53 protein-coding genes, 2 tRNA genes and 2 pseudogenes are annotated in these 53,718 nt (G+C 67.0%); 30 read left to right on the forward strand and 27 right to left on the reverse strand.

Going from position 1 to position 53,718, the window contains the following annotated elements; translation table 11 throughout:
- Window positions 1-186 (forward strand): annotated as a pseudogene (locus J0J10_RS24090) (hypothetical protein); the annotation flags it as partial.
- Between the two features lie 127 nt (window positions 187-313).
- Here the strand turns inward: J0J10_RS24090 and J0J10_RS27055 are convergent.
- The 3 genes and pseudogenes from J0J10_RS27055 to glpK all read right to left on the reverse strand — a co-directional run.
- Window positions 314-490: pseudogene (locus tag J0J10_RS27055) on the reverse strand (DUF6538 domain-containing protein); the annotation flags it as partial.
- 152 nt (window positions 491-642) lie between these two features.
- Window positions 643-716, reverse strand: a tRNA-Gln gene (locus J0J10_RS24095).
- Between the two features lie 483 nt (window positions 717-1,199).
- Window positions 1,200-2,702, reverse strand: a complete 1,503-nt coding sequence (gene glpK / locus J0J10_RS24100) for a glycerol kinase GlpK (RefSeq protein WP_291649842.1) — start codon at window positions 2,700-2,702, stop codon at window positions 1,200-1,202.
- A 237-nt stretch (window positions 2,703-2,939) separates the two neighbouring features.
- Between glpK and J0J10_RS24105 the strand changes: the two genes are divergently transcribed.
- Together J0J10_RS24105 and J0J10_RS24110 are read left to right on the forward strand one after the other, a co-directional pair.
- Window positions 2,940-4,037 (forward strand): Ppx/GppA phosphatase family protein, encoded by a 1,098-nt coding sequence (locus J0J10_RS24105; protein WP_465247251.1) that lies wholly within the window; start codon window positions 2,940-2,942, stop codon window positions 4,035-4,037.
- A gap of 14 nt (window positions 4,038-4,051) precedes the next feature.
- The gene (locus tag J0J10_RS24110) at window positions 4,052-4,762 is read left to right on the forward strand and encodes an RlmE family RNA methyltransferase (protein ID WP_291649844.1); all 711 of its coding nucleotides are present in this window, start codon (window positions 4,052-4,054) and stop codon (window positions 4,760-4,762) included.
- 12 nt (window positions 4,763-4,774) lie between these two features.
- Here J0J10_RS24110 and J0J10_RS24115 read toward each other — a convergent pair whose 3' ends face one another.
- From J0J10_RS24115 to J0J10_RS24125, 3 genes are read right to left on the reverse strand one after another with little or no spacing between them, the layout of a single operon-like run.
- Window positions 4,775-5,452, reverse strand: a complete 678-nt coding sequence (locus J0J10_RS24115; RefSeq protein ID WP_291636393.1) for an ABC transporter ATP-binding protein — start codon at window positions 5,450-5,452, stop codon at window positions 4,775-4,777.
- Entirely contained in the window at window positions 5,449-6,696 is a 1,248-nt protein-coding gene (locus tag J0J10_RS24120) for an ABC transporter permease (protein WP_291649846.1), read from the reverse strand. The genes J0J10_RS24115 and J0J10_RS24120 overlap by 4 nt, the downstream gene beginning before the upstream one ends.
- Window positions 6,697-6,699: 3 nt before the next feature.
- On the reverse strand, window positions 6,700-7,698 hold the full coding sequence (locus J0J10_RS24125) for an efflux RND transporter periplasmic adaptor subunit (RefSeq protein ID WP_291649848.1): 999 nt from the start codon (window positions 7,696-7,698) through the stop codon (window positions 6,700-6,702).
- A gap of 180 nt (window positions 7,699-7,878) precedes the next feature.
- Between J0J10_RS24125 and J0J10_RS24130 the strand changes: the two genes are divergently transcribed.
- Window positions 7,879-8,568, forward strand: a complete 690-nt coding sequence (locus J0J10_RS24130) for a TetR/AcrR family transcriptional regulator (protein ID WP_291649850.1) — start codon at window positions 7,879-7,881, stop codon at window positions 8,566-8,568.
- Between the two features lie 32 nt (window positions 8,569-8,600).
- On the opposite strand, the gene glpX is transcribed toward J0J10_RS24130, so the two are convergent.
- The 3 genes from glpX to J0J10_RS24145 all read right to left on the reverse strand — a co-directional run bounded on the left by glpX (window position 8,601) and on the right by J0J10_RS24145 (window position 11,945).
- The gene (glpX, locus tag J0J10_RS24135; RefSeq protein WP_291636401.1) at window positions 8,601-9,599 is read right to left on the reverse strand and encodes a class II fructose-bisphosphatase; all 999 of its coding nucleotides are present in this window, start codon (window positions 9,597-9,599) and stop codon (window positions 8,601-8,603) included.
- 77 nt (window positions 9,600-9,676) lie between these two features.
- Window positions 9,677-11,017 carry a homoserine dehydrogenase gene (locus J0J10_RS24140; RefSeq protein ID WP_291649922.1) on the reverse strand — a complete coding sequence of 447 codons (1,341 nt, stop codon included), beginning with the start codon at window positions 11,015-11,017 and terminating at the stop codon, window positions 9,677-9,679.
- A gap of 103 nt (window positions 11,018-11,120) precedes the next feature.
- Window positions 11,121-11,945, reverse strand: coding sequence for a helix-turn-helix transcriptional regulator (locus tag J0J10_RS24145; protein WP_291649852.1), 825 nt, complete (start codon window positions 11,943-11,945; stop codon window positions 11,121-11,123).
- Between the two features lie 71 nt (window positions 11,946-12,016).
- Between J0J10_RS24145 and J0J10_RS24150 the strand changes: the two genes are divergently transcribed.
- A complete protein-coding gene (locus J0J10_RS24150) occupies window positions 12,017-12,553 on the forward strand; it encodes a peroxiredoxin-like family protein (RefSeq protein WP_291649854.1) in 537 nt (178 codons plus the stop codon).
- Between the two features lie 6 nt (window positions 12,554-12,559).
- Here the strand turns inward: J0J10_RS24150 and J0J10_RS24155 are convergent, their stop codons facing one another.
- Window positions 12,560-12,991 (reverse strand): hypothetical protein, encoded by a 432-nt coding sequence (locus J0J10_RS24155; RefSeq protein WP_291636406.1) that lies wholly within the window; start codon window positions 12,989-12,991, stop codon window positions 12,560-12,562.
- A gap of 179 nt (window positions 12,992-13,170) precedes the next feature.
- Window positions 13,171-14,391: an LL-diaminopimelate aminotransferase gene (locus tag J0J10_RS24160; RefSeq protein ID WP_291636408.1), complete on the reverse strand. Its 1,221-nt coding sequence runs from the start codon at window positions 14,389-14,391 to the stop codon at window positions 13,171-13,173.
- A gap of 413 nt (window positions 14,392-14,804) precedes the next feature.
- On the opposite strand from J0J10_RS24160, the gene J0J10_RS24165 reads away from it, so the two are divergent.
- Entirely contained in the window at window positions 14,805-15,563 is a 759-nt protein-coding gene (locus J0J10_RS24165) for a C40 family peptidase (RefSeq protein ID WP_291649856.1), read from the forward strand.
- A 73-nt stretch (window positions 15,564-15,636) separates the two neighbouring features.
- Here the strand turns inward: J0J10_RS24165 and J0J10_RS24170 are convergent, their stop codons facing one another.
- Window positions 15,637-15,990, reverse strand: coding sequence for a hypothetical protein (locus J0J10_RS24170; RefSeq protein ID WP_291649858.1), 354 nt, complete (start codon window positions 15,988-15,990; stop codon window positions 15,637-15,639).
- A gap of 202 nt (window positions 15,991-16,192) precedes the next feature.
- Here J0J10_RS24170 and phaC point away from each other — a divergent pair, with 202 nt between their 5' ends.
- Window positions 16,193-17,941 carry a class I poly(R)-hydroxyalkanoic acid synthase gene (gene phaC, locus J0J10_RS24175; protein WP_291649924.1) on the forward strand — a complete coding sequence of 583 codons (1,749 nt, stop codon included), beginning with the start codon at window positions 16,193-16,195 and terminating at the stop codon, window positions 17,939-17,941.
- Between the two features lie 166 nt (window positions 17,942-18,107).
- Here the strand turns inward: phaC and J0J10_RS24180 are convergent, their stop codons facing one another.
- The gene (locus J0J10_RS24180) at window positions 18,108-19,475 is read right to left on the reverse strand and encodes an OmpP1/FadL family transporter (protein ID WP_291649860.1); all 1,368 of its coding nucleotides are present in this window, start codon (window positions 19,473-19,475) and stop codon (window positions 18,108-18,110) included.
- A gap of 469 nt (window positions 19,476-19,944) precedes the next feature.
- Between J0J10_RS24180 and J0J10_RS24185 the strand changes: the two genes are divergently transcribed.
- Window positions 19,945-20,793 (forward strand): fumarylacetoacetate hydrolase family protein, encoded by an 849-nt coding sequence (locus J0J10_RS24185; RefSeq protein WP_291649861.1) that lies wholly within the window; start codon window positions 19,945-19,947, stop codon window positions 20,791-20,793.
- A gap of 293 nt (window positions 20,794-21,086) precedes the next feature.
- Here the strand turns inward: J0J10_RS24185 and argC are convergent, their stop codons facing one another.
- The 7 genes from argC to J0J10_RS24220 form a co-directional block, all read right to left on the reverse strand.
- Window positions 21,087-22,019, reverse strand: coding sequence for an N-acetyl-gamma-glutamyl-phosphate reductase (gene argC / locus J0J10_RS24190; protein ID WP_291649864.1), 933 nt, complete (start codon window positions 22,017-22,019; stop codon window positions 21,087-21,089).
- Window positions 22,020-22,364: 345 nt separating this feature from the next.
- The gene (speB, locus tag J0J10_RS24195) at window positions 22,365-23,324 is read right to left on the reverse strand and encodes an agmatinase (RefSeq protein ID WP_291649866.1); all 960 of its coding nucleotides are present in this window, start codon (window positions 23,322-23,324) and stop codon (window positions 22,365-22,367) included.
- A 20-nt stretch (window positions 23,325-23,344) separates the two neighbouring features.
- Entirely contained in the window at window positions 23,345-23,623 is a 279-nt protein-coding gene (locus J0J10_RS24200; RefSeq protein WP_291636422.1) for a hypothetical protein, read from the reverse strand.
- A gap of 204 nt (window positions 23,624-23,827) precedes the next feature.
- Window positions 23,828-24,580, reverse strand: a complete 753-nt coding sequence (locus J0J10_RS24205; RefSeq protein WP_291649867.1) for an SDR family oxidoreductase — start codon at window positions 24,578-24,580, stop codon at window positions 23,828-23,830.
- A 136-nt stretch (window positions 24,581-24,716) separates the two neighbouring features.
- Window positions 24,717-25,196: a 30S ribosomal protein S9 gene (gene rpsI / locus J0J10_RS24210; protein WP_291636425.1), complete on the reverse strand. Its 480-nt coding sequence runs from the start codon at window positions 25,194-25,196 to the stop codon at window positions 24,717-24,719.
- A gap of 2 nt (window positions 25,197-25,198) precedes the next feature.
- Window positions 25,199-25,660 carry a 50S ribosomal protein L13 gene (gene rplM, locus J0J10_RS24215; protein ID WP_066474843.1) on the reverse strand — a complete coding sequence of 154 codons (462 nt, stop codon included), beginning with the start codon at window positions 25,658-25,660 and terminating at the stop codon, window positions 25,199-25,201.
- A 282-nt stretch (window positions 25,661-25,942) separates the two neighbouring features.
- Window positions 25,943-26,359, reverse strand: a complete 417-nt coding sequence (locus J0J10_RS24220) for a PaaI family thioesterase (RefSeq protein WP_291636431.1) — start codon at window positions 26,357-26,359, stop codon at window positions 25,943-25,945.
- Between the two features lie 105 nt (window positions 26,360-26,464).
- Between J0J10_RS24220 and J0J10_RS24225 the strand changes: the two genes are divergently transcribed.
- From J0J10_RS24225 to J0J10_RS24235, 3 genes are all read left to right on the forward strand, one after another.
- On the forward strand, window positions 26,465-27,277 hold the full coding sequence (locus tag J0J10_RS24225; RefSeq protein WP_291649869.1) for an enoyl-CoA hydratase: 813 nt from the start codon (window positions 26,465-26,467) through the stop codon (window positions 27,275-27,277).
- 111 nt (window positions 27,278-27,388) lie between these two features.
- On the forward strand, window positions 27,389-27,919 hold the full coding sequence (locus J0J10_RS24230) for a CoA-binding protein (protein WP_291649871.1): 531 nt from the start codon (window positions 27,389-27,391) through the stop codon (window positions 27,917-27,919).
- 205 nt (window positions 27,920-28,124) lie between these two features.
- On the forward strand, window positions 28,125-29,402 hold the full coding sequence (locus tag J0J10_RS24235) for an O-acetylhomoserine aminocarboxypropyltransferase (RefSeq protein WP_291636437.1): 1,278 nt from the start codon (window positions 28,125-28,127) through the stop codon (window positions 29,400-29,402).
- A gap of 118 nt (window positions 29,403-29,520) precedes the next feature.
- On the opposite strand, the gene J0J10_RS24240 is transcribed toward J0J10_RS24235, so the two are convergent.
- Window positions 29,521-30,594, reverse strand: coding sequence for a COX15/CtaA family protein (locus tag J0J10_RS24240; protein ID WP_291649873.1), 1,074 nt, complete (start codon window positions 30,592-30,594; stop codon window positions 29,521-29,523).
- Between the two features lie 127 nt (window positions 30,595-30,721).
- Here J0J10_RS24240 and J0J10_RS24245 point away from each other — a divergent pair, with 127 nt between their 5' ends.
- On the forward strand, window positions 30,722-30,928 hold the full coding sequence (locus J0J10_RS24245; RefSeq protein ID WP_291649874.1) for a DUF2842 domain-containing protein: 207 nt from the start codon (window positions 30,722-30,724) through the stop codon (window positions 30,926-30,928).
- A gap of 80 nt (window positions 30,929-31,008) precedes the next feature.
- On the opposite strand, the gene J0J10_RS24250 is transcribed toward J0J10_RS24245, so the two are convergent.
- Window positions 31,009-32,061 (reverse strand): polysaccharide deacetylase family protein, encoded by a 1,053-nt coding sequence (locus tag J0J10_RS24250; RefSeq protein WP_291649877.1) that lies wholly within the window; start codon window positions 32,059-32,061, stop codon window positions 31,009-31,011.
- Between the two features lie 159 nt (window positions 32,062-32,220).
- On the opposite strand from J0J10_RS24250, the gene J0J10_RS24255 reads away from it, so the two are divergent.
- Window positions 32,221-33,453 (forward strand): GNAT family N-acetyltransferase, encoded by a 1,233-nt coding sequence (locus J0J10_RS24255; protein WP_291649879.1) that lies wholly within the window; start codon window positions 32,221-32,223, stop codon window positions 33,451-33,453.
- 40 nt (window positions 33,454-33,493) lie between these two features.
- On the opposite strand, the gene J0J10_RS24260 is transcribed toward J0J10_RS24255, so the two are convergent.
- Window positions 33,494-35,671: a GumC family protein gene (locus tag J0J10_RS24260; protein ID WP_291649881.1), complete on the reverse strand. Its 2,178-nt coding sequence runs from the start codon at window positions 35,669-35,671 to the stop codon at window positions 33,494-33,496.
- A gap of 310 nt (window positions 35,672-35,981) precedes the next feature.
- Between J0J10_RS24260 and J0J10_RS24265 the strand changes: the two genes are divergently transcribed.
- The 6 genes from J0J10_RS24265 (at window position 35,982) to J0J10_RS24290 (ending at window position 40,965) form a co-directional block, all read left to right on the forward strand.
- Window positions 35,982-36,539 (forward strand): polysaccharide biosynthesis/export family protein, encoded by a 558-nt coding sequence (locus J0J10_RS24265; protein ID WP_291649882.1) that lies wholly within the window; start codon window positions 35,982-35,984, stop codon window positions 36,537-36,539.
- 22 nt (window positions 36,540-36,561) lie between these two features.
- Complete coding sequence (locus J0J10_RS24270) at window positions 36,562-37,725, forward strand: glycosyltransferase family 4 protein (RefSeq protein ID WP_291649885.1); 1,164 nt, start codon at window positions 36,562-36,564, stop codon at window positions 37,723-37,725.
- Window positions 37,726-37,868: 143 nt separating this feature from the next.
- Window positions 37,869-38,393, forward strand: coding sequence for an RNA polymerase sigma factor (locus J0J10_RS24275; RefSeq protein WP_291649887.1), 525 nt, complete (start codon window positions 37,869-37,871; stop codon window positions 38,391-38,393).
- Window positions 38,377-39,138 carry an anti-sigma factor gene (locus J0J10_RS24280; protein ID WP_291649889.1) on the forward strand — a complete coding sequence of 254 codons (762 nt, stop codon included), beginning with the start codon at window positions 38,377-38,379 and terminating at the stop codon, window positions 39,136-39,138. Before J0J10_RS24275 ends, J0J10_RS24280 begins: the two co-directional genes overlap by 17 nt.
- A 103-nt stretch (window positions 39,139-39,241) precedes the next feature.
- Window positions 39,242-40,600 (forward strand): sulfite oxidase, encoded by a 1,359-nt coding sequence (locus J0J10_RS24285; RefSeq protein WP_291649891.1) that lies wholly within the window; start codon window positions 39,242-39,244, stop codon window positions 40,598-40,600.
- A 5-nt stretch (window positions 40,601-40,605) separates the two neighbouring features.
- Entirely contained in the window at window positions 40,606-40,965 is a 360-nt protein-coding gene (locus tag J0J10_RS24290; RefSeq protein ID WP_291649892.1) for a hypothetical protein, read from the forward strand.
- Between the two features lie 9 nt (window positions 40,966-40,974).
- On the opposite strand, the gene J0J10_RS24295 is transcribed toward J0J10_RS24290, so the two are convergent.
- Window positions 40,975-41,313, reverse strand: coding sequence for an SMR family transporter (locus J0J10_RS24295; protein ID WP_291649895.1), 339 nt, complete (start codon window positions 41,311-41,313; stop codon window positions 40,975-40,977).
- Entirely contained in the window at window positions 41,310-41,675 is a 366-nt protein-coding gene (locus tag J0J10_RS24300; protein WP_291649897.1) for a DMT family transporter, read from the reverse strand. Before J0J10_RS24300 ends, J0J10_RS24295 begins: the two co-directional genes overlap by 4 nt.
- 519 nt (window positions 41,676-42,194) lie before the next feature.
- Here J0J10_RS24300 and J0J10_RS24305 point away from each other — a divergent pair.
- On the forward strand, window positions 42,195-43,739 hold the full coding sequence (locus tag J0J10_RS24305; RefSeq protein WP_291636466.1) for an undecaprenyl-phosphate glucose phosphotransferase: 1,545 nt from the start codon (window positions 42,195-42,197) through the stop codon (window positions 43,737-43,739).
- Window positions 43,736-44,974 (forward strand): O-antigen ligase family protein, encoded by a 1,239-nt coding sequence (locus J0J10_RS24310; RefSeq protein ID WP_291649899.1) that lies wholly within the window; start codon window positions 43,736-43,738, stop codon window positions 44,972-44,974. Before J0J10_RS24305 ends, J0J10_RS24310 begins: the two co-directional genes overlap by 4 nt.
- 104 nt (window positions 44,975-45,078) lie before the next feature.
- Here the strand turns inward: J0J10_RS24310 and J0J10_RS24315 are convergent, their stop codons facing one another.
- On the reverse strand, window positions 45,079-45,891 hold the full coding sequence (locus tag J0J10_RS24315; RefSeq protein ID WP_291649900.1) for a class I SAM-dependent methyltransferase: 813 nt from the start codon (window positions 45,889-45,891) through the stop codon (window positions 45,079-45,081).
- Window positions 45,892-46,043: 152 nt separating this feature from the next.
- The gene (locus J0J10_RS24320) at window positions 46,044-47,462 is read right to left on the reverse strand and encodes a GGDEF domain-containing protein (RefSeq protein WP_291649902.1); all 1,419 of its coding nucleotides are present in this window, start codon (window positions 47,460-47,462) and stop codon (window positions 46,044-46,046) included.
- Window positions 47,463-47,494: 32 nt separating this feature from the next.
- On the opposite strand from J0J10_RS24320, the gene J0J10_RS24325 reads away from it, so the two are divergent.
- The 9 genes from J0J10_RS24325 (at window position 47,495) to J0J10_RS24365 (ending at window position 53,594) form a co-directional block, all read left to right on the forward strand.
- Window positions 47,495-47,572, forward strand: a tRNA-Pro gene (locus tag J0J10_RS24325).
- Window positions 47,573-47,708: 136 nt separating this feature from the next.
- Complete coding sequence (locus J0J10_RS24330; protein WP_291649904.1) at window positions 47,709-48,938, forward strand: phage portal protein; 1,230 nt, start codon at window positions 47,709-47,711, stop codon at window positions 48,936-48,938.
- Window positions 48,935-49,438: an HK97 family phage prohead protease gene (locus tag J0J10_RS24335; protein WP_291649907.1), complete on the forward strand. Its 504-nt coding sequence runs from the start codon at window positions 48,935-48,937 to the stop codon at window positions 49,436-49,438. The genes J0J10_RS24330 and J0J10_RS24335 overlap by 4 nt, the downstream gene beginning before the upstream one ends.
- 14 nt (window positions 49,439-49,452) lie before the next feature.
- The gene (locus tag J0J10_RS24340) at window positions 49,453-50,664 is read left to right on the forward strand and encodes a phage major capsid protein (protein ID WP_291649909.1); all 1,212 of its coding nucleotides are present in this window, start codon (window positions 49,453-49,455) and stop codon (window positions 50,662-50,664) included.
- A gap of 13 nt (window positions 50,665-50,677) precedes the next feature.
- Complete coding sequence (locus J0J10_RS24345; RefSeq protein WP_291649911.1) at window positions 50,678-51,070, forward strand: hypothetical protein; 393 nt, start codon at window positions 50,678-50,680, stop codon at window positions 51,068-51,070.
- Between the two features lie 66 nt (window positions 51,071-51,136).
- Window positions 51,137-51,754: a phage head-tail connector protein gene (locus tag J0J10_RS24350; RefSeq protein WP_291649914.1), complete on the forward strand. Its 618-nt coding sequence runs from the start codon at window positions 51,137-51,139 to the stop codon at window positions 51,752-51,754.
- A 4-nt stretch (window positions 51,755-51,758) separates the two neighbouring features.
- Window positions 51,759-52,118 carry a hypothetical protein gene (locus tag J0J10_RS24355; RefSeq protein WP_291649916.1) on the forward strand — a complete coding sequence of 120 codons (360 nt, stop codon included), beginning with the start codon at window positions 51,759-51,761 and terminating at the stop codon, window positions 52,116-52,118.
- A gap of 6 nt (window positions 52,119-52,124) precedes the next feature.
- Window positions 52,125-52,652, forward strand: coding sequence for a hypothetical protein (locus J0J10_RS24360; protein WP_291649917.1), 528 nt, complete (start codon window positions 52,125-52,127; stop codon window positions 52,650-52,652).
- 741 nt (window positions 52,653-53,393) lie between these two features.
- A complete protein-coding gene (locus J0J10_RS24365; RefSeq protein ID WP_291649918.1) occupies window positions 53,394-53,594 on the forward strand; it encodes a hypothetical protein in 201 nt (66 codons plus the stop codon).
- The last annotated feature ends 124 nt before the right edge of the window (window positions 53,595-53,718 follow it).

A 53,718-nucleotide genomic window follows, 5' to 3' on the forward strand; every position in this document is an offset into this window, starting at 1 on the left:
AACCAGGCCCGCTACCACGAGAGCCTCGGCAATCTCACGCCCGCCGATGTCTACTTCGGCCGCGGGCCGGCCATCATCACCGAACGCGAAAGGATCAAGCGCCAGACCATCCAGAAAAGACGCTTGCAGCATCAGCTGAAGGCCGCATACCCTCAAGCCCAGATGAGCCAGAGCCTCCGTTCCTGAGACATCGAAACAGTCTCAAATCAGCTGACCACGGACAATGGCTCGTCCAGGTGCCGCTTGCGATGCTGGCCTCCGCGAGGGCGCGGACTGCCTCTCGCGTCATTGCCGGGTTCGCGCGGATCGTCATGAAGAGGGTCTCCGTCGCCTGCCACATGGCCGATGCCATCCGCCGGGCTTCTCCGGGGGTAGCCCGGCCCAGGGACCTGACGATCTCGGTGGCACCGATTCGCGCTTTCAAGTCCTGGGGGATTTTACGCCGAAACAGGGTAGTGGCCCCGCGACGTCGAGAACAAACAGTGATCATGGTAAAGACGACCCATCAGACGCAGCTTGAGTGCGGTGGACCTGTCTGGTGGACCCATGCGCCTTGAGGGCACCAAACAGGCGCGCAAAAAGCTCAAGGAAATCAGCGAATGTCTGAGAGTCTTATGCCATTTGTCTCGGGGAAAGAGACGATGGCTGGGGGACTAGGATTCGAACCTAGACAACCAGAGTCAGAGTCTGGGGTCCTACCGTTAGACGATCCCCCAACGGGCGCGCTGTGCGTCGCGTCGGATGGCGCGGGTCTAACGAACCTCGGCGATGGTTGCAAGCCTTGTGTGACAGATTTCGACAGACCGGCGTGAAAGATTGTCCAGGCCCAAGGCACTCGCCGCCCGAACGCCCGCCAACGGCGCCAGGAGCCAAGCAGATGCAGCCAGCCTCTCGGCACCTCGCCAGAAGCTGGCGGGCAAGCGGCGCGCGCAGCCACTGCGGCACAGCGGCGGCCCGCGCACCGGGCAAGAAGGCTGGGCAAGGAAGCTGGGAATGGTTCGTGAAAGGACGCAGGAAAGCGAGCCGGAGCCCGCCGGAGCTGGCTGGCAGCCACGGGTCCAAGCAACCGGAGCAGCTGCCCGAGGCCGTGAAGCGAGGCCATGAGCCAAGGCCCCTGCCGGTCGAGCAGACGCTCCCGTGCCGTCTTTCTCTCCGGCAGCGCCCGCGCGGAGCGACCGCTGCGTCGGTCCGCCTTAAGGCTATGCGCTGCTCAGCGTGCGGCGCACCGCATCGCGCCAGCCCGCGACCAGCGCCCGGCGCGGTTCTGCCGCCAAGGTCGGCGTGAAGCGACGCTCCAGCCGCCAGCGATCGCCGAACTGGGCCGGCTCGGGCAGCAGGCCTGCGTCGAGGCCGGCGAGATAGGCAGCTCCGAGAGCCGTGGTCTCGAGCACCTCCGGACGGTCCACGGGCGCGGAAAGGATGTCGGCGAGGCGCTGCATCGTCCAATCGGAGGCGACCATGCCTCCATCGACGCGCAGCACCGTCCCTGCCCCTTCGGCCTCCGGCCAGTCGGCGCGCATCGCCTCGAGCAGATCCAGCGTCTGGAAGCAGACCGCCTCCAGAGCCGCACGAGCGAATTCGCGCGGGCCGGTATTGCGGGTCAGGCCGAACATGGCGCCGCGGGCGTTGGCGTCCCAATGCGGGGCGCCGAGCCCGGTGAAGGCCGGCACGAGATAGACCTGCTGGCCGGGATCGGCATTGGCCGCCAGCGGCCCGCTCTGGGAGGCGCGCTCGATGATGCCGAGTCCGTCGCGCAGCCATTGCACCGCGGCGCCGGCGATGAAGATCGAGCCCTCGAGCGCATAGTGACGCTCGCCGCCGAACTGATAGGCGATGGTGGTCAAAAGCCGGCTTTGCGAAGCGACGGCCTTGGCGCCCGTGTTGAGCAGCGCGAAGCAGCCGGTGCCATAGGTCGATTTCAGCATGCCAGGCGAAAAGCAGGCCTGGCCGATGGTCGCCGCCTGCTGATCGCCGGCGATGCCGCGAATCGGGATGGCGCCGCCGAACAGCTCCGGTTCGGTCTCGCCGAACAGCGCGGCGCAATCGCGCACCTCCGGCAGCAGCGAAGCGGGGATGTCGAGAAGCGCGAGCAGCTCCGCGTCCCATTCGCCGCGATGGATGTCGAACAGCATGGTGCGCGAGGCGTTCGTCGCGTCGGTAGCATGGACGCGCCCACCGGTCAGGCGCCAGAGCAGAAAGGAATCGACCGTGCCGAAGGCGAGTTCGCCGCGCTCCGCCCGTTCGCGCGCGCCAGGCACATTGTCGAGAATCCAGGCGATCTTGCTGCCCGAGAAATAGGGATCGAGGCGTAGTCCGGTGCGGGCAGCGACCAGATCGCCATGGCCTCGCGCTTCAAGCGCAGCGCAGCGCTCGGCGGTGCGCCGATCCTGCCAGACGATGGCGCGATGGATCGCCGCGCCGGTACGCCGGTCCCAGATCAGCGTGGTTTCGCGCTGATTGGTGATGCCGATGGCGGCGACCTCGCCAGCCCCTGCCCGGGCCTGGGCGAGCGCCTCGCGACAAACCGCCAGCGTGCTCTCCCAGAGATCCTCCGGCTCGTGCTCGACCCAGCCGGAAGCCGGATAGTGCTGCACGAACTCCTGCTGGGCGCTGGTCACCGGCCGCAATTGCGCATCGAACAGGATGGCGCGCGAGGAAGTGGTGCCCTGGTCGATCGCCAGGATCAGGTGCCCCGCCGCCATGCCGTCTCTCCCCTCGCCTTCGCCGCCCGGGTCCGGTGCCCCGATGCAGCCGGAGCTTTGCCGCCAAGCCGCTGTTCAGGCAAGCGCCGTTGCCAACGGGCAATGCTTCGCCTTCGCAGGTTCTGCTTGGCAGGCGCGTCGCGCTGTTGTTACGCTGCCCGGGAATGGAAACGCTCCGGCTTCTGGCCGGGCTCCGGCGGGTCATCGCGATGGCCCCGGCCGGCAAAGGATTACAAGGTGACGGTCGAGGACCGCCAGGAATCGGACGGCCCCGCCGTGGCAGCCCGCGCTGCGACGGGGGATGGCGTCGTGGCCAGCGCCGGCGGCCGGGAGGCACCGAGCCATCCGCGCCGCCCGGCCGCGACCTATGCCGCGCTCGATCTCGGCACCAATAATTGCCGCCTGCTGATCGCGCGGCCCGCCCAGCATGGTTTTCGCGTCGTCGATGCCTTCTCGCGAATCGTGCGGCTCGGCGAAGGGCTTTCGGCGAGCGGGCGGCTCGGTGAAGGCGCGATGGAGCGCGCCGTCGAGGCGCTGAAGATCTGCAAGAGCAAGATGGACCATCGCGGCGTCACCCGCGCTCGGCTGGTCACCACCGAAGCCTGCCGGTCGGCGGCAAACGGCGTCGACTTCGTGCAGCGCGTCGGGCGCGAGGCCCAGCTCGAGCTCGAGATCGTCGACCAGCGCACCGAGGCCTCGCTCGCCGTCACCGGCTGCGCCGCGCTGGCGGCGCCCGGCGCCGATTCGGTCATCGTCTTCGACATTGGCGGCGGCTCGACCGAAATCGTCTGGCTCGGTGGCCGCGAATCCGGGCGCGATCCGGCCGCGCGAATCCGCGAATGGGCTTCGCTGCCGATCGGCGTGGTCTCGGTCGCCGAGCGCTATGGCGGCGTCGAAGTCGGGCGCGAGCTGTTCGAGCGGATGGTGACGGACTGCAGTGCCGCGCTGAAGCCGTTCGCAGACAAGGCCGCGACCGCGCGCCTGGCTGCAGGCTTCCACCTGCTCGGCACCTCCGGCACGGTTACCACCGTCGCGGGCATCCATCTGCGGCTGCCGCGCTATGATCGCCGTCAGGTCGACGGGCTCTGGATGCGCGAGGCCGATGTGCTGAGCGTGATCGACGAGCTCGTGGCGATGGATTATTCGCAGCGCCAGGCCAATGCCTGCATCGGCCGCGACCGGGCCGATCTCGTGCTGGCGGGCTGCGCCATTTTCGAGGCGATCCGGCGGGCCTTTCCGAGCCCGATGGTGCGGATCGCCGATCGCGGCCTGCGCGAGGGCATACTCCTGCGCATGATGCATGAAGACCGGGCTTGGTGGCGACGCCGCCAATGAGCTAAGTGCAGGGCATGAACCCGTCCAAACCGAGCGGCGGCGCCCGCGACCTGCGCGTCAAGGTCAAGAAGCCGGCCAAGCGCAGCCATTCCTCGCAGCTCTGGCTCGAGCGGCAGCTGAACGATCCCTATGTCAAGCGCGCCCGCGAAATGGGCTATCGCTCGCGGGCGGCCTTCAAGCTCGCCGAGATGGATGAGCGCCACAAATTTCTGAAACCCGGCCAGAAGCTGCTCGATCTCGGCTGCGCGCCGGGCGGCTGGTGCCAGGTCGCCGCGGCGAAGATCGGGCTCGAGAAGGGCAAGGGCCGGATCGTCGGCATCGACCTCCTGCCGGTCGACCCGATTCCGGGGGTCGAGCTGATCCAGCTCGATTTCATGGCCGATGAGGCCCCTGCCCTGCTGACCGAGAAACTGGGCGGCAAGGCCGATGGCGTGATGTCTGACATGGCGGCCAACACCACCGGCCACAAGAAGACCGATCACCTCAAGATCATCGGCCTGGCCGAGGCGGCGCTCGAATTCGCCAATGACGTGCTGGCGCCAGGCGGATTCTTCCTCGCCAAGCTGTTCCAGGGCGGCGACAGCGCCGAACTGCTCAGCCAGCTCAAGCGCGACTTCACCAGTGTGCGCAATCTCAAGCCGGCGGCGAGCCGCGCCGATTCCTCCGAGCTCTACGTGCTCGCGACGGGTTTCCGGCGCAAGAACGAGCCAGTCTCCGAAGACTGACGAGCGCCCGGCTCAGCTTGCAGCCAGCCTGCCATCGACGAGATGGATGCGCCGGCTCGCCCGCGCGGCCATGTCGGCGTCATGGGTCACGGCGATGACGGTCTTGCCGCGCTCGCGCACCAGCGCATCGAGGATCGCGAAAACCTGCTCCGAGTTCTTGCTGTCGAGGCTGCCTGTCGGCTCGTCGGCGAGCACGATCGGCGGATCGTTCGCCAGAGAACGGGCGACCGCGACCCGCTGGCGCTGGCCTCCGGAAAGCTGATCGGGCCGCTTGTCGAGATGGCCGGCAAGGCCGAGCGCTTCGAGCAGTTGCGTCGAGCGCGCCCGCATCGCGGCCTTGTCGAGGCGCCCGAGCCGCCGCATCGGAATCTCGACATTCTCGCGCACGGTGAATTCCGGCAGCAGGAAGTGGAACTGAAAGACGAAGCCGAGCGTCGCCAGCCTGATCTGCGCCCGCTCGCGCTCGCCGAGCGCCGCCGTGTCGCGACCGGAAATGCGCAGCACGCCGGCGCTTGGCCGGTCGAGCAGGCCGAGCAGATAAAGCAGCGACGACTTGCCGGAGCCGGACGGGCCGGTGATCGCGACGAATTCGCCCTCGCCGATCGAAAAAGTCACGTCCTGCACCAGCGTCACCGGCACGATTCCGGGCAGGATCCGGGTCAGCCCCGCGGTCTCGATCAGCGCGCTCATGTCGCCCCCCGGATGATGTCGACCGGGTTGAGCCGCGCCGCCTGCCGCGCCGGCAGATAGCCGGCGATGGCGGCCGAGGTCAGGGCGAAGCCCGCGGCGATCAGATAGTGCCAGATGCTCCAGGCCAGGGGCAGGCGCGTGATCTCCTGTGCCACGGCTGCGCCCGAGAGCTCGAAGCGGACGAGCGAGAGCGCGAAGCAGAGCCCGAAGCCGACCGCCCAGCCGATCAGCGAGCCGCAGGCGCCGAGCGCCAGCCCCTCCAGCAGGAAAAGCCGGCGCATATCGGCCTCGGTGAACCCCAGCGATTTGAGAATGGCGATGTCGCGCGCCTTCTCATGGGTGATCGTCGAGATGATGTTGAAGATGCCGAAGCCGGCGACGAGCAGGATGGCGCCGACCACCGTGTACATGATGACATTGCGGATCACCAAAGCCTCTAGCAGCGATTCGTTAGCCTCCTGCCAGGCCACCGCCTTGTAGCCGATCTGCGCCTCCGCCCGCCGCGCGACCTGCGGCGCGGCGTTGGGATCGTCGAGCTTGAGACGGATCTCGTTGATCGCGTTCGGCCGTTCGCTCAGGATCTGGGCGTTCTTGAGCAGGACATAGCCCTCGCCCTCGTCGCGGGCGGTGGTGCCGGTGTGGAACAGGCCGACGATCTTGAAGGCGCGGCTCTGGCCGGTCGCGGAGACGACCGTCACCGTCGTGCCCAGCTCGGCGCCGAGGCGCTGCGCCAGCCGGCTGCCGACCACGATGTTGTTGCCGCCGGCGATCAGCGCGGCGAAGCTGCCCTGGCGGAAATCCTTGGTCAGCGAGGATATCTGCATCTCGGCCAGTGGCTCGACGCCGATGATGCCGATGCCGACATCGCGCCCGGCATAGCGCACTACGCCCTGCGTCTTCAGGCTGAGCGCCATCTTGCCGGGCACCCAGGCGCGCAGCATCGCGGTCACTTCGGTCGGGTTCAGGATGCCGCGCCGGTCCTCCCGGGGGCGCAGTCCGGCGATGTGCAGCGCCGCGAACTCGTCCTGCGCCGGCTGGCGACGCGCGGCGCGGCGCTCATCGGTGACGTCGACATGCGGCATGGTGTCGACGAGCTTGGCGATGAAATCATCCTCGCCGCCCTGCATCAGCGAGGCCATGGCGATCGAGAAGCCGACGCCGAGCGCGACGCCGAGCACGGCGACCAGCGTCTGCCGGCCCCGCCCGATGATATGCGTCAGCGCGAGTGTCAGGATCAGCGGCATGGCTCACTCATCCCGCAGCCGGATACGGGTGCCCTCGCCCAGCTTGTCCGGATAGGGTGCGATGACGCGCGCCTCTTCAGGCAAGCCCGACAGCACCTCGACCTCGCCGGTGCCGCGAATGCCGATCGTGAGCTCGCGACGCCGCGCGCCCCCCCCCTCGGCGAGCACGACGGCATTGCCCTGGACCGCGTTGACCGGCAGCAATAGCGCGTTGCGCGCGACACGCACGATGATGTTGAGCTCCGCCGTCATGCCGATCAGCAGCGGCGTGTCGTCGGGCAAGGCAAGATAGACCCGGTAATTCTTGGCGACGGGATCGCCCTTGGGGGTGATGCTGTCGACCGTCGCCTCCAGCGTCCGTCCGGGAAAGGCGTCAGCCCGGATCAGGGCGCGCTGGCCCGGCTTGACCTGCGGGATGTCCTCCTCGTTCACCTCGGCGACGATGCGCAGCGGCTTCGCTTCGCCGATCCAGAACAGCACCGTTCCGGGCTCGGCGATCTCGCCGACCTCGCCATCGCGGCGCAGGACGGTGCCGCTCATCGGCGCCCGCAGGATGTAGTTCTCCAGCCGGGCGGTCTGCCCGGCGACCAGCGCCGCCGCCTGCCCGACCTCGCTGCGGACCCGGTCGAGCGCCTGCTGGCTCATGACGTTGCGCTCGACGAGGACGGCCTGGCGCTCGTGCTCGGCAGCGGCGAGTTTGTGGCGGGCCTTGAGCTCGGCGAGGGCGGTCTCAGCGAGGACGCTGTCGAGCCTGGCCAGGACTTCGCCCTTCTCGACCCGGCGGCCCTCGCAATCGCAACGCTCTACGATGCGCTCGCGCACGAGCGGCGTGACCTTGGCCCAGTTGCGCGGCTCGACGACGCCGGTGGCGTAGACGATATCGGCAGCATCGCCGCGCCTGGCGGTCACGGTCGCGACCGCCGCGGGCCGGCTATAGGACCAGAAGGCCGCGCCTGCCCCCGACAGCACGACGAGCACGATGAGGCTGCGAACGATCTTCACGGCATTCCCCTGCGCAGGCGTCGGCGGCGAGCTGACGAAATCGTGCTTCCAAGACAGGCCCGTCGACGCGTGATCGCCGTTGCATCGCCCGTTGCCATAGCCGTATCATACACCAGACCGACCGTCGGTCATTTTACCGACCGCAGGTCGGTCGTCAAGAAGACGCAAGATCGGAGCCGCATGCCGCGCATCGTCAAACACCCGGAGGATCGCAGGAGCGAGCTACTCGACTGCGCGCAGGCGCTGTTCTTCGAGCATGGCTACGAGGGCACGACGATCAGCGACGTCATCGCCAAGGCGGGCATTTCGAAGGGCGGCTTCTACCACCATTTCGCGTCGAAAGAGGCGCTGCTGGAAGCGCTCGCCGCCCGTTTGGCGCATGAGGCGGTCGCCAAGGTCCGCGATGTGCTCGACGACCCCAGCCTCGGCGCCCTCGCCCGCCTGAACAGCTTCCTCGCCCGCTCGCGCCAGACCAATCTGGAGGATGCGCCGAAGCTGCGGGCGGCCTTCGACGTGGTTTTCCGCCCGGAGAACATCGTGCTCTACCACCGGGTCAATGCCGCCTCGATCGCGGTGATGCTGCCGGTGCTCGCCGGCATCATCGCGGAAGGAGCGGCCGAGGGCGCGTTCGCGGTGTCCGATCCGGAGGATGCGGCCGAGACGATCCTGCATCTCGGCGCCAGCGCCCATGACGCCTGGGGACGAGCGATCGCGGTCTCTGGAACAGCGGAAGAAGAAGCGGCGATCGAAGCGCTCGAGCGGCGCTTCCAGTTTCTCGGCCTCGCGGTCAACCGGATTCTCGGCCTGCCGGACGGCAGCGTGATCTTCGTCGAGCCGGGCTTCATGCGGGCGGTGATGACGGCGCGCTGAAAGCACGCGCCGCCCTTCTCCGCCGCAGCGTCTCAGTCAAGGTTGAACTTCGCGAACTCGCGATGCTCGCCATAGATCCGGCGGACCGTGCCGGTGATCGAGCGGTAGACGATGGTCTCGGTCTCGATCACCTCGGGCCCGAAGCGCACGCCGGAGAGCATGCCGCCATCGGTGACGCCGGTGGCGCAGACGATGACGTCGCCCGAGGCCATCTCGGCCATGTCGTATTTCTTGTTCGGATCCTTGACGCCCATGGTCGCGGCGCGCTGGCGCTTCTCCTCGGTGTCGAGGATCAGGCGGCCCTGCATCTGGCCGCCGACGCAGCGCAGCGCCGCGGCGGCGAGAACGCCCTCGGGGGCGCCGCCAATGCCGAGATAAAGGTCGATACCGGTCTTCTCCGGCTCGGTGCAGAAGATCACGCCGGCGACGTCGCCATCGGTGATCAGGCGGATCGAGGCGCCGGTCTTGCGGACTTCGGCGATCAGCTTCTCATGGCGCGGGCGGTCCATGATCAGCGTGTTGATCTCATGCGGCTTGACGCCCTTGGCCCTGGCCAGCGCGTTGATATTGTCGGCGGCCGAGGCGTCGAGGTCGACGATGCCGGCCGGGTAGCCCGGGCCGATGGCGATCTTGTCCATGTAGACGTCGGGCGCGTAGAGCAGATGGCCGGCGCCGGCCATCGCCATCACGGCGATCGAGCCGGGCATGTCCTTGGCGCAGAGCGTCGTGCCTTCCAGCGGATCGACGGCGATGTGGACCTTCGGACCCTGCTTGTTGCCGACCTTCTCGCCGATGAAGAGCATCGGCGCCTCGTCGCGCTCGCCCTCGCCGATGACGATCTCGCCGTCGATCGGCAGGCGGTTGAGCTCGCGCCGCATCGCGTCGACGGCGGCCTGGTCGGCGGCCTTCTCGTCGCCATGGCCGCGCAGGCGGGCGGCGGCGACGGCGGCGCGCTCGGTGACGCGCACCAGTTCCATCGAGAGATAGCGCTCGATGATCTGGTCGGGCGAGATACGAAGATCGACGGACATGGTGTTTCCTCTATTTTCGGCGGTCGGCGGCGCGGTAACCGGCAGCGGAAGCGCTCCGCGACCGCCCGGCCGCCACCCTATTCGCGTTCGATGCGGATGACCTGCGGGGCTTCCGAAATATGGCCGTCGGCACCAACCTTCTCCAGCGCGCCGCGGATCGCGCGCTCGCTGGTGGCATAGGTGATCAGGACGACCGGAACCGGCGCACCGGAGCGCCCGCCGGGATCGCGCGCCGCAGCGGCCTCCGAACGGCGCTGGACGATGCTCTCGAGCGAGATGTTCGCCTCGGCCATGCGGGTCGCGATCGCGGCAGCCGCGCCCGGCCGGTCGGCGACCGCCAGACGGATGTAATACCCGCCCTCATGGCGCTGCATCTCGGCCCGAACCGGAGCCTCCAGCCGCGCAACCGGCAGGCCGAAGGGCAGGCCAGCGGTGCCGCGGGCGACATCGGCGATGTCGGCGATCACCGCCGAGGCGGTCGGGCCGCCGCCGGCACCCGGACCGACCAGCGTGATCTCGCGCACCGCATCGGCGTCGATGGTGACGGCGTTGGTGACCCCCATCACCTGCGCGATGGCAGACGACTTCGGCACCATGGTCGGGTGGACGCGCTGCTCGATGCCGGTCTTGGTGCGCTCGGCGACGCCGAGCAGCTTGATCCGGTAGCCGAGCTCCTCCGCCATTTTCAGATCGAGCGGCGTGATCGAGGAAATGCCTTCGACATGAATCGCTTCGGCGTCGATCTTCGTACCGAAGGCGAGGCTGGTCAGGATCGCGAGCTTGTGGGCGGTGTCGAAGCCCTCGACGTCGAAAGTCGGGTCGGCCTCGGCATAGCCGAGCCGCTGGGCGTCCTTCAGGCAGGCCTCGAAGGTCAACCCCTCCAGCTCCATGCGCGAGAGGATGTAATTGCAGGTGCCGTTGAGGATGCCGTAGAGCCGGGAGACATTGTTGCCGGCCAGCGCCTCGCGCAGCGTCTTCACCACCGGAATGCCGCCGGCAGAGGAAGCCTCGAAGGCGAGCGCCGCGCCCTTGCTTTCGGCGAGTTCGGCGAGCGCCACGCCATGGGCGGCGAGCAGCGCCTTGTTGGCGGTGACGACCGGCTTGCCGGCGGCGAGAGCCGCCTCGACCGCCTGCTTGGCAGGTCCGTCGGAGCCACCGATCAACTCGACCAGACAATCGATTTCCGGCGAAGTCGCCAGCGCCACCGGATCGTCGAACCAGCTCAGGCCGGCAAGATCGATGCCGCGGTCGCGATTGCGATCGCGTGCCGAAACCGCGGTGACGCGCACCGGCCGGCCGCAGCGTGCAGCGAGCGCATTCTCCTGCCGTTTCAGGATAGTGGCGACCGCCGCACCAACGGTGCCGAGGCCGGCGATGCCGACGCGAAGAGGCCGGAAGTCAGGTGGCGGAGCGTGCATGGTCATGTCGCGCGGGGTCGCATGAGGCGTGCGGGGAGTCAACGGCGAAGGGCGATGGAATCCGCCGCGATGCGTCGGATTACGCCGATGAGGGCAGGTATTGCTATCGGACCGGACCACGCTCCGCCTCAGCCGGACGCGACGAGGAGCCCTCCTCCGCTTGCCTTCCATGCCGTCTTGCGACCGGCGGCTCACCGAAAGCGCGCTGATAGGCCCGCGAGAAGGCAGCCGCGCTGCCATAGCCGATCCGCCGGGCGACCACCTTGACGAGCCCGCCGCGTTCGAGTTCGCGCCGGGCCAGCACCATCCGCCAGCCGGCGAGATAGGCCATCGGGGTCGCCCCCACCACGCGCGGAAACAGGGTCATGAAGCGGGTGCGCGACATGCCGGCGATCGTCGCGAGGTCGTCGACGTGCCAGTCGCGCGCCGGCGCATCCTGCATGGCGACGAGGGCCGGAAAGAGCTGGGGATGCGACAGCCCGGCCAGCAGGCCCGGCTGGGTTGTGCCGCGGTCGATCATGTGGCGCAGGAGCAGGAGCAGCAGCAACCTGCACAGATTGTCGAGCGCGACCTGCCGGCCGCAGCGCCGCGCCGAGGCCTCGATCGCCAGCAACTCGGCGATGGCCCGCAGCGTCGGAGCCGCCTCGAAAGCGAGCTCGACCCGGCTCGGCAACGCCGCGATCAGCGGATTTTCTCGGCCGCCGAAGTCGATCCTGACCGCGGCCAGCACCTCGCCCTCGCCGTCATGAGCCCCCGGCCCATGCGGCAGGAAAACCAGCGAGCGCAAGACCTGTCCCTGCCCGGTAACCTGCCCCTGCCCGGTCAGGATGAGATTGGCCGCGGCGGGCGCGACCTGCTGCGCGGCGACATCGAAGGCCGCGAAGAAGCTCGACAGGCGATCTCGCCCCAGATCGGAACTTTCGATCATGCCATTTGAATTTCCCATACCCGAGAATATGAACAAGGTCAGGCAGCTGCAACAGCAACCAGGAACAGCCCATGCTCATACCCCGCCAGCCCGCTCCCGCCCTTGCCGTCGACACGCTCGCTCATGGCCGCTTCGACCTGAGGACGGCCTCGCCCGAGCGGTTCACTCTGGTCTGCTTCTATCGGGGGCTGCACTGCCCGCTCTGCGCCACCTATCTGAAGGAACTCGAGCATCTGGTGCCGGATTTCGCCAGTCGCGGTGTGGAGGCGATCGCGATCAGCAGCGACGGCCAGAGCCGTGCCGCCGAAATGGCGGAGAAGATCGGCGCCGAAGCGCTCAGGATCGGCTACGGGCTCGCCCTGGAGACGGCGCGCGCCTGGGGGCTGTACATCTCGGCCTCTCGCGGCAAGACCTCGATCGGTATCGAAGAGCCGGCGCTGTTCTCGGAGCCCGGCGTGTTCCTCGTCCGATCGGACGGGACGATCTATTATCTGTCGGTCCAGTCGATGCCGTTCGTTCGGCCGAGCTTCGCCGAGATGGTCCCAGCGCTCGATTTCGTCATCAAGAGCCACTACCCGGCACGCGGCGAGTTCACCGGCGCGGCCTGAGCTCGCCTATTCGAAGCGGCAGATCACCTCTGCCGCGAGGCGCTTCAGCTTGCCCTCGCTGAAGCCGAGATAAACCCGCAGGACCTGATTGCCGAAAGCCGTGATCTTGATGGTGCGCAAGGCTTCGAGGCTGTCGCCGTGCGAGACGGTCGAGTTTTCATTGACCGGCTTCCAGAACCAGGGCTTCGGCGGGCGGATCACCGTGTCCGCCAGAATCTTCTCGGCCTCGGCCTGTCCCGTGCCGATCGGCAGATAGCGTTCGACGATCCCGGTGGCGTCACGGCCGCATTCGCGCGCCTTGGTCGCCTCCAGCAGCTCCCCGATCAGAGGCGAATCGGTTTCGGTCGCGCGACCACGCGAGAAATCATAGGTCGCGAACAGGCAGACCAGTGCGAAGAGACCGAAGATGACCCCGATCACGCGGCCTTTCGAGACCATATCCCCTGCCTCTCCTCAGCCAGCCATTCCGGCCGCTCCGGTTCCCATGTTTTCGCGATGCGGTCCAGCCCCGTCGCGCCCCGGCGCCGTTACGCCGCAGCGACATCGTCGAGACGTAGAACGTGCAAGGGGCGGCGCAACGCCGCCCCGGGGATCGATAGATCGGAGGGCGACCGATCTCAGCCGGCCTTCGGGATCTGGATGACGTTGTGCAGCGTCTGGTCGGCGGTCTTGAGGAAGCGGGCGATATTGCGCGCCGCCTGGCGGATGCGCTGCTCGTTCTCGACGATGGCGATGCGGACGAAATCATCGCCATGTTCCCCGAAGCCGATGCCCGGAGCGACCGCGACTTCGGCCTTCTCGATCAGGAGCTTCGAGAATTCCAGCGAGCCGAGATGGCGGAATTTCTCCGGGATCGGCACCCAGGCGAACATCGAGGCCTGCGGTGCGGGGAAGTCCCAGCCCGCCTTGGTGAAGCTCTCGACCAACGCGTCACGGCGCTTGCGATAGATCTCGCGCATTTCGCGGATGCAGTCGTCCGGGCCGTTCAGAGCCGCCGCGGCGGCGACCTGGATCGGCGTATAGGCGCCATAGTCGAGATAGGATTTCACGCGCGCCAGCGCGGCGAGAAGCCGCTCATTGCCCACGGCGAAGCCCATGCGCCAGCCGGCCATGGAGAAGGTCTTGGACATCGAGGTGAACTCGACGGTGACGTCGATCGCGCCGGGCACCTGCAGCATCGAGGGCGGCGGGTTGCTCTCGTCGAAATAGACCTCGGCATAGGCGAGATCCGAGAGCAGGATCAGCTCGTGCTTCTTCGCGAACGCGACGAGATCGCGATAGAAATCGAGCGAGGCGGTATAGGCGGTCGGGTTCGCCGGATAGCAGGTGACGAGCGCGATCGGCTTCGGCACCGAATGCATCATCGCGCGCTCGAGCGCCGGGAAGAAGGCCGGCGTCGGCTCGGCCGGAACCGAGCGGATGACGCCGCCGGCCATCAGGAAGCCGAAGGCATGGATCGGATAGCTCGGATTGGGAACGAGCACGACGTCGCCCGGTCCGGTGATCGCCTGCGCCATGTTGGCGAAGCCCTCTTTCGAGCCGAGCGTGGCGACGATCTGCGTGTCCGGATTGAGCTTCACGCCGAAGCGGCGCTGATAGTAATTCGCCTGGGCGCGGCGCAGGCCTGCGATGCCCTTGGAGGCGGAATAGCGGTCGGTGCGGGGCTTGCCGGCGGTCTCGACCAGCTTCTCGATGACGTGCTTCGGGGCCGGCAAATCGGGATTGCCCATGCCGAGATCGATGATGTCGACGCCCTTGGCTCGCTCGGCTGCCTTGATCTTGTTGACCTGCTCGAAAACGTAAGGCGGCAAACGCTTGATGCGGTGAAAATCGGTCATCTTGCTAAACGGTCCCTGGCCGAGCCGGCATTGAGGCGCGCCGAATGCGTCAAATCACATTCCTTGCGCCAAGATGCTCTAGCACTGCAACTTTCGGCGCGACAGGCCCAAAAACGCAAGAATCGTCGAAGCGCGACGCAAGGTCTCAGCCGCGGCACCAGCCTCCGCCGGAACGCCACGGCGAAGCTGCGCTCCAGCGTCATCGTCACCGATGCGTTCGGCTTTGCCCGACACCTGACCGAACATTAATTTGCTCGCCAACCCCCCGACATGCGCCGGCGCCTATCTGTCGGGATGGCTGAGGCGAATCGCAGGCTGAAGGTTCGCAGTGCCCGGGCCATCGTCCTGGCATGGCCCCGCGACCTCCCGCCCCGGCATGGCGAGGCGCGACCGGCATGAGATTATCCGCAACGATGCTCGATCGGATCGGCCAACGGCTTGCCGGGTTTCTCCTGCGCGAGCGGCCGGGCCGCGAGCCTTTCACGCCATCCGATCCAGAGGAACTGCGGCGCAGCTTGCGGCCGGGCGATGTCGTGCTCGTGGCCGGCTCCAACCGGGTTTCGACGGCCATCAAATATCTGACGCATTCGACCTGGTCGCATGCCGCGCTCTATGTCGGAAACGTCCTCGGCCCGCCGACGACCGGGGACGAGCCTCATACACTCATCGAAGTGGTTCTCGACGCAGGCTGCCGGTCGATTCCCCTGTCCAACCTCGAACATTTTCACACGCGCATATGCCGGCCGGTCGGGCTGACCGACGCCGACCGGCGCAGCCTTGTCGATTTCATGATCTCGCGACTCGGCATTCGTTACGACACGCGCAACATCATCGACCTGGCGCGCTACCTGCTGCCGACGCTGCCCGTGCCATCGCACTGGCGTCGCCGCATGATCGCACTCGGCTCGGGGGAACCGACGCGGGCGATCTGCTCGACCTTGATTGCGGAAGCGTTCGAGCGCGTCGGCTATCCGATCCTGCCGCGCATCGAGCTGGGCCCGGCGATCCGGCGCGGCCCAAATGACTGGCGCCATCGGGAACTGCTGCACATCCGGCATTTCAGCCTCTACGCGCCCGCCGATTTCGACATCTCGCCCTATTTCCAGATCGTCAAGCCGGGGCTGGATGAGGGCTTCGACTACAAGGCTCTGACATGGGGCGACGGCCCTTGAGGCCGAATGGGCGCAACAGGACTTCCACGGGCCCATCACCGTCCGCCATCCGTGGACGGTGTGACCGGCGGGCTCAGTTGCTTGGCTGCGCCTCCGCCGGCGCGGGCGGCGGCGTCTTGCCCAGGCTCTGCGCCTGCGCTCCGGCGGCTTCGTTGGAAATCCGCTTCGCTTCGAGCTCAGCCTCGAGCTTCTTGAATTCCTCAACGGTCTTGCGCTTGGCGTCGCGCGTAACCGCCGAGCCGACCGGCACGTATTTCGGGTCCTGCGGCCTGGTTTCGAGCACGAAGGGCTTGGGCTCGGCCGGCTTGGTGGCGAGATCGGTGAACTCCGCGACGCCGCGCGCAGCCTCACAGCCGCCGAGCAGCATGCCGAGCAGCGCAGCTGCGCAAACGACCTTCAGCGAGGTCCGGACCAGGGCTTGGGGCATTGCCGGGGCTCTCACGATTTTCCTTTGTCACTCTTATCAGTTAGGTCCTTAATGGGTCCGCAATGCGGAGTTCAACTCCCGCAGACCGCAATCGCAACGGAGCGATACCATGAGGCCACCGGCCGGCAGCAAGGGCAAGAGTGCGCAGGCCCAGGCCGAGCCGCCGGTGCTCGGCGCGCCGACGCTGCCGGATTTCGACGCGATGGCGCAGAACATGGGCAAGCTGGTCGAACAGGCCGGCAAGGTGACCGCCGCCTATCTGAAGCCGATCGAACGCGGCGAAGCCAAGACCGGCGCCGCGGACGAGGCCAGCGAGATGGTCAAGGTGCTCGGACGGGTGGCCGAGCGCTGGGTCAGCGATCCCCATAAGATCGTCGAGGCCCAGGCCTCCATCACGACCGATTTCCTCAGCCTGTGGAGCGCGACGCTGAAGCGCCTGGGCGGCGAGCCCGCCGAGCCGGTGATCGAGCCGGAAAAGCGCGATGCCCGCTTCTCCGATCCCGAATGGCAGAGCCATCCGGTCTTCGATTTCGTCAAGCAGGCCTATCTGCTGTCGTCGCGCTGGGCCGAGAGCATGGTCGATCAGGCAGAGGACCTCGACCCGCACACCCGCGACAGGGCGCGCTTCTACGTCAAGCAGATCGCCGGGGCCCTCTCCCCCTCGAATTTCGTCGCGACCAACCCGGAGCTGCTGCGCGAGACCCTGGCCCAGAACGGCGAGAATCTGGTGCGCGGCATGAAGATGCTGGCCGAAGACATCGAGGCCGGCGGCGGCGAACTCAAGATTCGGCAATCCGACACGCGCGCCTTCGAGGTCGGCGTCAACATCGCGACGACCCCCGGCAAGGTGATCTATCGGAACGACATCATCGAGCTGATCCAGTACGCGCCCGCAACGCCGAAGGTGCTGAAGCGGCCACTGCTGATCGTGCCGCCCTGGATCAACAAGTTCTACATCCTCGACCTCAACCCCGAGAAGAGCTTCATCCGCTGGTGCGTCGAGCAGGGGCTGACGGTCTTCTGCATTTCCTGGGTCAACCCCGACCATCGCCATGCTCTCAAGGATTTCGAGAGCTATATGCGCGAAGGCATCTTCGCGGCGCTCGAGGCGGTCGAGCAGGCGACCGGCGAGAAGCAGGTCTCAGCGATCGGCTATTGCGTCGGCGGCACGCTGCTCGGCGTCACCCTCGCCTATATGGCGGCCATGCGGGACAAGCGCATCGCCAGCGCCACCTTCTTCACCACGCAGGTCGACTTCTCCAATGCCGGCGAACTCTCGGTCTTCGTCGACGAGGACCAGATCCGCACTCTCGAGGAACAGATGGCCGAGCGCGGCTATCTCGATGGCGCACGCATGGCCGGCGCCTTCAACATGCTGCGGCCGAACGACCTGATCTGGTCCTATGCGGTCAACAACTACCTGAAGGGCAAGGCTCCGACCGCCTTCGACCTGCTCTACTGGAATTCGGATTCGACGCGAATGCCGGCGGCGAATCACTCTTTCTATCTGCGCAACTGCTATCTCGACAACAAGCTGACCAAGGGCGAGATGCGGATCGGCGGCAAGCTGCTCGACCTCGGCAAGGTCACCATCCCCGTCTACAATCTCGCGACGAAGGAGGATCATATCGCGCCCGCGAAATCGGTCTTCATCGGCTCGCAGTCCTTCGGCGGCCCGGTCGACTACGTCATGGCCGGCTCCGGCCACATCGCCGGCGTGGTCAACCCGCCGAGCAAGGTGAAGTACCAGTACTGGACCGGGCCCCGGCCTGAGGGCGCCTTCGAGGACTGGGCCAGGCAGGCGCAGGAGCATCCGGGCTCCTGGTGGCCGCATTGGTTCGCCTGGCTCGCGGAGCAGGCGCCCAAGCAGGTCGAGGCCCGAATCCCCGGCGACGGCAAGCTCACGCCGCTCGAAGACGCGCCGGGCAGCTATGTGAAGGTCAGGGCCTGACCCAAGTGTCCGCCGCGGTCTGCGCGCGACCTTCGCGCCGACCCTGACCGAACGAACGCTCGCGCGGGCGGGTCAAGCAAAGTGGTCTCGGCCCGCCCCTCCCGGCTCTCCCTGAACGAAAAAAGCCGGCCCGAAGGCCGGCTTTCGCGTCGCTCTCTGGCGAAGCTCAGTATTTGCGGACGACCGGGCGAACCGGAACCGTCTCGGTCGGATTGTCCCAGCGATAGGTGAGCGCGGCCGAAACGATGTGAACGTAAGGCTCGGCCTCGGCCGTGTAGGAAATCGCCCGCAAGGCCGGGTTCACGACCTGCTGGGGATGATTGCCGGTATAGTTCACCTTGGCCTTGTTGACGTGGATATAGGTGTAGCCGACATCGACCTTCAGCTTCTCGGTGAGCTGATAGCTCGCACCAGCGCTGAGCCAGAGCCGGTCATTGTCCGAGATGAAGATCTGGCGGTTGTAGTCGTTGACGGCCGAGAGCTCATAGGCGACGCCGGCGCGGAGCGTCAGGTCACGGTTGTACTTGTATTCCAGACCCGCCGAGAAGTACCAGCTGTCGTCATACTGGAAGTTCAGGCTGGTGACCGGCGCTCCGGTGAGCTGGCTGACCACCGGGATGTTGCGGAACCGGCTCCAATTGGTCCACTCGACGCCAAGATGGGCCTGCCACTGGTCGTTGATGACCTGAGAAACACCGAAGACCACGGAATCGGGCAGGTTCAGATTGGCCTTGACCGGGAAGGCGGCCGTCGGCGTCGGCCCCGCCGAGACGCGCATGGTGCCTTCCAGCGTCTGCCGGACAGAGGAGCGATAGCCCAGGCCGATCGTGGTGCCGTCGAACGGCGTCAGCGTGAGGCCGAGGCGATAGCCGAAATCGATCGTGTCGCCTTCGATGATGATCGGCGCGGCGTTCGCGGCGATGCCATTGGCCTGCTTCAGGCTGGCGTTGAACCACTGGATCTGCATGGCAGCGCCGACGGAGAGCCAGTCATTGACCTTGTAGCCCATCGTCGGCGCGACGTTGAAGGTCTGCACCTTCGCCGAACGGCCGAAGGCCTGCGCCGCATTGACCTGGTTGTCGGGCTTCGAACGCAGACCGAAGGGCGCGCCGGTGGTGAGGCCGATCCAGAACCGGTCGGTGAGCTGCCAGGCGGAATAGGAAGCGGGGATGAAGCCGCCATCGCCGCCGATATTGCCGGTTCCGAGCGGGCTGCCGCCGACTGCCTGGATCGGCACGCGACCGCGCGGGGTCAGGACCGTGGTCGTCGAGGTCGGCTGATAATCGCCGCTGGCATAGAGATAGGTGAAGTTCCACTGGCTGTGGCGGCCGGGAAACATGGTGATCGTCGCCGGGTTCCAGGCCATGGAGCCCATGCCGATGCCGCCGGCGGCGGCGCCGGCATAGGCCATGCCGAGGCCCTCGGCGCTCTGCCCGCTGCGGATCGCGAAGGAACTGGCCGACGCGGCACCAGCCGCCAGCAGTGCGGCGAGCGAAACCGTGGCAGCGGCAGTGTATCTCCGAAGGCTCGTCATCGCGGCGTCTTTCCCCAGGCTGAGGTTCTTGTTGGCACCGCCTCGGCCATGCCGGACGGAATCTGACCGCCAGCATGCCGTGAGCCCCCGCCTGCCGCAATCCCGCCGCGTTCGCCGCATTTTCGCCACGCCTCGCCCTGGCTATCGCAAGGGAAGCGCGAAAAACGGGCAGAAACAGCGGTTTTCGGGAGGCCGAATCCGAGTCGCGTCGCGGAATAGATGGTTTATATAAGAACCATTGCCGGTTTTGCGTTGTGCACCGCAAAATGCGGCACTTTCTCCGCTCCACGGCCGATTGTTCTTTGCTGAACAGCGTTGCAAAAGCATCACAGCCACCGGCTCCCCGCCGAGCAGGCATGCCATGCGCGCGCGCAGGCTTGCGCAGCGCGCCCCGTCCGCACAGGATCGGCGCGGACCTCGGCCCTTGGCGGCCGCTCACTTTGAAACGATTGAACTAGGGGGAAACGACGTGAAATTGGTTCGTTATGGTGCGTTTGGTCAGGAAAAGCCCGGTCTGATCGACGCGGCCGGAAAGCTGCGGGACCTGTCCGCGCATGTGTCCGACATCGCCGGTGCGGCGCTGAAGTCGGCCTCGCTCGGCAAGCTAAAGGGCATCGCGCCCGAATCGCTGCCGCTGGTCGAGGGCGAACCGCGAATCGGCGCCTGCGTCGGCGATGTCCGCAACTTCATCGCGGTCGGCCTCAACTTCGCCGACCATGCCGAGGAAACCGGCTCGCCGATCCCCAAGGAGCCGATCCTGTTCAACAAGGCGCCGAACTGCATCGTCGGCCCGAATGACGACGTCATCATTCCGAAGGGCTCCGAGAAGACCGACTGGGAAGTCGAACTCGCGATCGTCATCGGCGACGGCGGCTCCTATATCGAAGAGAAGGACGCGATGGCGGCGATCGCCGGCTTCTGCGTCTGCAACGACGTCTCCGAGCGCGCCTTCCAGATCGAGCGCGGCGGCCAGTGGGCAAAGGGCAAGGGCTGCCCGACCTTCGGTCCGCTCGGCCCCTGGCTGGTCACCCCGGACGAGATCGCCGATGTGCAGAATCTCGCCATGTGGCTCGAGGTGAATGGCGAGCGCGTCCAGAACGGCTCGTCCAAGACCATGATCTTCGGCGCGGCCTATCTCGTCCACTATATCAGCCAGTTCATGCGGCTCGATCCAGGTGACGTCATCACCACCGGCACCCCGCCCGGCGTCGGCCTCGGCTTCAAGCCGCCACGCTTCCTGAAGGGCGGCGAGACCGTGACGCTCGGCATCGAGGGGCTCGGCACGCAGAAGCAGAAGTTCAAGGCCTACGGAGCCTGATAAAAAAGCGCCGCCGGGGCTGTTCGACCCAGCCCGGGCGGCGCACGTCCCGACAACGTCTGGCGCAGCGGAGACAGTTCCGTTCGCGCCCTTGCCGAAGATCGGCATGCGGACGCGACCAAGAACAGGCTATGCGCGTCAGCCCGACGCACCTCATCCCCCATTTGGGGGGTCGTGACGAAAAAATTCACGAGCAAACCGCAGATGCAGATTTGAACTGCGGGGAACCGGCATGAAAATGGCCCGACTCGCGCCGGGCCATTCGTCAAATCGCCGGCCGATGCCGGGCCCGGTCAGGCCTCGGGCAGACCGAGCATCAGGCGGATGTTCTGCACCGCGGCCCCGGACGCCCCCTTGCCGAGATTGTCGAGCCGCGCCACCAACACCGCCTGGCCGAGTTCGTCGTTGCCGAAGACGCGCAGTTCGAGCTTGTTGGTGTCGTTCAGCGCCTGCGGCTCGAGCTTGCCATCGGCGGTAGCCGGCAGCACCGAGACGAAGCTCGATCCGGCATAGCGGGACGACAGAGCCTCATGCAGATCGGCGGTCTTCGGCTTGCCCGGCAGCGCGCCCAGATGCAGCGGCACGCTGACCAGCATGCCCTGCCGGAAATTGCCGACCGACGGCACGAAGATCGGCCGCCGCTCCAGCCGCGAATAGAGCTGCAGCTCCGGCAGATGCTTGTGCTTCAGGCCGAGGCCGTAGAGTTCGAAATCCGGCGCCGTGCCGGCCTCATAGGCCTCGATCATCGCCTTGCCGCCACCGGAATAGCCGGAGACGGCATTGACCGTGATCGGATGGTCGGCGGGCAGCAGGCCAGCGTCGACAAGCGGGCGCAAGAGCGCGATGCCACCGGTCGGATAGCAGCCAGGATTGGAGACGCGATTGGCGTTGGCGACCTTCTGCGCGAAGCCGGGCTCCAGCTCGGCGAAGCCATAGGTCCAGTCCGGCGCGACGCGGTGCGCGGTCGAGGCATCGACGATCTTCGGCGCCTGGGCGCCGAGCTCGTCGGCAAGCGCGACCGATTCCTTCGCCGCATCGTCGGGCAGGCAGAGCACGACGAGGTCGACGCCGGCCATCATCTCCTTGCGGGCGGCCGGATCCTTGCGCTTTTCCGGCGCGATGCTCTTGACCACCACCTCAGGCACCGCAGCGAGGCGGTCGCGGATGCCGAGCCCGGTGGTGCCGGCCTCGCCGTCGATGAAGATGGATTTCAGGTTCTGGCTCATCGGACCCTCGCAAGGTGTCTGGCGGGCGCCGGCCGAAACTGCTTGGCCGGCTTCGGGCATAAAAAAACCGCGCTCTCTGGCGCGGTCGCGGGCGTTCGGACTTCTAGCCGAGCGTCATCGCGGGCGCGCCGGGGCGGCCGTGGCGGTGCGACGTCGGATCGGGTTCTTGACCATGCGTCGCTATATGTTCGCTGGCCGGCCGGCTGTCAATGCAAAGGCCTGCGCGCCTCGCTGCCGGCCACCATGCGCGCCGCGACGCGAGCATGGTGGCCGGAGATTCCGCAATGATCGGAATCCCCTGCGCGGCGACGCTGCCAGGATGATTCCGGAACTTCAGAAGCCGGTTCAGCGCGCGGTCTTTTTCAACGCCAGCGCCTGGATGTAGTGCTGCGCCACGGCCGCCCCCGCGATCGCGGTCGCGTCGGCATGGTCATAGGGCGGCGAGACCTCGACGATGTCCATGCCGCGGAAGTCGAGATCGCGGATCGCCCAGACCATCTGCAGAGCCTGCGCCGACGAAAGCCCGCCGGCGACCGGCGTGCCGGTGCCGGGCGCGAAAGCCGGGTCGACCGCATCGATGTCGAAGGTCAGATAGGCCGGCCCCTGCCCGACCCTCTGCCGGATCCGGGCTGCGACGCCCTCGATCCCGAGCGCATGGGCCTGATAGCCGTCGAGCACCTCGATGCCGCAATCGCGCGGCGCGACGGTGCGGATGCCGACCTGGATCGAGCGCTCGACATCGATCAGATCCTCGCGCACCGCCTCGAGCACGAAGGTGCCGTGGCTGATCGCACCGACTCCGTCATCCCAGGTGTCCTGATGCGCATCGAACTGCACGAGCGCCAGCTTGCCGTGCCGCGCGACATGGGCGCGCAGCAGCGGCAAGGTGATGAAATGGTCGCCGCCAAGCGTGACGAGATGGGCGCCGGTCGCGATGATCGCGGCGGCCTCGGTCTCGATCGCCCGGGCGCAGCCCTGAAGGTCACTGCGAGGCAGCATGCAATCGCCATAGTCGACGGCGGCCAGGATCTCGAACGGATCGACCCGCGACGGGTACTGCGCATCACCGTCGAAAATCGCGCTGACGCGGCGCATGGCCTGCGGTCCGAAACGGGTTCCGGGCCGGTTCGAGACGGCCAGGTCGAAGGGGACACCCCAGATCGCGAGGTCGCAGCCGGCGACGTCCTTGCTGTAGCGCCGGCGCATGAAGGAGAGCGCGCCGGCATAGGTCGGATCATGCGCCGGGCCCTTGCGGCCGCCGGTGAAAGCGTGGTCGATCGTCGGGGTTTCGGCAGGTTCGGTCATGGTCGGTTCCTGAAGAAGGCTCAGCGGCGGCCGCTCAGCCAGACATGGAGGCACCAGGGCAGGATCAGGGCGAGCCCGGTGAGAACGAGGCGAAGGGTCGTCCAAGCGATCGGATGCTGCAGCGCCCGGCCGTCGAGCTCGGGCACGCCATGGATCAGGCCGAGCGCGAAGGCCGGCGCCAGGAAGATCACCAGCGCATTGAAGATCCGCCGCCCGCGCGGCAGATCGGTCCGCGCCAGCGCCAGCAGAGCCGGCACGGCGACCATGCCGAAAGCGATCAGGACGAGCAGGACGCGCATGAGCTGCCTTCTGCCGGGTGAATGAGCAGCCGCTTTAGCACGCCGGCCGTCCGGTTCCAGCCATGAACGGCCGGAAGCGGGCGAACCGCCTCTTCTACCCGGCTATAGCATCGGACGGAAAGCGGACTCCACTTTTCGGAAAATTCCGATGCGATAACAAAAAGATGGATCGCCGTAACCGCGTCCGAACGGACGCGCGGCGATCTAGCGCCCGCCGCCGACCCGGATGATCGAGCCGACCATGTAGGACGCCGCCTCCGAGAGCGCGAACAGCACCGCTTCGGCGATCTCCTCGGGCTGCGCGACGCGCTTCAGCGGGATCGTCGGGGCGATGCGGGCGACGCGGCCTGGATCGCCGGTCGAAACGGCGTGGATGTCCGTCTCGGTCATGCCCGGCGCCACCGCATTGACGCGGATGCCCTGCGGCGCGAGTTCCTTGGCGAGGCCGACGGTGAGGGAATCGACTGCCGCCTTCGAGGCCGCGTACCAGACATATTCGTCGGGCGAGCCGAGACCGGCGGCGATCGAGGAGATGTTGACGATCGAACGGTTCTTCGCGCCCGTATTGGCGAGCAGGGCCCGCGCCGCCTCGCGCGCCACCAGGATCGCGCCTGTGACGTTGAGATCGATGCAGGCGCGGATGACCTCCGCCTGCGCCGCGACGAGCGGGCTCGACTTGCCGGTGATCGCGGCATTGTTGACCACGGCGGTCAACGGCCCGAGCGCGGCCCTGGCCTCGGCGAAGACGCGGACGATGTCGGCCTCCAGCGCCATGTCGCCCTGCAGCGCCACAGCCTTGGCCCCCGCCCGCTCGCAGGCAGCGACGACCTCTGCCGCCGCAGCGGCATTGCCCTGATAGTTGACGGCGACGTCATAGCCGCGCTCGGCGGCGAAACGGCAGATGGCGGCACCGATGCCGCGGCTGCCGCCGGTGACGAGAAGGACGGGACGGGGCATGGAAAGCTCCTTGGCGCGGTCTCCGGCTCGGATCCTGCGCGTCATCGTGAATGGCGAGCCATCAAAACGAAAAAGGGCGGCTCTTGCGAGCCGCCCCGATGCATGGCCGGCAGAAAGCCGGCGAGTGCCTTGCCGATCAGCGCTTCGAGAACTGGAAGCTGCGGCGAGCCTTGGCCCGGCCGAACTTCTTGCGCTCGACGACGCGCGCGTCGCGGGTCAGGAAGCCTTCCTTCTTGAGCGGGCCGCGCAGCTCGGGCTCGTAATGGGTCAGAGCCTTGGAGATGCCGTGGCGCACCGCACCGGCCTGGCCGGAGAGACCGCCGCCCTTGACCGTGACGACGACGTCGTACTGGGTCAGGCGATCGACGATCTGCAGCGGCTGCTGCAGGATCATCCGCAGCACCGGGCGGGCGAAATAGACTTCCTGGTCACGGGTGTTGACCGTGATCTTGCCGGTGCCGGGCTTCAGCCAGACGCGGGCGATGGCGTTCTTGCGCTTGCCAGTGGCATAGGCGCGGCCATGGGCGTCGACCTTCTTGACGTGCACAGGAGCCTCGGGCTGGGTGCCCTTGGCGACCTGGCCGAGCTGATCGAGCGACTGCAGGACTTCGGCCATCGTCAGACCCTCGCATTCTTGCGGTTGAGCGCCGAGACGTCGAGGGCCTCAGGCGACTGGGCGGCGTGCGGATGCTCCGAACCCTTGTAGACACGCAGGTTCCCGAGGATCTGGCGGAACAGCGGGCCGCGCGGCAGCATGCGCTCGACCGCCTTCTCGACGATGCGCTCCGGGAAGCGACCCTCGAGGATGAAGCGCGCCGAGCGCTCCTTGATGCCACCCGGATAGCCGGTGTGGTGATAGTAGTTCTTCTGCTCGCGCTTGCGCCCGGTCAGAACCACCTTCTCGGCGTTGATGACGATGATGTTGTCGCCGCAGTCGACATGCGGGGTGTAGGCGGCCTTGTGCTTGCCGCGCAGACGCATCGCCACCACGGAGGCGAGACGGCCGACGACGAGCCCGGAGGCATCGATCACAACCCACTTCTTTTCGACATCGGCGGGCTTGAGCGAGATGGTCTTCATCGCGGCACCCTTCGGCTGCTTGAAAAAGGACAAGCCGCCGGAAGGCCGGCGGCGGTGTGGGGCGGTGGATAGGCGGCAAGCCTCGCCATGTCAAGCGGCGATAACGCCGACATCAGCCAAAAAAGACATTGTTTTCAGCGCAGTGCCGGAAACGGTATTTAGATACCGCATTCAATGCCTCAGCGTCATGACCGAGCTTGACCGGACCATCTCTGCATCCAGCGAGATCCGGTCAGGAGATTGGCGGATCTCCACTGCGCTCTGCCCGAGAATGACGCCAAGTCAGCGCTCGCTCGGGATCGAATAGGTGCCGGTGGCGTGGCAGACGATTTCGCTCTCGCCCTGCGAGTAGAGGGAGACCTCGCCGATCGCGAGCCGCTTGCCGAGCTTGAGGAGCCTCGCCTCGGCGATCAGCGCCGCCTGGCCCGGCTTGCGCAGGAAGTTGTAGTTCAGGCTGGTGGTCACCGCGAGGGCGACCGGGCCAATCTGGGCAAGGATCGCGACATAGAGTGCGAGATCGGCCAGCGCCATCATGGTCGGGCCGGAAATCGTGCCGCCAGGCCGCAGATGCCGCTCATGATAGTCGCAGCGCATGCGGGCGCTGAGCGGCCCGACCTCCTCGACGAAATAAGTCCGCCCGCCATAGTGGAGCTGAGGGAAGATCCGATCGAGATAGGCCTCGATCTCGGAGGCGCTCATGCGTGTCGTCATCGTGCGGAAAACCGAAAGCTGGCAGGACGCTACGCCCCTTGCAGCATGGCCGCCGCACTCCGACAATAGGCGGAACATCGAAAGGCCCATGCCATGAACGCCCATATCCGGCCCGAGGCCGCACCGGTTCTGCTCCGCCAGGATGCCGACGGCATCGCCACGCTGACGCTGAACCGGCCGCAGGCTCGCAATCCGCTGAGCGAAGCGATGCTGGCCGCGCTCGCCGAGAGCTTCACCGCCATCGCCGCCGACCGCAGCATACGCGCCGTGGTGCTGACCGCCGCCGGCCCGGTCTTCTCCGCAGGGCACGATCTCAAGGAGATGAGCGCGCGGCGCGCCGATCCGGATCGCGGCCGCGCCTATTTCGCCGACATTCTCGGGCGCTGCTCGCGGGTGATGCAGCAGATCACCGCCCTGCCCCAGCCGGTCATCGCCGCCGTCGAGGGCACGGCGACCGCGGCCGGCTGCCAGCTCGTCGCCAGTTGCGACCTCGCCGTCGCCGGTGCGGAAGCGCGCTTCAGCACGCCCGGCGTCCATATCGGCCTGTTCTGCTCGACGCCGATGGTGGCGCTGTCGCGCAACCTCTCGGCCAAGCACGCCATGGAGATGCTGCTGCTCGGCGAGATGGTCCCGGCGCAGGATGCCGCACGGATGGGGCTGGTCAACCGCGTCGTCCCGGCCGGCGAGGCGCTGGCGGGGGCCCAGGCGCTTGCCGCGATCATCGCCTCGAAATCCGCGGCGACGGTGAAGACCGGCAAGCGCACCTTCTATGAGCAGCGCGAAATGGGGTTGAAGGCGGCCTATGACCATGCCAGCGCCGTGATGGTCGAAAACATGCTGGCGCGCGACGCCGAGGAAGGCATCGGCGCCTTCATCGAGAAACGGCCGCCAGTTTGGGAGCGATGATTGCCCTGGCGCGCGCCGGCCGGGCTTGACCCGCCTCGCCGATGACCACAATCCGCCGGCCCCCGGGCTTCGCGGGCCTTGCACCCTGTTTCGACCGAGAATGACGAGACGATGGACCACGAATCCTACGCCGACAGCCTGATCCGCGACATCCTGAAGTGCGTGAAGCGCATCGCGTTGGTCGGCGCCTCCGCCAACGAGGCGCGCCCGAGCTGGATCGTCACCAAATACCTGCTCGACCGCGGCTATGAGGTGATCCCGGTCAATCCCGGTCTCGCCGGCCAGACCCTGCTCGGTAGAGCCGTCTACGGCTCGCTCAAGGACATTCCCGGACCGGTCGACATGGTCGAGATCTTCCGCAACTCGGAAGCCGCCGGCCCGATCACCGACGAGGCGCTGACGCTCGATCCGCTGCCGAAGGTGATCTGGATGCAGCTCTCGGTGCGCAATGACGAGGCCGCCGCCCGGGCCGAGGCGAAGGGCCTCACCGTGATCATGAACCGCTGCCCGAAGATCGAATATGGCCGGCTCTCCGGCGAGATCGGCTGGCAAGGCATCAATTCGCGCATCCTCTCGTCGAAGAAGCCGGCGCTCGCCGGCAAGGGCTTCCAGAAACTGACAATCAACCGGCCGGGGACATAACTTCATCGCGGCCGCGCCGGCTTGAAGGCGGTGCTCTTTGCGGCCAGCCTCCCACCTCGTCCCGGGCGAGCGGGCTAGCGCCGAAGGCCGGCATCACGCTCGGCGCGTCGCGCCTGCTGCCCGCCGGCGCCCGAATTGACGGCGGCGAGAGCGTTCTTTAAATCGAACAAGTTGTTCGAAGACAGAATTTCGCAGGGAGCACGCCATGACCGATCGCATTCCGGGTTTCAACACGCTCGCCATCCATGCCGGCGCAGCCCCCGACGCGGCGACCGGCGCACGCGCGACGCCGATCTACCAGACCAGCAGCTTCGTCTTCGACGATGTCGACCACGCCGCCTCCCTGTTCGGCCTGCAGGCCTTCGGCAACATCTACAGCCGCATCGGCAACCCGACCAATGCCGTGCTCGAGGAGCGCGTCGCGGCGCTGGAAGGCGGCACCGCGGCGCTCGCCGTCGCCTCGGGCCATGCCGCCGAGTTCCTCTGCTTCCACGCCCTTCTGCAGCCCGGCGACGAGTTCGTCGCGGCCAGGAAGCTCTATGGCGGCTCGATCAACCAGTTCAACCACTCCTACAAGAATTTTGGCTGGAACGTGATCTGGGCCGATTCCGACGATCTCGAAGCCTTCGCCGCGGCGGTGACGCCGAAGACCAAGGCGATCTTCGTCGAGTCGATCGCCAATCCGGGCGGCGTCATCGTCGACCTCGCCGGGATCGCGGCGATCGCCAAGAAGCACAACATCCCGTTCATCGTCGACAACACGATGGCGAGCCCCTATCTCATCCGCCCCTTCGAGCACGGCGCCGACATCGTGGTGCATTCGGCGACCAAGTTCCTCGGCGGCCATGGCAACTCGATCGGCGGCCTGATCGTCGACGGCGGCTCGTTCAACTGGGTCGGCGACGAGCGCTATCCGATGCTCTCCAAGCCGCGGCCGGAATATAACGGCATGGTGCTGGGCGAGACCTTCGGCAATTTCGCCTTCGCGATCGCTACCCGCGTGCTCGGCCTGCGCGACATGGGCCCGGCCCTCTCGCCCTTCAACGCCTTCATGATCCTGACCGGCATCGAGACCCTGCCGCTGCGCATGCAGCGGCATTGCGAGAACACGCTGAAGGTCGCGACGCACCTCGCCCAGCATCCGGCGGTGGAATGGGTCAACTATGCCGGCCTACCCGCCAACAAGTACCATGCCCTCGCCCAGCGCTATTGCCCCAAGGGCGCCGGCGCGGTCTTCACCTTCGGCCTGAAGGGCGGCTATGACGCCGGCGTCAAGCTGGTCTCGAACCTCAAGCTGTTCTCGCACCTCGCCAATATCGGCGACACCCGCTCGCTGGTGATCCACCCGGCCTCGACGACGCACCGCCAGCTCAGCGACGCGCAGAAGACGGCCTCGGGCGCCGGGCCGGAGGTGGTGCGCCTCTCGATCGGCCTGGAGGATGTCGAGGACATCATCGCCGATCTGGAGCAGGCGCTCGCCTGAGCCAGGACGACGAAACCGACTTCGGGATGGCCGGCCTCGCGCCGGCCATTTTCATTTTCGCTCACAAGGCGCGTTCGGAGCGGTGGCTTCCCCTGCCGCGGCAGGCCTGACGGGCGGGTCAGGCGCCTTCCGGACGCAGGCCCTGCTCGGTGCGGGTGACATGAACCACGCCCATCGCCAGCACGGCGAATCCGAGCGCCTGATGGGCGAGCCCCGCCCAGAGCGGCACCACCAGCAGCAAGGTCACGATCCCCAGCGCCGACTGCGCCAGTACGAGGCCGGTGATCGCCCCGGCGCGCTTGGTGCCGCCGGAACCGGGAGCGGCGCGGCGCAACGCGAACAGGTGCCAGAGCGCCAGCGCCAACAGCAGATAGGCGCCGATGCGGTGGTTGAACTGCACCAGCGCGACGTTGTCGACGAAGTTCTCCCAGAGCGGGTTGCCGGCGAACAGCGTCGAGGCCGGCGGCATCAGGGCGCCGTCCATCAGCGGCCAGGTGTTGAAGGTGAAGCCCGCCTTGGAGCCGGCAACGAGCCCGCCGAGGGCGATCTGGACGAAGAGCATCAGGAGCAGGAAGCGGGCTCCCGCCCGGCCCTGGCGCGGCTCGACCCGGCGCAGCGGCGTCAGCCAGGTGGCGTAGGCGACGACGCTGGCGAAGAACAGGCCGGCGAAGGTGAGATGCAAAGTGAGCTTGACCGGGGCGACCGCGACCATGCCGGGCTCGAGGCCGGAAGCGACCATGATCCAGCCGATCGTGCCCTGCAGGCCGAGCAGCAGGCCCATGCCGAAGAGCAGCGCGACCTGCGGCCAGGGCAGCAGGCGGCGCAGCGCCACCACGAAGAATCCGGCGAGATAGAACAGGCCGATGAAGCGGCCGAGCTGGCGGTGCCCCCATTCCCACCAGTAGATGAACTTGAAATCGGCCAGCGCCATACCGGCGTTCAGCAGCTGATATTGCGGGCTGGCACGATACTTGTCGAATTCGAGCGCCCAGGCGGCGTCAGTGAGCGGCGGCAATGCGCCGGTGACCGGGCGCCATTCGGTGATCGAGAGCCCGGAACCGGTGAGGCGCGTTGCGCCGCCGACAACGATCATCACGAAGACCAGGAAGGCGGTTGCCCAGAGCCAGCGGCGGATGCCGGGATGACCGGAAGCGGCGGCGGCCAGCCGGGGATGTTCGAGCGCGATCGTCACGGAAGCGGGACCTCGGGTCGCAGGTGAAAGGCCGGAATGCGCTTCACAAGCGCGGCGTCGGGTGACAGATAGTCCGGCGGGCAAGCCCGAACAACGCCCGCAATGCCGCAGCCGGAAAGCAGATCCCATGACCCAAAGCCATCGCAAGCTCGTCGGCACGGTGGTGATCCTGGTCTTTGTCTGCGTCTACGCGCTCATCGCCATGGCCCTGGCGCAGGGACGCGTCACCGAAGCCTCGAAGCCGGTGCAGACCATCGTGTATATCGTGCTCGGCCTCGCCTGGGTCCTGCCGCTGCTGCCACTGATCAAGTGGATGGAGCGCAAGGACGGCTAACCGCCTCCTGGCCGGAGCGCAGCGCAGAGCGGCGAAGCTCCGGCTGGAGATGCCCGGGGCATGCTCGGCCATGACGCCGCTCAATCGACATTCAGCTTCCGGCCCCGGTTCCAGAGCAGGAAAGGCAGGCCGGACAGCAGCCCCCTGAGCGCCGCCTCGTTCTGGTGCAGCCCGTTGAGCGAGACGCGCGGCAACGCGTAGAGGTGCTCCGCATGTTCGGGGAAGAGGTGCCCCGGTCGCGTCGTCACGGCGCTGGCGAAGCCTGCCTCCTTCGCCAGAGCGAATTCGCGCGGGCCAGCCGAGCCGGGATCGCCGACCGGATAGGCGAAATGGCGGATCGAAAGGCCGAGCCTCTCCTCCAGCCAGGCCTTGCTCGCCACGATCTCGCGCCGCGCCACATTCTCCGGGTGCTTCGCCAACATCGGATGGCTCATCGTATGGGCGCCGATGGTGACGCCGGGTGCGCCGGCAAGCGCCCGCAGCGTCTCCAGCGGCAGGCATTCGCGCTCGACCAGCGTGACCGGGTCGACGCCGGCCTGCCGCGAAAGATCAGCGATCGCGGACAATAGGCTCGCCTCCGGCCCCTTGCGCAGGCGCCAGTAGAGCTGGTCGAATGCCTTCTGCTTCTCGGCGTCGGTGCCGGCGGGCGCACTGAAGCGGCCATCGGGCAAATCGAGCGCGACCTGCGGCAAGGCGCGGATCGCCTCCTCCAGCTCCAGCCACCAGAGCCGCGCCGTGCGCTCGGCGAAGCCCGGCGTCACAAAGAGCGCCCAGGGCGCCTGATGCTTGGCCAGCACCGGCCAGGCATGATCGAGATTATCGCGATAGCCGTCGTCGAAAGTCAGGGCGACGAAGAAGCGACCGGGCCTGGGATCGGCGAGCCGTGCCGGAACCTCGTCGAGCGGGACGATGTCGTAGCCCTCGGCCCGGATCAGCCTGATGGCGCGGTCGAGGAAGCCGGACGTGATCTCGAGCAGGCGATTGGGCTGGAAACCGCTGCTCCGGGCCGGACGGACATGATGCAGCATCAGCACCGCGCCCCGCCCTTGGGCGAGCCCCCGGCCCCAGCGATCGGCGCCGGTCAGCGCGATCGCCTTGAAGGCGGCGGAAAAAGCCTTGTGACGCCAGCTCATGCGGTTCCCAGATTCTTCCGGCTCATCGAGGTGCCCGATTCAACCGATCGCTAACGCTGTTCGGCAATCGCAGGATGCAACGCCCGGACAGTGGCAGCTCCGTTCACAATGCCGGGTTAAGGAAGGACGTCGCGGCGAAAACAGGAGCCTGATCGCGGAATGTCTGCCCTCGCCGCAAGCGCATCGGAGCTGCCGGCCGACGCTGTCTCACAGCAGACGGGCATTCGCGGCTGGAGCCGGATCTGCGTCAGCAGCGAAGTTGGCGAGCTCGAGGCCGATTGGCGCCTTCTCGAAGCCACCGGCCTGACCACCCCCTATCAGGCCTATGACTGGATCCGCCCCTTCATCGAGACGGTCGGCCGCGCCAGCGCGATGAGCTTCCGCTTCGTCCGCATCTGCGATGGCGAGGGTAAAGCCCTCGCCTTGCTGCCACTGGTGATCACGCGCCGGCACGGCACCCGCTTCGCCGAGTTCATCGGCGGCAAGCACGCCAACTACCATATGGGGATCTACCGCCCGGACTTCGCCGAGGCCCTCGACGCCGACATGACGCGGCTGCTGCTGTCGGAGATCGGCGCAGCCATCGGCGGGATCGACGCCTTCGTCTTCGTCAACCAGCCGACCCATTGGCAGGGCATCCACAACCCGACCGCCAGACTCGCCGCCGGTGCGAGCCCGAGCCCCGCCTACAAGCTCGCCCTCCAGCCGAACGACTGCGACGGCACCTTGCGCCGCTCGATGAGCAAGCATGCCCGCAAGAAGCTGACCACCAAGCGCAACCGCTTCGCCGAATTCGGCCCGTCCGAACTGGTGCAGGCGCAGGATGAACCGACGGTCGAGCGTGTGCTCGATGCCTTCCTGGCGCAGAAGGCAGCGCGCTTCGCACAATTGCGCCTGCCGGACCCGTTTGCCGACCCGGCGATCCGGGCATTCCTGCGCCAGGCCGCGCTCGGTTCGCCCGGCAGGCCGCCGGTGGTCGAGCTCTATTCGCTGGATCTCGACGGGCTCTCGGTCGCGACCTATGTCGGTGCCGTGCAGGGCTCGCGCTTCTCCGGAATGGCGACCTCCTTCGACCTCGACACCGCGGCCGCACGCACCAGCCCCGGCGAATTGCTGCTCGTCGAACTGATCAAGCGCAAATGCCGGGACGGTCTGACGATGTTCGACCTCGGCGTCGGCGAAGCCCGCTACAAGACGACGATCTGCGATGATCGCGACGACCTCGTCGACACCTTCCTGCCTTTGACCGGCAAAGGCCGAGCCTATGCCGGCTTCAGCCGCTTCAAGCGAGCACTGAAGCGGCGAATCAAGGCCTCGCCGCTCGCATTGAAGGCGTCGCTGCGCGTGCTCGGCTGGCTCAGGCGCCGCCCCGGGAACGCGCCTGAGGACTGACGGAAGGCCGCCCTCCGTTGCTGCGTACGCAGCGGCCTGGTCAGGCCATGGCCGGCTTGACCTCGGGGCTCTTCTCCCCGAAGCGACCTTCGCCTTCGACCATCACCAGGGCGATCGGCGCTTTGGTCAGATCGGAGAGGCGATAGGCGGCCTCGACCGCGTGGCCATTACCGACATGGCCGGCCATGACCAGAGCGGCCTGGGCCTGGGCGACGAGGGGGGCGAGCACGGCCGCCTCGTCACTCGAAGCGGCGGCGACCAGCACCCAGTCATAGGTCTCGCAGAGCGCGGCGAGCGCGACCTCGACGATATCCGGCGCCGCCAGCACTGCGGCGCGGCCGGCATAGCCGGGTCCGATCTCGTGCAGCCGCGAATTCGGCTGGCGGGTGATGATGTCGGAGAACAGCGCCTCGCCGGCGAGCAACTCCGAGAAACCGGCCTGGTTGCGTGCCGCATCGCTGCCGAGATCGACCAGCACACAGCGGCAGCGCTCGGACAGCAGGCTCGCCAGCGCCCGGGCAGAGACGTCGCCGGGAGCCGCTCCGTCGAGCACGACCACGAGCGGCGCATAGCCGGGGCGCCCGTCATCGACACGCTCGGCGAGGTCGGCGAGGCTTCGGTCGGGATCCGACAGATCGAGCTGGAGCTGGCCGACGCGACCGCCATGGGTGAGCAGGCCGGCGACGCGTGCCTGGCGCGGGTCCACGGTCTTGTCGTCACCGGGATCGGCCTGCGGCTCGCGGGCGGCGGCGGCGCCGACCCAGCCCGGCGGCTTGCGCGGCGGCTGGCGATTGCCGCTCGAGCCCGGGCCCGATCCGTTGAGCAGCTCGCGCGAGATGATCGTCGCCAGCGCGATCAGGAAGGTCGCGAGCGTCGCGACGATCATGGTCGGAATCTTCTTCGGGAAAGAGGGCTGCGTCGGCTCGACGGCGCGCGAGATGATCCGGGCATCGGCCGGAGTCGCGTTGTCGGCGTCGCGGGCAAGCGCCTCGCGATATTTCAGCATGTATTGTTCGAGCTGCTCGCGCTGGGTGCGCGCCTCGCGCTCCAGCGCCCGCAGCTGGACCTCGCTGTCATTGGCGCCGGACACCGTCTTCTTCTGGCCTTCCAAAGCGGCGGTGAAGCTCTCGACGCGCTGGCCGGCGATCTTGGCCTCGTTCTCGAGCGTCCGCACCGTGCGCTCCGCCGCGGCGCGCAACTGCCCCTCGAGATCGGCGAGCTGGGCATTCAGCTCCTTGATGCGTGGATGCTCGGAGAGGAGATTACGTGATTCAAGCGCGATCTGGGCGCGCAGGTTGACGCGCTGCTCGATCAGCCGGCGCACCAGTTCATTATTGGCGACGTCGGGTATCTCGAAGGTCCGGCCGCTTTTCATCGCATCGCGGACGATCGAGGCCTTGGCCTGCGCCTCGGCCTGCTGGGTGCGCGCACTGGAGAGCTGCGTCGAGAGATCGGCGAGTTGCTGGGCGGTGATGGTGGTGTTGTTGGTGCCGACGAGCAGGCCGTTGCGCGAGCGGAACTCCTCGACCTTGGCCTCCGATTCCGCCAGCTTCTTGCGCAGCGGCTCGATCGTGGTCGAGAGCCAGGACGAGGCGCTGCGGGCGGTATCCTGCTTGGCTGCGCCCTGCATCTCCAGATAGGTGCTGGCGATGATGTTGGCCGCCTTGGCGGCAAGCTCCGGGTCCTGCGAGGTGAACTCGATCGCGACGATGCGCGAACGGCCGACCGGGTAGACCAGAAGCCGGTCGTAATACTTCTCGAGCACGCGCTCTTCGGGCGAGCGATCGGCCGGGTGAGCCCCGAGGCCGAGCAGCACCCCGACCTTCTTCAGCGCCCCCAGGGCGCCGGCGCCCGAATCGAATTCGGAATTGCCGACAAGGCCGATGCGCTTGATCGCCTCGCGTGCGAGATCCCGCGACATGACGACCTGCACCTGGCTCTGAACGCCCTCGCTGTCGAACTGGGCGCCGTAATTGTCCGCAGTCGGCCCGGGGCGCGTGTAGAAGCTGTCCCCGTTCTCCAGCAGGATCCGGGCCTCGCCGGTATAGCGCGGGGGGATGATGTTGACGGCGATGAAGGAGAGCCCGAGCGCTGCCAGCGTCGGGCCGATGATCCACGCTTTCCTCGCCTTGATCGCGGCCCAGAGGGCGGCCAGGTCGAGCATGTCGCCGGAGCGGCCTTCACCGCCTGCCGGAGCAATGTCATCGCGAGTGGTCATGAGGCTTCCATTCACGCAAAACTCTCGCGTCCGAGATCAGGACGCAGCGTCAATGAGAACCGATTAAGGTTAGTGGTCGGTAAACGCCGCGCGGAACGGGCGAACTCGGCCGCGCCACCTTTCCTGAAGCGACGCAGCGCGCCGACCGGGAAGCACGCCTCGCCTCGCGCACAGGCGCGCGCTCAGCAGAAGCCAACGCCGCTCGTCCCTCGCAAGCCCGCCATGGTTAATCCGGTGCAAATTTTAACCTGCCCTTAAGCATGTCAGCCTAACCCTGAGCCCGGATTTTGGATGGGTTCAGCACGCGATGATGAGTAGACGCCCCGTCTGTCTTGCGCTGGTGGTCGCGCTTGCGGCGGCAAGTTGCGCGCCTCGCATCGTGGCGACGGAATTCGCGATCGAGAATGCCGGCCCCTATCAGCTCGCCAGCGGCGACCGGCTGCGCATCATCGTCTTCGGTCAGGACAATCTCTCCAATGTCTATGCCGTCGACGGCAGCGGCCGCATCTCGATGCCGCTGATCGGCGCGATCGACGTCAATGGCCGCACCACCGCCCAGCTCGAGCGGGCGATCGAGGCGCGTCTGCGCGCCGGCTATCTGCGCGAGCCCAGGGTCTCGGTCGAGGTCGACGCCTATCGTCCCTTCTTCGTGCTCGGCGAAGTCACGAATTCCGGCCAGTTCCCCTTCGTGAACGGCATGACGGTGCAGACCGCCGTCGCCATTGCCGGCGGCTTCACGCCGCGCGGCCAGCGCAACTTCGCAGAAGTCACCCGGATGATGGACGGGCAGCTCGTCACCGGCACGGTGCCGATCACCTATGCGGTGCGCCCCGGCGATACCATCGTGATCAAGGAACGCTGGTTCTAGTCCCGGCGCGGAGCCCATCGTCATGCCTGCCGCGACCGACGCCGGCCCCCTGAAGATCCTGCATGTCTTCCGCGCCCCGCTCGGCGGTCTGTTCCGACATGTGCTCGACCTCGCGCGCGGCCAGGCCGAACGCGGCCACGAGGTCGGCATCTTCTGCGATTCGACGACCGGAGGAGCCCGTGCCGACGAGGTCTTCGCCGAACTCGGGCCCAGGCTCTCGCTCGGCGTGACGCGCGTGCCGATGTCGCGCTATCCGAGCCTGACCGATGCCAGGGCGCAGATTTCGGCGATCGGGAGTCGGCGGCGAGCCGCACCGCAGGTCGTGCATGCGCACGGCTCGAAGGGCGGCGTCTATGCGCGGCTGCCGGCACTGCTTTCGCCCGGCCGCCGCTATATGACGGCCTATACGCCGCATGGCGGCAGCTTCAACTACAAGCCGGGCAGCACGGAACACCGCATCTATATGGGCGTCGAGCGCCTGCTCGAACCGGCGACCGACATGTTCCTGTTCGAGAGCGCCTTCATCGCTGGGCGTTTCCAGGCCTGTACCGGCCACCTGCCGCGCACCGACCATCGCATCGTCCTCAACGGTATCTCGGAGGCCGAATTTGCTCCGATCGATCACGCTTCGGCGACATTCGATCTCGTTTATCTCGGAGAGCTGCGCTCGGCCAAGGGCGTCGACACGCTGATCCAGTCGCTGGCGCTCCTGAAGACAAGCGGCGGGCTGAGCCCACGCGTCCTGATCGTCGGCTCCGGGCCGGACGAAGCCCTGCTCAAGCAGATGACGGTCGATAACGGCGTCGCCGAGCAATGCGTCTTCGAGCCGCCGGGACCGATCCGCGCCGCATTGGCCAAGGCCAGGGTCATGGCGATTCCCTCACGCGCCGAATCGCTGCCCTATGTGATTCTCGAGGCGGCGGCCGCGGCGCAGCCGCTGATCGCGACCGATGTCGGCGGCATCAAGGAAATCTATGGCCCGCGGCATGCGCCGCGGCTGATCCCACCCAATGATCCGACGATCCTCGCCGACGCGATCAGCAGGACGCTGGCCATGCCGGAGGCGGCACGCCGCGCCGAAGCCACCGACCTCGCGAACTATGTACGCGCGAATTTCTGCCTCGACACCATGATAGACGGTGTGCTCGACGCCTATCGCAGCACCCTCGCCAGGCGCTTCGGCTGAGCGTCAGCGGCCTTTCCGCGCAGGCCTCGAAAAGCGGTTCGACTTTCGCCAGTCCTGCGATATAGGCTGATTTCTCCCTCACTGCGGCGCGCCGGCGATGGCCTGCTTTCCGCCGCACGAGAACTGGTTCGGATGGCGCGATCATGTGGCGCGACGGACGCAAGTCGGCGCGCAATGCGCGGCTCGAACGCGAATGGACTCGGCTCTTCCGCTATGCCTGCGCTCTGACGCGGGATCGCGAACGGGCCGGCGACGCCGCCCAGGAGGCGGCGCTGCGCGTCCTCAGCGCGAAGAGCGAGCCCGCAGACGACGTCGCCTATCGGCGCTGGCTCTACTGCATCCTGCGCAACCTGCTGGTCGACCAGAGCCGGCGGCAAGCGCGCGAAGCAGGCAGCGAAGCGCCTGAACCGATCGACTGGCGTGTCGCCGAACGCGCGCTCAACGCCATCACGGTGCGGCAGGCGCTGGAGCAATTGCCGCTCGCGATGAAAGAGGTGGTAGTCTTGGTGGATCTCGATGGCTTCAGCTACGCGGAAGCGGCGGCGATCATCGGCGTGCCGACCGGCACGGTGATGAGCCGACTGGCTCGTGCCCGGGCCACCATGCTCGCCATCATCGGCGAAACCAATATCCGCATGCTGCCCCAGCGCCATGTCGCGGCGCGCTGAGATGCCCGGCCCGGCCGATTGGGAGCGGCTCAACGCCTTCGCCGATGGCGAACTGGCGGTCGGCGATCAGCGCGAGGTCGCGGCCCTGCTCGGCGCCTCGCCTCCGGCGGCGCAGGCCCTGCGCGGCATCATCGGGCTGAAGGAACAATTGCGGGCGCTGCCGACTGATGATGCACCGCCCTTCCCGCGGGCCAAGACGCCGCCGCAGCGACGCCACCGCAACCTCGCCGCCGCAGTGGCCCTGGCACTCGTCGCCAGCGCAGCCCTCTTCGCCCTCCGACCGACCGGAAACCCGCAGGAGGACCGCTTCCTGGCCGCATCGCTCGCCGCCCATGAGCGCCACGCCGACATCGTTCCGGTCGAGGGCGTGATGCAGGCTTCCTCCGACCCGATCGCGAGCGAACTGGCACGGCTCGGCCTAAGGCCGGCCTGGCGCAGCGCGGTCGCCGCAGGTGAGGAGCATGCCGGCTTCACCGGCGCGCGTGGCTGTCGCCTGAGCCTGCACGTCACGACGCAGCTTCAGCCCGAGCGCCCGCCGGGCGGCAGCGAGACACCGCATGCGCTCGCCCGCTGGAACGCCGACGGCAAGAGCTATCTCCTGATCGCGACGGGCATGCCGGCGGCGCGCTTCGCCATCATGGCCGGCTTCCTGAGGGACCTGACGGGACGCCCCGGCCCCGGTATCGAGCCGCTGCGCATCGCGCTGCGCCAGGACTGGAGCGCAGCGCCGTCCTGCCTTGCCTGAGGCAGTTTCACAAAAAGACGGGACAGCATGGAATGATTCCAGCCGCTCGAACGTCTCATCCTCCAGTGGCGCCTTTTGGTGATGCGCCTGAAGGAGGAAACTGATGGCGAAGGCTGAACGCTCCCTGGCCGAACTTTATCGCGACGATCCCGAGCGGGCCGATGCGCAGGCCTTCGGCCGGCGCACCGACGCCTCGCGCCGCGGCTTCCTGGGCGGTGCCGGCCTGGCGGCCATGGGTGCGGCCGTCGGCGGCGCGATCCCGTTCTCGGCCAATATGCCGGCCGGCCTGATCCCGGCCGCGATGGCGCAGGGCACCGCGGCTCCGGCCGGCGCTCCACCGTCCGCGGCGCCGAAGGGCCCGCAGATCCTCGACTTCCCGGGCAAGGCCAAGGGCCTCGTCGTGCTCGGCGACCGTCCGCTCGTCGCCGAAACGCCCGAGCACCTGCTCGACGACGACACCACGCCGACCGAGAAGTTCTACATCCGCAATAACGGCCAGACGCCGGAAGGCTTCGCCGAAGGCGATGCCTGGGAGTTCAGCATCGACGGCGAGGTCAACACCCCGCTCAAGATGAAGCTCGGCGAGCTCAAGCAGAAATTCGCCGCCAAGACCTACCGCATGGTGCTGGAATGCGGCGGCAATGGCCGCTCCTTCTTCCAGCCGACCGCCCGCGGCAACCAGTGGACCAATGGCGGCGCCGGCTGCGCCGAATGGACCGGTGCCTCGCTCGCAGAGGTCCTGAAGAGCGCCGGGCTGAAGTCGAGCGCGGTCCACACCGGAAATTACGGCGCCGACCAGCACCTTTCGGGCGATCCGAGCAAGGACGTGCTCTCGCGCGGCGTGCCGATCGAGGCGGCACTGGAGCAGCATGCGCTGCTGGTCTGGGCGATGAACGGCCAGCCGCTCAGCAACATCCATGGCGGGCCGCTGCGGGTCATCGTTCCCGGCTTCCCGGCCTCGGTCTCGCATAAATGGCTGAAGCGGATCGCAATCCGCGACAAGGTCCATGACGGCCAGGGCATGGGCGGAACCTCCTATTCGGTCGCGATCAAGCCGATGATCCCCGGCGGCAAGACCGACGAATCCAATATGCGCACCATGACCTCGATGCCGGTGCGCGGCATCATCACCAACCCGGCCAACGGCACGCGCCTTCCGGCCGGTACCCGCAAGCTCGCTTTGCGCGGCGCCGCCTGGGACGGGCATGACGGCGTCTCCCGCGTCGATGTCTCGATCGATTTCGGCGCGACCTGGCAGCAGGCCAAGGCGGCCGAGCCGCGCAACCGCTTCGACTGGCGCCGCTGGACGACCGAGGTCGAGCTGCCCTCCGACGGCTATTACGAGCTCTGGGTCAGGGCCACCGACGGCAAGGGCCGCGCCCAACCGCACATCGCCGGCGGCTGGAACCCGCAGGGCTACGGCGCCAACCCGATGCACCGGGTCGCGGTGCTGGTCGGATGAGCCTGATGAATGCGTATCTGCGCCGCGCCGGGCTCACGCTCGGCGCGGTCATGCTGCTCGGCGCCTCGCTGGCGCTGGCCCAGGCGCCCGCTCCCGCCGAGGAGACGCCCGAAATGTTCCCGGACGCGCCGCATCGCGAGGAAGCGTTCTACGCCTGCGTCGCCTGCCATAATTTCAAGCTGGTCGCGGCCCAGGGCATGACCCGCGACAAATGGAACGAGACGCTCGCCTGGATGGTCAGCAAGCACAATATGCAGCCCCTGGCCGACGAGGACCGCAAGAAGGTGCTCGACTATCTCGAGGCGAGCTTCCCTCCTAAGGCCCCCGCCCAGCGGGGCGGCTGGACGAACCCGTTCCTGCAGTGAGGGACGGGATCAGGCCAGCTTGAGCGCCGCCACCCCGGCGACCACCAGCGCGATGCCGAGCCAGCCGGCCGGGCGGATAGCCTGGCCGAAAGCGAGCGCACCGACCACGGCCGTCACCACCAGACCTGCGCCGCCCCAGGCGGCGTAGGCGACAGAGAGATCCATGCCGCGGATCGCCTGGGCCAGCGCCCCGAAGGCGCCGATGACCAGGATGACGCCAAGACCACCGATCAGGCGGCGCTTCAGCCCATCCGAGAGCTTGAGCAGGGCCGTGCCGAGAACCTCGAGCACGACTGCGAGCAGGAGCCAGAGCACGGCCAGCCCCTGCGGCGAAAAGAGGGCACTCATGCGAGCCTCCTCTTTTCCTCCTCTTCATGGCCGCCACCTTCATGGCCGACCCCGCGCTCGAGCAGCACGATGCCGCCGACGATCATGGCGAGCGCCGCGAGGCGCCCCGGCGTCAGATGCTCGGCGAACATGACATGGCCGATCACGGCGATGCCGACGATGCCGAGCCCCTCCCAGACCGCATAGGCGACCGCCATCGGGATGACGCGCAGCGCCAGGCTGAGGAGAGCGAAGGAAAGGCCGATCAGCACAAGCGGCAGAAAGGCCAGGAAGAGCGGCGCTGAAACGAAGACCTTCAGCGCCGACGTAGCGAGAATCTCGACGGCGACCGCCGCGAGCAGAACAATCCAGTGAAAAGACACAGGTCACACAATTGGCGCGGGCCCAAGGCGCCGGCGACGCGGGTGCGACGTCGACGGGGTGCGCATCGTTGGCGTTTTAAAGACGAAACAAGAGAGTATAAGGAACTCTTCGGTTCTCACCGAAGGTCAGCACAGCATCACGCCCATTTCCCGTTAGATCGGGGGCGGAAGCCAGAAAATATGTGCTTCTCAGTCGCTCATCGCAGCTCTGAATGCCTGAAATTGTGCTTTCTGTCAACGTTGACGCGACTTCCAGCGATCTCATGGGTGTTTTCACGGCTGTCCGGATACCATCGAAACACGGGCTATCACCCTGATGGCCCAAGCGAAAATCCAACTCCGCCGGAGCGTGTGCCGAACCTCGTGGCGGCAGGCCTCGCAGGTGCCGAAAACGCTCCCGCCTCCACTCAAATCGCTTCAGCTTTCGCAGCGGCGGGTTAAACCTTCCGAGAGCAATTTGCGCTAGTCGACTGCCGATGCCCGAGCCTTTGGCGCGAGCAGGCGGAGAGGATGGACGAGATGGGCGCTTTCGACGTTCGCGACCTGATCAAGGCGGATTCGGCCGGCCCCGCGCAGGACGGTTCGCCCGCTTCCGGCTCGACCCGCGCCTTCCACCCGCTGGCCGAGCGGATCGCCGCCATGCCGGTCAAACGCACGCTGTCGCCGGTGCTGATCGAGGGGCTCGTCCGGCTCGCCGACCTGCTCGTCGTCGCCGGCACGGGGGGCCTGATCTTCTGGCTCTATGCCGCCGGCCGCGTCGACAGCGCCCTGCCCTACCAGCTCAGCATCCCGCTGATGGCCATCGGCACTCTCGCCGTCTTCCAGGCGCTGCATCTCTATCATGTCGGCGCGCTGCGCAATTTCGTCAGCATGGCGGTGCGGGTGATCGCCGGCTGGACCATGCTGTTCCTGCTGGCGCTGGCGGTGTTCTTCTTCCTCAAGATCGGCGACCAGGTCTCGCGCGTCTGGCTGGCCGGCTTCTATGCCGGCGGCCTGGCGCTGCTGCTGGCCGAGCGGCTGGCGGCCTCGCTGATCGTGCTGCGCCTGACCCGTCTCGGCCGGCTGGAGCGGCGTACCGCGATCGTCGGCGGCGGCCCGGCCGGCGAGGAACTGATCAAGGCGCTCGAAGCCCAGCGCGACACCGGCCTGCGAGTCTGCGGCGTCTTCGACGACCGCAATGACGATCGCTCGCCCGATCTCGTCGCCGGCTATCCCAAGCTCGGTACCATCGACGACCTCGTCGAATTCGCTCGCCGCACCAAGCTCGACCTCGTGATCTTCACCCTGCCGATTTCGGCGGAGGCGCGGCTTTTGACCATGCTGCGCAAGCTCTGGGTGCTGCCGATCGACATCCGGCTCTCGGCCCATATGTCGAAGCTGCGCTTCCGGCCTCGCTCCTATTCCTATATCGGCGCCGTCCCGGTGCTCGACGTCTTCGACCGGCCGATCGCCGACTGGGACATCGTCGTCAAATGGCTGTTCGACAAGGTCGTCGGCATGCTCGCCCTGATCCTGCTCTCGCCGCTGATGCTGGCGACGGCCATCGCGGTCAAGCTCGACTCCAAGGGCCCGATCCTGTTCCGCCAGAAGCGCTACGGCTTCAACAACGAGCTGATCGAAGTGCTGAAATTCCGCTCGCTCTATCACGAGATGAGCGATTTCGCCGCCGCCAAGCAGGTCACCAAGGATGATCCGCGCGTCACCCGTGTCGGCCGCTTCATCCGCAAGACCTCGATCGACGAGCTGCCCCAGCTCTTCAACGTCGTGTTCAAGGGCAATCTCTCGCTGGTCGGCCCGCGCCCGCACGCCATCCACGCCACCGCCTCGAACCGCGCCTATGAGCAGGTGGTCGACGGCTATTTCGCCCGCCACAAGGTCAAGCCGGGGATCACCGGCTGGGCGCAGATCAATGGCTGGCGCGGCGAGACCGACACCGAGGACAAGATCCAGCGCCGCGTCGAGCACGACCTGTACTATATCGAGAACTGGTCGGTGCTGCTCGACCTCTACATCCTGATCAAGACGCCGCTCTCGCTGCTGACCAAGAACGAGAACGCCTATTGAGCGCGCTGGCGGAAAGCGGCGAGGCCGGAGGCCGCGGCCGAGGCGGGCTGCAGATTTCCTATGCCGCGATCAAGCGCAGCACGCTCTGGCTACTGACCGCCTCGAGTGGCTTTGCCCTGATCGAGCCCTCGCCCTACGAATTCGTCTTCCTGATCACGCTGTTCGTCTTCGCGCTGACGGGCATCCGCTTCTCGCAGAAGCTGCTGCCGCTGGCGTTGCTGCTGCTGCTCTACAATCTCGGCGGCGTCTTCTCGCTGTTGCCCTGGATGGACGAGGCTCCCTCCGTCCGCTTCACCGCCGTTTCGGTCTATCTGATGCTGACGGCGATCTTCTTCGCCGCGATCATGGCCGATGACCCGCTCGGGCGTCTCGACACGCTGCGCAAGGGCTATCTCTTCTCGGCCTGGTGCGCGGGCTTTGCCGGTCTGCTCGGCTATTTCGACATCGCCGGACTCGGCAGCGTGCTCGCGCTCTACGGCCGCGCCTCGGGCACCTTCAAGGACCCGAACGTGCTCGGTCCCTTCCTGGTGCTGCCGATAGTCTACACGCTGCATGCCGTGCTCACCGGGCGGATCGGCCTGATCAAGGGCTTCCTGCTGATGAGCGTGCCGCTGCTCGCGCTTTTCCTCAGCTTTTCGCGCGGCGCCTGGGCCAACCTCGTCGCCGCGACGATGATGATGACGGCGCTGACTTTCCTGACCTCGCCGAGCAGCACGCAACGCACGCGCATCGTCTTCCTGACCCTGGTCTCGCTGGTGCTCGTCATCGTCGCGATGCTGATCGCGTTGTCCTTCGAGAACATCCGCAGCGTCTTCGAGATCCGCGCCAGCCTCGACCAGGACTACGACCAGGGCGTCACCGGCCGCTTCGGCAACCAGCTGCGCTCGATCCCGCTATTGCTCGACCTGCCCAACGGCTTCGGCCCGCTGCGCTTCCGCTGGTATTTCCCGGAAGACCCGCACAATGTCTACATCAACGCCTTCGCCTCCTATGGCTGGCTCGGCGGCGTGTCGTTCCTGGCGCTGATGGCCGCGACCTGCCTCGCCGGCTGGCGTGTCGCCCTGCGCCGCTCGCCTTGGCAGGGCCATGCGATCGTGCTCTGGTCGGTGCTGTTCGTCACGATCCTGCAGGGCCTGCAGATCGACACCGATCACTGGCGCCATTTCTACCTGATGCTCGGCCTGGTCTGGGGCCTGGCGGTGCTCAGCCCGGCGACGCCGCCACGCGGGGACTAGATCGCCGCGCGTCCGATCGGACGCGAGATGGCGATCCAACCTTTTGTTCAAACGTCGGACCCGCGCGAAGAACGGGTTCCGCTTTCCGGCCCGATGCTCCGGCCTCAGCGCTCCTTGCGGACGACCACATAGGCATAGGTCGTCACGAACTCCCAGCCGGTCCTGGCCGCGAGCCGGTTGAAGAGGTCGTCGACCTGGCGCAGCCCCGGCATCCGCTCGAAATAGCCATGGCCCCAGAAGGGCTGGACATGGATATCGCTGAAGCCGGCGCGGTTCAGCATCGGCGCCAATCTGGAACGGCTGCCGCGGCACCAATCGTAGAAGGCCGGGAATTTCGGGTCGCCGCCACCGTCGCGCCTGGCCGGGAAAAGCGCGTGCACGATGGCGCGCGAGGCTTTCTCGGGCAGGACATGGTTGAGCGCGAAAACCGGCGCCCAGAGCGTCGGCACGAAGGCGAGGCCAATGCCGCCGGGCGCCAGCAGGGCGTGGATGTTGCGCCAGGCGCGCTCGACGTCGTCGACATGCTCGAAGACCATGCGCGAGACCATCATGTCATAGCTGCCGCGTGCGATGTCCGGCTCCGAAAGATCGCCGGCGATGTCGAAGCGGGCGGTTCGCAGGCCTTTCGGCGCCAGGGCGAGCTCGCCGGCATCAATGTCGTTGACCACCAAATCGAGGCCATAGCGCTGGGCTTCCTGCCGCGAGAACAGCGGATCACGCCCCCCACCGATCTCGCAGAGTCGCGCCAGGCCGAACTGGTGCGCCAGCGCCAGGATCGTCGCTTCATAGTGGTCCCAGGCCCAGCGCGAATGCCAGTCGGGAGCAAGCCCTGTGAAGAAGCTTTCGAGCGAGCCCCGGCCGGCCCCGGCCGCGGCACGCGCCGGATGCAGTCCGCGATCAGCCAGTGCCATCGACATGACGATGCCCTCGCATCTTCGGTTTCAAGGCCCGAACATGCGAGGACATCGGCGCGGGCGCAACCGGATGCTTAAGAAAAGGTAAAGATCCATGGTTAAGGAGCGGCGGCTCCCTGTGGAGACGCCGTGCCGTCCAGCCCTCTCCGCGCGCCTCAGGCTGCGAGCTTGACCTGATTGCGACCGGAGGCCTTCGCCGCGTACAGGGCCTCGTCCGCGCGGCGCAACAGCGCATTGAAATCCGCATCCTGCGTCCGGCAGACCGCCACGCCGACGGAGACGGTGACGGGCACGCTGAGCGCCCCGACGGCGAAGGGATCGAGCCGCACGGCAGCGCGAAGACGTTCGGCGGCGGCTTCGGCTTCGACCGAGCCAGCGCCCTCCAGCAGGACCACGAACTCCTCGCCCCCGGTCCTGGCGACCAGATCGCCATCGCGCAGCGCCGCCTTGAGCCGCCGGCCGACATGCCGGAGCGCGATGTCGCCGACCTCGTGTCCGTGCTGATCATTGACCGCCTTGAAGCGATCGATGTCGATCACCGCGATCGCGAATTCCTCCCGGCGGGCACGCGCTGTCTTGAAACGCTGCGCGCCGGCCTCCGAAAGTGTGCGCCGATTCGGAAGCCCGGTCAGATAGTCGGTCGACGCAGCGCGCTCCCATTGCCGGCGGATACGGTCCGAGCACATCAGCAGGAAGGCGGTGGTGCCGATCACCGGCAAGGTCGCCGCCAACATCGGCGTGGCGAGGTTCATCCAGCTCGCATTGTCGGCGATGCTGAAATCAGGACCGATTCTCAGCGTGACATAGTGGACCAGCCGCAGAGTCGTGAACAAAAAGACGCCCACGAAAATCCCGAGAAGCATGCGCCGGCTCAAGGCGTCGTCTCGACCGGCGCCCTGCCAGAGAATCAGGGCGCTCTTTCCCATCAGAGCCAGCCAGGCTGCGGAAATGATCACGATCCGGCTCTCGGTATCCGGCTGAAAGGCGGAAAACCAGAAGACCCCAAGCGTCCCCAGAGCCGCCGGAAGCCACAGCAGGGCGCGCGGCGCGCGCTCGTAGAAGGCGCAAAGCGCCCGATAATAGGCGGTCAGCCCGAGCAGGATCAGGGCGTTCGAGAGCGTCACGGTCAAGGTCAGCGGCAGGAGCGGCTGGACGGCGAACAGCGAGCAGCCGCAAGCGACGAGCAAGGTACCCGACTGCCAATTCCGCGCAGCCGGCCGCAGGGTAACCGGCAGATCGCCATGCATGAACCCCAGCACCGTGCCATTGGCCAGCATCATCAGGGAGGCCGCGATAAAAGCAGTACTGGAGTCCATGTCGAATATCGCTCCTGGACCGCGCTGTCCCGGGCCTCGTACGGCAGCGTCTTCCAACATCCCCTGTACCAAGCCATTCTTTCCGAGACCTTGCCGGCTCGCCTCGACATCTCGTCCTTCCCCTTGAGCAGATCGGCGGCAGAGAAGGCGACACGTCCGCATCCGCCGTCGCTTGCGGGAGAAACCCACCATGCCGCACCGGCGCGGCGCTTCGCCCCAGCGAAGATTTGCCTGCCATGCCCATCTGGTGCGTTGCATCGCGGCGGCAGCGCCTCTATAAGCCGACGCGTCGGAGCGTAGCGCAGCCCGGTTAGCGCACTTGTCTGGGGGACAAGGGGTCGGAGGTTCGAATCCTCTCGCTCCGACCATAAAACCAAAGAAAATCAACGACTTACTAGGGCCTCAAAACAAGGGGCCACGGTTCGTTTCTTCGTTTGGGTTCACCGCGGGTCACAGAATCACAAACTGCGAACCCTCAAAATTTCTACGGCCTCGGTGTGAACCATGTGGCCGTTCTCCCGAAAAATCGCTGACGATACAGAATCGAAGAGCCTCGCTGCGCTGCAGGAGTTCCTCGCCGCGGCCGGCGCCACGTCCTCGAAGATCGCTGTCACTCCGACGAAGGCGCTGGAATGCGTGCCGGTCCGCGCGGCAGTGCAGCTCCGATGCGAGACGCTATCGAGCCTGCCGCTGCGGCTGTATCGCCGGCTTGAGGATGGCGGGAAGGAAAAGGCCACTGATCACCCGCTCTATGGCCTCCTGCATGGCAGGGCGAACGGCTGGACCTCTTCCTCGGATTTTGTCTCGTCGCTGGAGCGAGACTCGCTTCTGACGGGTCACGGCTATGCGCTGGCGAACCGCGTTGGCGAGGGTCGACCTGCCGAGTTGATCCGGCTGGCGCCCGATAGGGTCAAGGTCGAGCTCGGCGACGGTGACGAGCCGACTTATGTCGTCAGCCTGAAGGGCGGCGGACAGCGCCCGTATCACTGGCGCGACGTGTTGCACGTCAGCAGCTTCGACGGGCTGTCAGCGGTGCGCCAGGCGCGCGAGGCGATCGGGATCTATTCGGCGCTCGAAGCCCACACCGGCCGGATCATGTCGAACGGCGGCAGGCCGAGCGGCATCCTGACCTCGCCGAAAAAGATCAGCGAACCGGTCCTGGCCCGGCTGAAGGAGAGTTGGAGCAAAGGACACGCCGGCGAGGCCAGCGGCAATACAGCGATCCTCGAAGATGGGATGGGCTTCTCGCCTCTCACCTTCAGCTCGGTCGATCTGCAGTTTGCCGAGCTTCGCGCCTACCAACTTGTCGAAATCGCCAGGGCGTTCGCGGTTCCTCCGGTCCTCATCGCCGATTTTTCGCGAGCGACGTGGGGCAATTTTGACGCGGCGGCGCAGGCCTATCTCTCGTTCTGCCTCTTGCCCCGCATTCGTTCGTGGTCCGGCGCCATTGCCCGGCTGCTGAGCCCTGACGAGCAGAAAGAGCTTGGCGCGGAGTTCGATACCAACGGCCTCGTTCAGGCCGATATCGCCAAGCGGTTCCAGGCCTACGCCAGCGCCATCAGCAGCCGGATTTTGAATCCGAACGAGGTCCGCGAGCTTGAGAACCGCGGCCCGTATGACGGCGGCAACGAGTACCTGAACCCCAACACCACCAGCGGCACGGCCGCCGCTCCCCAAAACCGGGGAGCGGCCGGAAGTCTTACCCCTCGGAATAGTTCGGAGGCTGCAGCGTGATCGAGCGCAAGTATGTCAGCGCGAAGATCGCGAGCGACGACGCCGGGGCTGTCTCAGGTATTGCGTGGCAGTTCGGCGTCGCCGATCGCGTGGGCGACATCATCGAGCCGGACGCCTTCAAGGGCTTCGACTTGCCGCTGCCGATGCTGTTCGCCCACGACATGAGCGATCCGGTCGGAACCTGGGACAGCGCCACGGTGAAGGCCGATGGCTTCCACGTCGCCGGCAAGATGCTGCTGGAAGACGTGCCCGGCGCCCGCCGTGCCCGCGCTCTGGTCCGGGCCGGCGCGGTCAAGGGCCTCTCGATCGGCTTCGCTGGAGCCAAGGGCAAGGCCCGCCCTGGCGGTGGCCGCGTCATCAAATCACTGGAGCTGATGGAAATCTCGCTCGTGACCGTGGGCATGCACCCCGGGGCGCGCATCACCTCCTCGAAATCCGTCGCTGACGCGCTCCGGCTCGCAGAGGCGATTCACCGCGCCACCGAGCGCCTGCGAGCCTGAAAGGGGACCGCACCATGCAGCATGTTTCCGCCCGCGCCCTGACCATGGGAGCCATCGAGGTGAAGGGGGACGACGACGATCCGATCGCCGCGGCCATCCAGAAGCTCGATACCCTGAGCACCACGGTCGACAACCGCCTCAAGGCCATCGAGGGCAAGTCCGCCGATCAGGATAAGATCGGCACGCGGCTCGACGCCCTCGAAGCCAAGGCCAATCGCCCGGCCGGCGGCGAGACGAAGGAAGAGGCGGCCGAGGTCGAGCGCAAGGCGCTGGCGATCTATGCCCGCTCCGGCTCGGATGTGGAAATGAAGGCGGCGGCCTCGGACAATGACCCGTCCGGCGGCTATCTGGTCCTGCCGCAGGTCGATACCTCGATCCGCGCGCTGATGACGGACCTGTCGCCCCTGCGCGGCCTGGCCGAGGTCGTCACGATCAGCTCGAGCTCCTATGAGCGCTTCTACAGCATGGGCCGCCGCGGCGCGCAGTGGGTGGCCGAGCGCGACGCCCGCCCGCAGGACACCGCCCGGCCGGAGCTGATCAAGCACAGCTATACCGTCTCGGAGCTGTACGCCGCGCCGGCCGCGACCCGCCACGTGCTGGACGACGCCAGTGTCGATATCGCCTCCTGGCTGATCAACAACGCCACCCACGACTTCGCGGAGACTGAGGGCGAAGCCTTCCTCGAAGGCGCCGGGCTGGACGGCACGCCGAAGGGCCTGCTGGCCTATCCCACGGCCAACACGAAGGACTTTACCCGCCCGTGGGGCACCTTCCAGTATGTGCCTGCCGGCCATGCCAGCGCCCCGACCGACGACAACCTGGCGAAGGCGCTGGTCGCGCTGATGATGACGCTGCGGGCGCCGTATCGCGGCAATGCCCGCTGGCTGATGAACCGCACCACGGCCATCCGCGTCCGCCAGCTTCAGGACACCGCCAAGCGCTTCCTTTGGGCTCCGACCGGCAACCTCGTCGAGGGCGAACAGGGCACGTTGCTCGGCTTCCCGGTCGCCTATGACGACAATCTCCCGGACATCGGAGCCGACGCCACGCCGATCGCCTTCGGTGATTTCCGGCAGGGCTACGTCATCGTCGACCGCCAGGGCATCCGCATCCACCGCGACGAGATCTCGGTGAAGGGCCGCGTGATCTTCGATGTCTACAAACGCGTGGGCGGCGGCGCCGGCGACTTCAACGCCCTGAAATTCCTCAAGATCGCGGCCGCGTAAGGAGGACAGTTCGATGCGTGACACCTATCACAGCAACAAGGCGGTGACGGCGCTGGCCCCCGCGGTCCAGTCCGACTCCGTCGACGGCGCCGCGATCGATATTCAGGGCTTCGACAGCGCCCTGATCGTCGTCAACACCGGCGCCATCGTTAGCGCCGGAGCCTTCGGCGCCAAGCTGCAGGAGTCGGACACGACCACCGGCGGCGACTTCACCGACGTGGCGGCGGCCGATCAGCTCGGCGCCTTCCCCACGGCGCTGGCGGCGAGCACCACCTATCGCGTCGGCTACATCGGCTCGAAGCGGAAACGCTACATCCGCGTCGTGCTGACCAAGGCCTCCGGTACCTCGATCGCGGCCGGCGCGGTGGCGATCCTGAGCAACGGCGAGCGCGAGCCGATCGCCTGATCCAAGTCTCTGAAATCGCTCGACGCAAAAATGCGTCGAGCACCTCCTCAGGATCAGGACCGGCACATGATCGAGATCATCACCCCCGCAGAGAGCACGCGCCTGACCACGCTCGATGCGGTCAAGGCGGATCTCGGCATCACCGGCAGCGCTTCCGACGATGCGCTCGGCACGCTGATCGACCAGTTCTCCGAAACGATCGCCGCATGGTGCGGTCGCACCTTCGGCCTCGCCACGGTGCGCGAGTCGCGCGACATCACCCGCCTCTGCGATCGCCGCGTGATCCTGCTGGAGCGCTGGCCCGTCGCCTCGGTCGATAGCGTCTCGGTCACAGGGATCGCGCTGGCGCCGGCGGATTATGTGCTGGACCCGGCGAAGGGAGAGCTTCGCTACCGGGCATCCGATGGGCGCCTCTGGCTCTGGCCCGTGGGTGACAGCGTGATCACCTATCGCACCGGCTACGCGCTTCCCGGTGAGACCGACCGCACCCTTCCGCATGACATCGAGCGGGCGTGCATCCTGATGGTCCGCAGCGCCTGGCACGGCATAGGCCGCAACCCCGCGCTGCGCAGCGAAGAGACCGCAGGCGTCGCCACCTTCACGTACTTCGCCGCCAACGGCGATGCGCTCTCGCTCGAGGCGCAGGCGCTGCTCTCGCCCTATCGCAGCATCAATGTGGGGTGAGCCCATGCGCCCCATCACCGCCTCCCTTGATCGCATGCTCGCCAGCCACGGCCAGAGCGCGACCCTGCGCCGGCGCATCGGCACCGGTATGACGTTCACCGAACTGACGATACGGCTGCGTCTGTCCGGCTATGCGACCACGGACCTCGTCGGCGGCATCAAGGTGACGGACTCGAAGTTCATCATGAGCCCGACGCCGATTGTGGCGGCTGGAGTGGCATGGCCCGGCGCTGCCGGCGGAACCGCTGACATCAGGATCGGCGATTTCCTCTTCGTCGAGAATCGCCAGCGCGCCGTCGTCCAGGTGGACAACATCCGCATCGGCGACGTGCTGGTGCGGATCGAAGGCCGGATTAGCGGGTAACGCGCCGTGCTGATGATCGATCCCCATACCAGGGCGCGACTGTTCGGCTCGCAATCCGCCTATCTGCTGCTGCGTGCCAAGCCCGTCACGCTGGCCGGGCATCGCGAGAAGCGCCGCAAGCGCAAGGGCGATCAGGTTTATCGGAGGAGACTCATCGATCAGACCGCTGTGATCATGCGGCGCGGCGAGCCCACCGATTTCGCCTTCGAAGGATTCATGCGTCACGGGCTTCGCTCTGGGCTCTGCCTGCGCGGCTGGTCATGGGCGGATGCGGACGACATGGCGGCGGACATCGTGCGCTCGGCTCTCAGCCAGATAGGCGCCAAACGGCCCACCTACCAGCAGGGGCAACCTGAGTGGGTCCAGGACGGCGTAATCACTTTCGAGCGTGAGCGCTGCATTCGATGCGGCTGGGCACTCCCAGAGGGCAATTGGAAATACTGCTCCGCGCGCTGCTCGTCGGCCCATCGCATGGACCTGCACCGTCGCTTCACCGTGGAGCAGTGGGAGGCCGTCAGCGATGATGCGCCTTGACGATCTGAAGGGAGATAGCTGCCTCTGGTGCGGCAAGGAAATCGACCTGTCGCGCCCCCATGCGATTAAGCGGATCTATTGCTGCCGCCGGTGCGTCGACACGCACGCCTCTCACCTCGACACGATTGCGCTGGAAGAGGCGAAGCGCGCGCAGAACCGCCGGTGTGCTCAGTGCGGCAGCGCAATCCCGGTCTCCAAGCAGACCGGCACGATCTATTGCTCGAGGTCGTGCGCACGCAAGGCGCGCCCCCGGCCTCCGCGCCCTCGCGTCATCGTCGCAGCGAAGTTCAACCGGCATTGCAGGCAGTGCCATGGCCCGATCGCGCCGGATAAGCGGCTCGATGCGCTTTACTGCTCCAGAGCCTGTACAGACCGGGCGCACCACAGACGCAGGCCCGCCGATCGCCGGTGGTTCCCTCTCGTCTGCGAGGCCTGCGGCACTTCGTCCTTCGGGTCTCACCCAAGACAGAGGTTTTGTGGCCTCGCCTGCTTTGCGAGCTTTGCGCGACGCCAAACGGAGAAGCGGCGTCCGGTTGACTGCATGATCTGCGGCACCACCTTCCGCCGCCGCTATCCATCGGACGCTAAAGTCACCTGTTCAGGGGCGTGCGCTGGAGCGCTTCGCTGGCAGGTCAGGCGCGCCGCCATCTCATGCGAGGCCATATCCTGATGCCCGTCCGTGCACCCCGTATCTGTAGCTGTGGCAAGGTCGTGCCGTCCGGCCAGCGCTGCGCCTGCCAGGTGGCCAAGGCCAAGGCCTATGACGCCAGCCGCGGCACCGCTGCTCAGCGCGGTTACAGCAGCTCGTGGCGCAAGGCCTCTGCTGCCTTCTTCGCCCTGCCGGGAAACGAGCGTTGTGCATGCGGCTGCGGTCGCATCGCGAACATGGTCGACCACATCCGCGCACCCAAGGGTGAGGTCGTGTCCCTGATGGTGGTGTAGCTTCGCGGAGCCACCACGATGCCGGCGTTGGCCGGGCGGGTCAGGCGGCCACGGCGGGCAGGCTGACGATGGGATCATCGCTGATCGGTGCGATGCTTTCCAGCGTGATGTAGCGGGCTCGCTG

The organism is Allobosea sp. (genome assembly GCF_017308075.1).
Classification (GTDB): domain Bacteria; phylum Pseudomonadota; class Alphaproteobacteria; order Rhizobiales; family Beijerinckiaceae; genus Allobosea.

What these genes read in the sequence shown, in the direction of transcription:
- glpK (WP_291649842.1), bottom strand. Translation starts at nt 2,702, where the DNA reads ATGGCGGCGGGGCACCTGATCCTGGCGATCGACCAGGGCACCACTTCC.
- J0J10_RS24110 (WP_291649844.1), top strand. Translation starts at nt 4,052, where the DNA reads ATGAACCCGTCCAAACCGAGCGGCGGCGCCCGCGACCTGCGCGTCAAG.
- J0J10_RS24115 (WP_291636393.1), bottom strand. Translation starts at nt 5,452, where the DNA reads ATGAGCGCGCTGATCGAGACCGCGGGGCTGACCCGGATCCTGCCCGGA.
- J0J10_RS24120 (WP_291649846.1), bottom strand. Translation starts at nt 6,696, where the DNA reads ATGCCGCTGATCCTGACACTCGCGCTGACGCATATCATCGGGCGGGGC.
- J0J10_RS24130 (WP_291649850.1), top strand. Translation starts at nt 7,879, where the DNA reads ATGCCGCGCATCGTCAAACACCCGGAGGATCGCAGGAGCGAGCTACTC.
- glpX (WP_291636401.1), bottom strand. Translation starts at nt 9,599, where the DNA reads ATGTCCGTCGATCTTCGTATCTCGCCCGACCAGATCATCGAGCGCTAT.
- J0J10_RS24140 (WP_291649922.1), bottom strand. Translation starts at nt 11,017, where the DNA reads ATGCACGCTCCGCCACCTGACTTCCGGCCTCTTCGCGTCGGCATCGCC.
- J0J10_RS24145 (WP_291649852.1), bottom strand. Translation starts at nt 11,945, where the DNA reads ATGATCGAAAGTTCCGATCTGGGGCGAGATCGCCTGTCGAGCTTCTTC.
- J0J10_RS24150 (WP_291649854.1), top strand. Translation starts at nt 12,017, where the DNA reads ATGCTCATACCCCGCCAGCCCGCTCCCGCCCTTGCCGTCGACACGCTC.
- J0J10_RS24155 (WP_291636406.1), bottom strand. Translation starts at nt 12,991, where the DNA reads ATGGTCTCGAAAGGCCGCGTGATCGGGGTCATCTTCGGTCTCTTCGCA.
- J0J10_RS24160 (WP_291636408.1), bottom strand. Translation starts at nt 14,391, where the DNA reads ATGACCGATTTTCACCGCATCAAGCGTTTGCCGCCTTACGTTTTCGAG.
- J0J10_RS24165 (WP_291649856.1), top strand. Translation starts at nt 14,805, where the DNA reads ATGCTCGATCGGATCGGCCAACGGCTTGCCGGGTTTCTCCTGCGCGAG.
- J0J10_RS24170 (WP_291649858.1), bottom strand. Translation starts at nt 15,990, where the DNA reads ATGCCCCAAGCCCTGGTCCGGACCTCGCTGAAGGTCGTTTGCGCAGCT.
- phaC (WP_291649924.1), top strand. Translation starts at nt 16,193, where the DNA reads ATGGCGCAGAACATGGGCAAGCTGGTCGAACAGGCCGGCAAGGTGACC.
- J0J10_RS24180 (WP_291649860.1), bottom strand. Translation starts at nt 19,475, where the DNA reads ATGACGAGCCTTCGGAGATACACTGCCGCTGCCACGGTTTCGCTCGCC.
- argC (WP_291649864.1), bottom strand. Translation starts at nt 22,019, where the DNA reads ATGAGCCAGAACCTGAAATCCATCTTCATCGACGGCGAGGCCGGCACC.
- speB (WP_291649866.1), bottom strand. Translation starts at nt 23,324, where the DNA reads ATGACCGAACCTGCCGAAACCCCGACGATCGACCACGCTTTCACCGGC.
- J0J10_RS24200 (WP_291636422.1), bottom strand. Translation starts at nt 23,623, where the DNA reads ATGCGCGTCCTGCTCGTCCTGATCGCTTTCGGCATGGTCGCCGTGCCG.
- J0J10_RS24205 (WP_291649867.1), bottom strand. Translation starts at nt 24,580, where the DNA reads ATGCCCCGTCCCGTCCTTCTCGTCACCGGCGGCAGCCGCGGCATCGGT.
- rpsI (WP_291636425.1), bottom strand. Translation starts at nt 25,196, where the DNA reads ATGGCCGAAGTCCTGCAGTCGCTCGATCAGCTCGGCCAGGTCGCCAAG.
- rplM (WP_066474843.1), bottom strand. Translation starts at nt 25,660, where the DNA reads ATGAAGACCATCTCGCTCAAGCCCGCCGATGTCGAAAAGAAGTGGGTT.
- J0J10_RS24220 (WP_291636431.1), bottom strand. Translation starts at nt 26,359, where the DNA reads ATGAGCGCCTCCGAGATCGAGGCCTATCTCGATCGGATCTTCCCTCAG.
- J0J10_RS24225 (WP_291649869.1), top strand. Translation starts at nt 26,465, where the DNA reads ATGAACGCCCATATCCGGCCCGAGGCCGCACCGGTTCTGCTCCGCCAG.
- J0J10_RS24230 (WP_291649871.1), top strand. Translation starts at nt 27,389, where the DNA reads ATGGACCACGAATCCTACGCCGACAGCCTGATCCGCGACATCCTGAAG.
- J0J10_RS24235 (WP_291636437.1), top strand. Translation starts at nt 28,125, where the DNA reads ATGACCGATCGCATTCCGGGTTTCAACACGCTCGCCATCCATGCCGGC.
- J0J10_RS24245 (WP_291649874.1), top strand. Translation starts at nt 30,722, where the DNA reads ATGACCCAAAGCCATCGCAAGCTCGTCGGCACGGTGGTGATCCTGGTC.
- J0J10_RS24250 (WP_291649877.1), bottom strand. Translation starts at nt 32,061, where the DNA reads ATGAGCTGGCGTCACAAGGCTTTTTCCGCCGCCTTCAAGGCGATCGCG.
- J0J10_RS24255 (WP_291649879.1), top strand. Translation starts at nt 32,221, where the DNA reads ATGTCTGCCCTCGCCGCAAGCGCATCGGAGCTGCCGGCCGACGCTGTC.
- J0J10_RS24260 (WP_291649881.1), bottom strand. Translation starts at nt 35,671, where the DNA reads ATGACCACTCGCGATGACATTGCTCCGGCAGGCGGTGAAGGCCGCTCC.
- J0J10_RS24265 (WP_291649882.1), top strand. Translation starts at nt 35,982, where the DNA reads ATGAGTAGACGCCCCGTCTGTCTTGCGCTGGTGGTCGCGCTTGCGGCG.
- J0J10_RS24270 (WP_291649885.1), top strand. Translation starts at nt 36,562, where the DNA reads ATGCCTGCCGCGACCGACGCCGGCCCCCTGAAGATCCTGCATGTCTTC.
- J0J10_RS24275 (WP_291649887.1), top strand. Translation starts at nt 37,869, where the DNA reads ATGTGGCGCGACGGACGCAAGTCGGCGCGCAATGCGCGGCTCGAACGC.
- J0J10_RS24280 (WP_291649889.1), top strand. Translation starts at nt 38,377, where the DNA reads ATGTCGCGGCGCGCTGAGATGCCCGGCCCGGCCGATTGGGAGCGGCTC.
- J0J10_RS24285 (WP_291649891.1), top strand. Translation starts at nt 39,242, where the DNA reads ATGGCGAAGGCTGAACGCTCCCTGGCCGAACTTTATCGCGACGATCCC.
- J0J10_RS24290 (WP_291649892.1), top strand. Translation starts at nt 40,606, where the DNA reads ATGAATGCGTATCTGCGCCGCGCCGGGCTCACGCTCGGCGCGGTCATG.
- J0J10_RS24295 (WP_291649895.1), bottom strand. Translation starts at nt 41,313, where the DNA reads ATGAGTGCCCTCTTTTCGCCGCAGGGGCTGGCCGTGCTCTGGCTCCTG.
- J0J10_RS24305 (WP_291636466.1), top strand. Translation starts at nt 42,195, where the DNA reads ATGGGCGCTTTCGACGTTCGCGACCTGATCAAGGCGGATTCGGCCGGC.
- J0J10_RS24315 (WP_291649900.1), bottom strand. Translation starts at nt 45,891, where the DNA reads ATGTCGATGGCACTGGCTGATCGCGGACTGCATCCGGCGCGTGCCGCG.
- J0J10_RS24320 (WP_291649902.1), bottom strand. Translation starts at nt 47,462, where the DNA reads ATGCAACGCACCAGATGGGCATGGCAGGCAAATCTTCGCTGGGGCGAA.
- J0J10_RS24330 (WP_291649904.1), top strand. Translation starts at nt 47,709, where the DNA reads ATGTGGCCGTTCTCCCGAAAAATCGCTGACGATACAGAATCGAAGAGC.
- J0J10_RS24340 (WP_291649909.1), top strand. Translation starts at nt 49,453, where the DNA reads ATGCAGCATGTTTCCGCCCGCGCCCTGACCATGGGAGCCATCGAGGTG.
- J0J10_RS24345 (WP_291649911.1), top strand. Translation starts at nt 50,678, where the DNA reads ATGCGTGACACCTATCACAGCAACAAGGCGGTGACGGCGCTGGCCCCC.
- J0J10_RS24350 (WP_291649914.1), top strand. Translation starts at nt 51,137, where the DNA reads ATGATCGAGATCATCACCCCCGCAGAGAGCACGCGCCTGACCACGCTC.
- J0J10_RS24355 (WP_291649916.1), top strand. Translation starts at nt 51,759, where the DNA reads ATGCGCCCCATCACCGCCTCCCTTGATCGCATGCTCGCCAGCCACGGC.